Consider the following 55,540-nt stretch of genomic DNA (forward strand, 5'->3'; position numbering starts at 1 on the left):
TCCAGGTGCAGAACCAGGTCCAGCAGTCGCTCAGCCGGCTTCCACAGCAGGTGCAGCAGCAGGGCCTGGTGGTGCGCAAGTCCAACCCAGACTTCCTGCTGATCGTCGGCGTCTATGACGTCACCGACAAGCTGACCAACCAAGACGTCTCGGACTATCTCGTCTCGAACCTCCAGGACCCGCTCGGCCGTATCCAGGGCGTCGGCGACACCAACGTGTTCGGCTCGCAATATGCGATGCGGGTGTGGCTCGATCCGGAGAAGCTCAACAGCTACCAGCTGATGCCCGGCGACGTCGTCACCGCCATCACCAACCAGAACACCGAGGTCGCGGCCGGCGAGATCGGCGGCCAGCCGATGCCGTCGACGCAGATGCTCAACGCGATCGTCACCGCCCAGTCGCGGCTCCAGACGCCCGCCGAGTTCGCCAACATCATCCTCAAGACGCAGAGCAGCGGCGCCACGGTGCGGCTCGCCGACGTGGCGCGGATCGAGCTGGGCGCGGAGAGCTACAACGCGTTCAGCCGCGTCAACCGCCACCCCGGCGCGGGCATCGCGGTGCTGCTCGCCCCCGGCGCCGATGCGCTCAAGACCGCCGAGCTGGTCAAGGCGCAGGTCGCCGCCGCCGCCAAGGGCTTCCCGCCTGGGCTCGAGTACGCCTTCGCCAACGACACCACCGACTTCATCAAGCTGTCGATCGAGGAGGTGGTGAAGACGCTGATCGAGGCGATCATCCTCGTCGTCATCGTCATGTTCGTCTTCCTGCAGAGCTGGCGCGCCACGCTGGTGCCGGCGATCGCGGTCCCGGTCGTGCTGCTGGGGACGTTCGCGGTCTTCTACGTCGCGGGCTTCTCGATCAACACGCTGACGCTGTTCGGCCTCGTCCTCGCGATCGGCCTGCTGGTCGACGACGCGATCGTCGTGGTCGAGAACGTCGAGCGGTTGATGGACGAGAATCCCGGCATGACGCCGCGCGAGGCGACGATCGAGTCGATGAAGGAGATCACCGTCGCGCTGGTCGCAATCGCGCTGGTCCTGTCCGCGGTGTTCATGCCGATGGCCTTCTTCGGCGGCTCGACCGGCGTGATCTATCGCCAGTTCTCGCTGACGATCGTGTCGGCGATGGTGCTCTCGGTGCTGGTCGCGGTGATCCTCTCGCCCGCGCTCACCGCGACCCTGCTCAAGCAGAGCCACGACGAGAACGGCGACCCGATCGAGCAGAGCTGGCTCGGCCGCAAGTTCCCCAAGGTGGCGCACTTCCTCGAGCGCGCGCGCGACAAGTTCAACGACACGTTCGACCGAGGCGTCGCCCGCTACGTCGCCGGCGTGCGCCGGGTGATCGATCGCAAGTGGATCTTCCTGCTGGTCTATGCCGCCACCGTGGCGCTGCTGGCGATCCTGTTCCTGCGCCTGCCGACGGGCTTCCTGCCGACCGAGGACCAGGGCAGCGCACTGGTGCAGTTCCAGCTTCCCGCCGGCGCGACACGCGCGCGCACCGAGGAGGTGCAGCACCGCGTCGAGGACTATCTCGCCGGCAGCGAGGGCAAGAACGTCACCACCATGTTCACCGTCAGTGGCGGCGGCGGCGGCGGCGTCAGCGGGCAGAACACGGGCCAGGGCTTCGTCAACCTGACGAACTGGGACGACCGCAAGGGCAAGGAGAATACCGCCGACGCGATCGTGGCGCGCGCCTCGGCGGCGTTCCGGGGCCTGCGCGACGCGCGCGTCTTCGCGCTGGTGCCGCCCGCGATCCGCGGCCTCGGCCAGTCGAACGGCTTCACCATGGAGCTGCAGAACACCAGCGGGATGACCGCGGAGAAGTTCAACGACGCCAAGGACCGACTGCTCGCACTCGCCAACGCCGACCCCGCGCTCACCTCGGTGCGCCTGACCGAGCTGCCCGACGTCGGCACCCTCAAGATCGACATCGACCAGCAGAAGCTCGCCGCCTTCGGGCTGAGCCAGGCCGACGTCAACACGACGCTGTCGACCGCCTGGGGCGGCCGCTACGTCAACGACTTCGTCGACCGCGGCCGGGTCAAGCGCGTCTACGTCCAGGGCGACGCGCCGTACCGCGCCGCCCCGACCGACCTCAACCAATGGTTCGTGCGCGGCAGTGGCGGGCAGATGGTGCCCTTCTCCGCCTTCGCGCGGATCGGCTGGAGCCAGGCGCCGGTGATCCTGTCGCGCTTCAACGGCGTGCCCTCGTTCGAATTCCAGGGCTCGGCCGCGGCCGGCAAGAGCTCGGGCGACGCGATGACGCGGATCCAGGAGCTCGCCGGGCAGATCCCGGGCACGAGCGTCTCCTGGGCCGGGCTGTCCTACCAGGAGCGGCTGTCCTCCGGGCAGGCGCCGCTGCTCTACGGCCTGTCGATCCTCGTCGTCTTCCTCTGCCTCGCGGCGCTGTACGAGAGCTGGTCGATCCCCTTCGCGGTGCTGCTGATCATCCCGCTCGGTCTGGTCGGCGCGATCCTGTTCACCACGCTGCGCGGGCTGATCAACGACGTGTACCTCCAGATTGGCCTGCTGACGACGATGGGGCTGGCGGCGAAGAACGCGATCCTGATGATCGAGTTCGCAGAGCAGGAGGAGAAGAAGGGCAAGCGCGTGATCGACGCCGCGCTCTCCGCCGCGCGCATCCGGCTCCGTCCGATCATCATGACCAGCCTCGCCTTCATCTTCGGCGTGCTGCCGCTGGCGATCTCCACCGGCGCGGGGGCGAACAGCCGGATCGCGATCGGCACCTCGGTGATCGGCGGCATGCTGACTGCGACGGTGCTGGCGATCTTCTACATCCCGCTGTTCTTCGTTCTGGTGCGACGCGGTTTCCGCGACGGCCTCAAGGGCCTTCGCCGCGGCGCCGACCCGAGCCCGGACGAGGGCGAGGACGGGGGCGGCGGTGGTGACGGCCACGGCGGCGGCGGGGCACCCGGCGGCGAGCGCCCGCCGCAGCTGCCGCGCCCGATCGACCACCCCGCGCTGCCCGCGCCGGAGCCTGCCCGATGACCCGCCTCCCCGCGCTCGCCGCGCTCGCCGCCGGCACCGCGCTGGCGGGCTGCTCGCTCGCGCCGACCTACGTCCGCCCTGCCGCGCCGGTGCCGACCTCCTGGCCCGCGGGCGACGCCTATCTCCGCCAGTCCGAAGCGCGGCTGCCGAGCGTCACCTATCGCGACATCTTCCGCGACCCTCGCTTGCAGGCGATCATCGACCAGGCGCTCGCCAACAACCGCGACCTGCGTGTCGCGGTCGCGAACATCGAGGCGACCCGCGCGCAATACCGGATTCAGCGCGCCGACCTCTTTCCCCAGGTCAACGCCACCGGCGCCTACAGCTATCGCGACAGCGGCAGCAGCGGCGTGGTCACCGGTACCGACAGCGGCGGCACCGGGACGGGCGGCACCGGCACCGGCACCGGCGCGGGCGGTACCGGCACTGGGACGGGCGGCACGGGAACGGGCACCGGCGGAACGGGAACGGGCACCGGCGTGACCACCGTCTCCTCGGCGCGGAGTACGTTCCAGGCGCAGCTCGGCGTCACCGCCTTCGAGATCGACCTGTTCGGCCGGGTCCGCTCGCTCACCAGCGCGGCGCTGTCGCGCTATTTCGCGCAGGAGGCGGCGGCGCGTGCCACGCGGCTGACTTTGGTGGGCGACATCGCCAACGCCTGGCTCGCCTACGCCGCCGACCGCAGCCTGCTCGCCGTCGCGCAGCAGACCGCCGAGGCGGCGCGCGCGAGCGTGAAGCTGACCGACGCGCGCCTGCGCGGCGGGGTGGCGCCGCGCACCGACCTGCGCCAGGCGCAGCAGATCCTCGCCACCGCCGAGGCCGATCTCGCGCAGCAGACAACGCTGCTCGCACAGGACGTCAATGCGCTCCAGCTGCTCGTCGGCGCGCCGGTCGACCCGGCACTGCTGCCGGGCTCGATCGAGCAGGCGGCGGCGACGATCGGTGAGCTGCCCGCCGGGATCGACTCCGGCGTGCTGCTGCGCCGCCCCGACGTGGTGCAGGCGGAATATGCGCTGCGCGCCTACAACGCCGAGATCGGCGCGGCGCGCGCCGAGCTGTTCCCGCGCATCTCGCTCACCGGGCTGGTCGGCTTCGCCAGCACCGCGCTGCGCACGCTCTTCAACAGCGGCTCGTTCAACTATTCGGTCGCGCCCAACGCCAGCTATCCCATCTTCCGCGCCGGGGCGGGCCGCGCCGGGGTCGCCTTTAGCGTGGCGCAGCGCGACGCCGCGCTGGCGAGCTATGAGCAGACGATCCAGACCGCCTTCCAGGAAGTGTCGGACGCGCTGGCGCGGCGCGGCACGATCACCGAGCAGCTCGCCGCCAACCGCCGCTTCTTCGAGGCGGCGCAGGACACGCTCAACCTTACCAACGCGCGCTACCGCGGCGGCATCGATACCTTCCTCTCGTCGCTCGACGCGCAGCGGCAGCTCTATTCCGCGCAGCAGATCCTGGTGCAGACCCAGCTGACCCGCGCGACCAACCTGGTGACGCTGTACCGCACCCTCGGCGGCGACTCGCTGCTCGACGCCACACCGCAGGGCCCGCTCACCGCGACGGGCGGCGAGCCGGATGCGGCCGGCGTCCGCGCGCCGGCCGCGGCGCGGTAGGGATTAGAACCGCATGCCACGCTGGGCCGCGCTCCCCTACTCCTCCCGCTTCGGCTCTTCGCTCTTCTCGGCCGGCCGGATGGCCTCACGGCCGAACTGCATGATCAGTTGCCCGATCTCGCGCGCCTGTTCCATCGAGCGCTGGCCCTGTTCGCGAAGGTACTCGCCCTGGATCCGCATGACCTCGGTGAGGTCGCGCGCGCCCGTGGCGGAGCGCAGCGCGGCGAAGGCCTCGCGCGCGTTCGCCTCCGCCTGGTCGATGATCGTCGTCCCCAGCGCCGAGCCGTTCTGCGCGACCCGCTCGCCCGAGGCGCGCATCGCCTCGCCCGCACGGCGCGCCGGATCGACGACATGCTCGTTGAAGGCGTCGCGCATCCGCTCGGCACCGCGCCATGCCGCGTCGGGCGAGCCTCCGCCGAGCGAACCGGTGCCGCCCTCGCCTGCTTTGCCCGCGCCGTCCTCGCTCGAGTCACTCATGCTCGCTCTCCTGTGCCGGCGGCCTCGTACGAGCGTGATCGCACCGTCTCGGGTCGCCTCAATGGCTCAACGCTGGACTCGTGGGCTGGATGCGCGGGCAGCGGGAGCGTAGAGGGAGGCTTCCAATGGAGCCTAGAATGTCCACTGTCTCGCTGCTGATTCCCCTGCTCGTTGCTGCGGCGCCGATCGCGCAGGCGCCAGGGGCGGAGCCGAACACCGATCAGCGCTGCACCGTGACTCGGCCGCCGCTCCCCGCCGGCATGACCGGTTGGGCACGCCGCGCGCCGCTCGCCGCCGGGACGAGTACGCGCAGCGCGCCGGTGATCGTGGTCGGCCACGGCGCCGACCTGCGGCTCGCCCCGGTCGAGCAGGTCACCCCGGCGGTGGCGCCGCAGCGCGAGCCCGACATGGGCGAGACCGCCGGCCTCGCCTTGTTCCAGGTCGCGCGCCCCGGCACCTATCGTGTCGCGCTGGGTGACGCCGCATGGATCGACGTGGTGCGTGCCGGCCGCGCGCTGGCGGCGAGCGCCCACGGGCACGGCCCGGCCTGTTCGGGCATCCGCAAGATGGTCGATTTCCAGCTCGAGCCGGGCCGCTATGTCCTCCAGCTGAGCGGGACCAAGGCGTCATCGCTGCCCGTGATGATCGCGCGCGCGCGGCGGGTGGCGGCATGATCGCCGCGCTGTCGCTGCTGCTCGCCGCGCAGGCCGCGCCGACGACGTCAGCCGGCGCTCCGCCGCAGTCGCCTGCCGCCCCCCCCACGACGCAGGCGCCTGCTCCGATTCCTGCTCCCGATGCCGCCGCGCTCACCCGCGTGCGCCTCAGCACCGAGGCCGGCGATATCCTCGTCGGCGTCGACACCCAGGCCGCGCCGATCACCGCCGGCAATTTCCTGCGCTACGTCGACCAGCACAAGCTCGACGGCATCGGCTTCTACCGCGCGGTCAAGGTGGCGGACGGCTACGGCCTCGCGCAGTTCGGCACGCGCAACGATCCCAAGCGCACGCTGCCGCCGATCAAGCACGAGCCGACCACGCTCACCAAGCTGAGCCACCGCGACGGCACGCTGTCTATGGCGATGGCCACGCCCGGCACCGCCGCGGGCGACTTCTTCATCACCGTCGGCGACCTGAGCTCGATGGACGCCACCGCCGATAATCCCGGCTTCGCCGCCTTCGGCCGCGTGCTGGAGGGGATGGACGTGGTGCGCCGCATCCTCGTCGCGCCGACCTCGCCGACGCTGGGCGAGGGCGTGATGAAGGGGCAGATGCTCGCGCCCGTGATCAAGATCACCGCGGCGCGACGCGTCGACTAGCGCCGCTCGAGGGACTACATCGGGGCGAGAAGGAGTGTTTCCGATGTCCCCACCGCTCGACTCGCCCACCGACTGGCCCGCGCTCGGCACCGAGCAGCTCGCCGACGTCATCGCGCTGCGCCGTGCCATCCATGCCGAGCCCGAGATGGGGCTGCACTGCCCGCTGACGACCGCCAAGGCCAAGGCGGCGCTCGCCGGCCTGCCGCTCGAGATCCACGACAGCACGCGGACCACCGGCTTCGTCGCGATCCTGCGCGGCGGCCGGAGCGACGGTGGCGCCGGCTCGAACGCGCGCACGGTGCTGCTGCGCGGCGACATGGACGCGCTGCCGATCAGCGAGGAGACCGGCCTGCCCTTCGCCTCGACGCTGCCGGGCACGATGCACGCCTGCGGCCATGACGCGCATACCGCGATGCTGGTCGGCGCCGCCAAGGCGCTGTCGGCGCGACGCGACCAGCTCGCCGGCACGGTCGTCTTCATGTTCCAGCCCGGCGAGGAGGGGCATCACGGCGCGCGCGAGATGATCGCCGATGGGCTGCTCGACCGCGCCCGGCCCGACGCCGCCTTCGCGCTCCACGTCCTGCCCAACGCGCCCGCCGGCGTGTTCATCGGGCGCGAGGGAGCGCTGCTCGCCTCCACCGACACGGTGCGCGCCACGGTCCGCGGCCGCGGCGGCCATGCCGCCATGCCGCACGACGCGATCGACCCGATCCCGGTCGCCTGCGCGATCGTCACCGCGCTCCAGCAGCATGTCGCGCGGCGCGTGCCCGTCGCCGATCCCGCGGTGCTGACAATCACGCAGATCCACGCCGGCGCGTCGCACAACATCATCCCCGACGAGGTCCAGCTCGCCGGCACGCTGCGGACGCTGTCGCCGGGCACGCGCGAGGCGATGCGCGCCGCCTTCCACCAGGTGGCGCGCGGCGTGGCGGAGGCGCACGGCTGCACCGTCGAGTCGAGCATCGACGAGGGCTATCCCGTGACGATGAACGACCCGCGCGCCACACGGCTGATGCGCACGCTGGCGCAGGAGATCGGTGGCGCGGCCGGCTGGGCGACGATGCCCGCGCCGATCATGGGCGGCGAGGACTTCAGCTACGTGCTGCGCGAGCTACCCGGCGCCATCGCTTTCGTCGGCGCGGCGGCGCCGGGCTCCACGCCCGAAACCAACCCGCCGCTCCACAACCCGCGGATGACGATCGACGAGCAGGTCTTCGCCACCGGCGTGGCGATGCACTGCGCGCTGGCGGAGCGCTTCCTGGAGCGCGGCTTCGACTAGACGGGGTCGACTCTCACGGACTGCTTGTCGTCCTTCTCAGCGAGGGGAGATGGCGGCCCGGAGGGCTGGCGGAGGAGTGTCACACGTCGCCACTCGAGCTGCCATCGCCGCTGGCGATACCCTCCGTCGCGCTACGCGCGCCACCTTGCCGCGCAAGGGAGGATCGATTGAGTCGATCCAGCCGCCATGCCTTACCTCGCTCTTGGCGTGTCTACATGCCTACAAGGTGGGTAGAGGCACAGTAAGCAAGAGTGAGCGCGTACCCCCTCCCGCTCGACCACCCGGCGACAGGCGGAGCGGCCGGTCAGAGCCAGTCTGGCCTGGGCCGCAGCGGCTGGAGCACGATGTCGGCCAACGCCGAGCTACCGACCTGAAACGCGCGCTGGTAGTCGGGATCGTCGACCATCGCCTTGAAGGCGGCGCGGCGCGGATACTCCACCAGCAGCGCCGCGTCCCATCCGGTGACGTCACCGGTGGTGAGCACGGGCAGTCCCTCGCCACCGACGAGGATCCGCGCGCCAAAGCGCGCCAGGATCGGACGCGCCAGCTCCAGATACGCGGCATAGCGCTCGCGACCACCGTCGGCGGCGAAGCGCAGGAGGTTCAGCATGACGACGGGCGAGTCGTCCTCGTCGGCCAGGAAATGCGCGAACGTGTCGGGGGAGAAGGCTACCATCTGGACTGTCGCTCCGATCGCGCCACCCGATACGGGCGGCCGGTGCGACGGTCCTAAGCAGGCGATGCGTCAGAAATTGTCAGCAGTGAGCGCCAGTCACGGTCCTGTTCGCGCCACCGCGTGAACAAGGCGTGGCGGCGGCCAGGATAGCGCTCTTCCAGTACCGCGCGCACCTCGACCCGGTCGACACGAAAATGGCGGAAGGCGGAGCGCCGCTCGCACCAGGCCGCCAGCACGCGCACCTCGTCAAAATAGACGATGGCGATCGGCCAGATCACACGCTCGGTCGGCTTGCCCTCGGCGTCGCGGTAGGCGATCGCCACCTTGCGCTGACGGCGGATCGCGTGCCGCAGCACCGCCACCTGCTCGGCATCGGCTCGTCGCGACAGCGAGGCCGCGGCGAGCAGCGCGGGCGAGGCGCCGTCCGGCATCGCGCCGCTGCCGCGCGCCGCGTCGATCTTGGCGAGCGCGCTCTCACCGGAGCGGACCAGATCGGGGTCGCCGCGCTGGCGCACCCAGCCGAGGCCGAGCGCCAGCACGTCCAGCTCCTCCTGCGTGAAGGCGAGCTGGGGCAGGAAGAAGCCGGCGCCGAGGCGGTACCCCACGCCCGCCTGCCCCTCCACCGGCGCGCCGAGCGCACGTAGCGTCTCGATGTCGCGGTAGATGCTGCGCGGCGACACGCCCAGTTCGGCCGAGAGCTCCAGCGCGGTCACCAGCAGCCGTCGCGCGCGCAGCACGCCGATCAGCTCGAACAATCGGCTCGTCCGCGACATCGCCTCCCTCCCGCAAGGGCAGCGCCGCAGCGGCGCTCAGTCGCCTTCGATCGGCGCGGTGAGCAGCGCGCGCGTGCCGGGATCATTGGCCTGGAACTCGACCGTGCCGCCGATGCGCTGCACCACCGCGGTCATCATCCGGCTGCCGAAGCCGCCATCGCCGCCAGCGACCTTGCCGACTCCGCGATCCGCCACGATCAACCGCAGCAGGTGGCCGTGCTGCTCCAGCACCACGTCGATGGCGCCGCCGTTCTGCGCCGGGTAGGCGTATTTGGTCGCGTTGATCACGAGCTCGGCCGCGATCAGCCCGACGCTGACGGCGCGGTCGGTCGGGATCAGCACCGGCGCGAGGTCGAGTGTGAGATGACGTCCCCATTCCTCGCCGAGCGAGGAGCGCAGGTCTTGCATCAGCTCGCCGATGTAGCGGCTGAGATCGATGACCTCGATCTGGTCGTCGCGGTAGAGGCGACGGTGCACCAGCGCCACCGCCGAGAGCCGCGAGCGCGCCTCGAGAAGCTGATCCGCCACTGCGCCCGCACCCGCGTCGCGCGCCTGGATCGCGAGGAAGGACGAGACCAACTGCAGGCTGTTCTGAACCCGGTGATCGACCTCGCGCATCAGCAGGTCCTTCTGCGCGAGCAGCGAGTCCTTCTCCGCGCCGGTGCGCTCCAGCTCGCGGTTGAGCCGGCGCAGCTCGGCCGCGGCACGCGCCTCGCCGAGCAGCCGGCGCAGCCGCGCCGCGCCGTCGACCTGCTCCAGCGTCCAGCGCCGCGCGCGCCCGCGCACCTGCTCGCGCCACAATTCGAACGAGGCGCGCGGACGGAGCGTCGCCTGTGGGTCGTGCGGTACCGCCTTGTGCGGGTTGCCGGCCCACTCAATCTCCTCGATCCGCTCGGCCCGCAGCCACAGCAAGGCGTCACCGTCGCCGAGCGCGAAACCGAGCACGCCGGCGATCGGCGCGACCCGCGCGCCCTCGGCCCAGTCCTTGCCCAGCTCGCGGGTCGCGAGCGGCGCGGTGTCGTCACGTGTGCCGAGCCACCGCGCCAACGCCACCAGCGCGGCCTCGTCGGGCGCGATCCCGACCGTCGTCGCGCGACCGCCGCGCACCAGCGCCAGCCCATCGGCGCCGAAGGCGTGGCGGACGTCCTCGGCGCGTGCCTGCACCACGTCGACCGGCGAGTCGCTGGTGAGCAGCAGGCCGCGCAGCGAGTCCTCCTCGCCGCGCAGCGCCAGCCGCTCGCGATAGGCCTCGGCCTCCTCCTTGGCGCGGAGCTGGCGCGCCAGCCCGCCGGCGAGCGCGGCAGCGGCGGCGCGGGTGGCGCGCGGCAGCAGTCGCGGCGTCGCATGGTGGCATGCCACCAAGCCCCACAGCAGCCCGTCCTTGACGATCGAGATCGACGCCGAGGCGGACACGCCCATGTTGCGGAGATACTCGACGTGGATCGGCGAGACGCTGCGGATCGCGACGTCGCTCAGGTCGGTCAGCTCCAAGCCGGCCGGACGCAGCGGCGCGGGGACATAGTCGATGTCGGGGATCACGCGGGTGCGGTTGCGCACGTACAGCGCGCGCGCCTGGCGCGGAATGTCGCTCGCCGGGAAATGATGGTGGAGGAAGGTGTCGAGTCCCGGCGCGCGATCCTCGGCGACGACGCAGCCCGATTCGTCGTCGAGGAAGCGATAGATCATCACCCGGTCGAAGCCGGTCAGCGCGCGGAACGCCACCGCGGCACGCTCGCACAGCGCCACGAAGGTGGTGGTGCGCTCGAACCCCGCCGCCATGGCGTCAAGCCAGCCAAGCGTCTCGGCCACGCTGCCACCGGCAGTCTCGCCCATCGGCTCCAGCTCGGCGAGCAGCCACTGACCGGTGCGATGAAGCGCGACGTCGTAGCCGTGCACCGGCGCGGCCAGGATCGTCCCGCCCGGGCCGATCGGCACCGCCTCGGCCAGCGCGTTGACGTCCTGCGCCAGCAGATGATCGAGCTGCGCGCCGAGCCAGTCGTCGCCGAACAGCGCCTCGATCGCTCCCGCGCCGGCGACCACCTCGAGCGAGAGCGCGTCCGCGACGAGCAGCAGGCCGTGCGGCATCACCGCGCCGGGAACATGGATCGGCTCGCGGTCGCAGGCCGTCAGGTTGAGCGACTCCGCGGTCGGGTCGCGTTGAACGATGGGACCTGCCATCGCGCGCTTATGGCAGTATTCGCGTGCCAGGCAACTAATCGGCGGCTATTTTATAGCGTTTCTGCGCGATCCCGAGACAGTCGACACGAAGGACTTGCCCCCGCGGCGAGACGATGGAATCGGGTAGCAACCCGTTAGGATACCGGACCTAGAGCTGCCCGCATGTCGACCCCTCCCCGCGAACCGCGCAGCAGCGTGATCCTCTATGCTCTGGTCGACACGGGCACCCAGGCGGTCGAGTGCCGCGTCCGCAACCTCTCGGTCACGGGCGCCTGCGTCGACAACAGTGCCGGGCTGACGCAGGGTGACGAGGTCCGCGTGACGATGGGGACGCTCGAGCAGCTCGCCGCGCGTGTGATGTGGGCCAAGGCGACGCTGGCCGGACTTCACTTCGAGGCGCAGGTCGACATCGCCGCGGCGCGCCGCCCGCGCACGCGCAACACCAGCGTTCAGCCCAGCGCCGGCTGGATGCAGCACATCCGCGACGCCTATCGCGAGCGCGGATGACGCGGCTGACCGTCAACAACGAGGCGATCGAATACCGCCTCCCGGCCGAGACGCCGCTGCTCTGGGCGCTGCGCGACGCGTCCAACCTGACCGGCACCAAATACGGCTGCGGCACGGGCAGCTGCGGCGCCTGCACCGTCGACGTCGACGGGCGCGCGGTGCGCTCGTGCCAGATGACGCTCGCCGCGGCGGAGGGGACCTTCGTCACGACGATCGAGGGCTTGTCGCGCGATCGTACCCACCCCATCCAGCTCGCACTGCTCGCGGAGAATGTGTCGCAGTGCGGCTTCTGCATCCCGGGCATCGTCATGGCCGCGGCGGTACTGCTGCGGCGCGACCCGATGCCGTCGGAGGAGGCGATCGCGGCGGCGATCACCAACGTCTGCCGCTGCGGCATCTACCCGCGCCTCACCGCCGCGATCCAGCGTGCCGGTCGCGCGATCCGCGGGGAGGAACGACTGCCCACCGGCGCGCGGCCCGGGATCGAACCCGCCGGCGCCGCGCGACAAGTGCCCGCGCTCGACCCGCGCCAGCGCTGAGGGCGGCTCAGCCCGCGGGCAGCGCCAGCGTGAAGCGCGCGCCCCCGCCGGGGGCGCTGTCAACGGTGAGCGCGCCGCCCATCGCCTCGGCGAGCCGCCGCGCGATATACAGACCGAGCCCGCTGCCGCCCGGCTCGCCGGGATCGACGCGCTCGAACTTGCCGAAGATGCGCGCCTGGTCGGCCGCCGCGATCCCCTTGCCGGCGTCCGCCACGGTCAGCAGCGCGCGCGCGCCCTCGCGCCGAAGCGAGAGCACGATCGCACTGCCGCGCGGCGCATAGCGGACCGCGTTGGCAATCAGATTGACCGCAACCTGCAACATCCGCCGGAACTCGCCGAGTGCGACCAGCTCGCGTCCACACCCCGAGCGGTCGATCGTCACGCCCGCCTCCGCCGCGCGCGTGGCCAGCAGCGCGGCGGCGCGGCGCGCCACGTCGGCGAGGTCGACCGGCCCGCGCTCGGTGGCGAAATCGTCGCGCTCGATCGCCTCCAGGTCGACGAGATCGTCAATCAGCCCGAGCAGGTGACGCCCTGCACCGGCGATGTCGGCGGCATAATCCGCGTAGTGGCTGTCGAGCGGTCCGTCGCCGGCGGCGCTGATCCCGTCGGCGTTGGCGATGATCCGCGCCAGCGCCCCGCGCAACAGCGAGTCGAGCCGGTGGTCGAGCGGGCGGAGCTGCGGGGCAGCGGATGGGGGTGCGGCGGCATAGGCGCCACCGACGAAGCCGCCGAAGCCGCTCCCGGTGTCGAGCCGGACGTGCCCCGCGAGCGTCACGCGCGCGCCGCTGCCGTACAGCCGCGCGGGCTGGTCGGCGAAGTCGCGTCGCTCGGTGAGCGCGTCGAGCAGCGGCATCGCGCCGTCGCGATCGGGTTCGAGCACGAACAGCCGGCTGAGCGGGCGACCCAGCGCGGCTGCCGGATCGAGCCCGAGCCGCGCCGCGGTGTCGGGCGACAGCCGCGTGACGCGCAGCTCCGAGTCGACCTCCCAGGTCCAGTCGGCGTCCTCGGGCGCGATCACCTCCGTTAGCGTGGCGGCGCCGGCGCGGGCGTGCCCGGCGGCACGCTCGCGGAGCAGTGACACGGTCAGCGCCACCCCGGTCTCGTCGGGCGCGGCCTTGACCCAGCAGTCGAGGTCGCGGTCGCCGTCGGCGATCGTCACCGCCCGCGATACCAGGATGCGCAACCGCCGCGCCAGCCGCACCAGCACGGCGACCTGGGGGATGGCGAGCAGCGCGCCGTGGCGCCCGCCCGCGCGCGCGTTGAGCGCGGCGAAGGCATCATCGGCGCGGGCGAGCCGGTCGTGGCGGTCGACCGCCGCGTGCAGCGTCGCCAGCGCGGTCACGCGCGCGGGCTGCGGGCGAGCGCGCGCACGGCGGCGCGGAAATCGCGGTGCAACGTCAGCGGCGCCACCGCGCGCGCGGCGGTCTCGGGCGCCAGCGTGGCGACCCGGTCGAGCGACTCGGGCAAGGTCTCCACGTCGCGCGCACGATCGGCCTCGCACAGGACGAAGCCGACCTGTGCGATCAGGTGGCGCTCGATCCCGAGCGCGCGCAGCGCCAGCCACAGCCGGTCGCTGTCGGCGTCGAGCGTGAGCCCGCGCGCCTCGGAGAACTCGATCCCGAGCGCGTGCGCCAGCAGCGCGACGAACAGACTGGTGCGCGCCTCGCCGAGCGAGTCGATCATCAGCTGCGGCAGCGTCCCCGCGACGGGGTCGATCGCGGCGACGAGCTGCGCCGCGGCGGCCTCGACCCGCTCGCCGTCGTCATGCGCCGCGATGCTGCGCTGGCTCGCCTCGGACAAGGCGCGGTCGACCTCGGGCGGGACGCCGTGGCCGAGCCGCTCACGCAGCGCCGCCGCCACCCACCAGGCGAGCCGCTCGTGCAGCGCGTCTGGCAGTTCGGCGCGGCGATCGGCGTGCGCCATGCGCCGCCGACTGTCCGCCACCAGATAGGCCACCGCACGGGCACGCACCACGCCGTCGGCGCTCTCCGCGAGCGCGGCGAGCAGCATCGCGGTGCTGCCGGGAGCGCGCTGTGCCGCCAGCGCCTCGTCGATCAGGTCGACCCGCGCCTGCGCGATCATCTCGCCCATCACCCCCGGGTCGCGCATCAGCCCCGACTCGATCAGCCGCGGCAGCGTCATCGCGCGATTGCCGGCGAGCAGCGCGGCGGCGTCGGGAAAGCCGCGCGCCTCGAGCAGCCGCGCGGCGTGACCGGCGATGTCGCGCTCGATCGCGGCGACGCTCGCCTCGGCGAGACGGTTGATCGCCATCCGGGTGCGCTCGTCGAGCCGGTCGCGCTCGTCGGCGAAGACATCGGCGATCGCGGCGCTCAGCCGTGCCCCCGCGCGACCGTCGGCCGACGCCGCCTGCGCCGCGAGTCGCGCGGCCAGGTCCGAATCGATCGCCTGAGAGGGTTGGGCGGGCATCTCCCCACCCCTTAGCGAGCGATCCTTAACCACGCTCTAAGTCACTCGCCGCAGCCACTCGACCGCGACCACCAGCGTCAGCGCGGCGTAGACCGCGACCAGGCCGAGGCCGAGGGTCGGCCAGCCCAGCAGTGTCGCCGCGGCCAGGATCGCGAGATAGCCCGGCGCGGTACCCCACCAGACCCGGCGCGGCGCGGCGCCGGCGGCGCGTTCGCCTACGCCGGCCGCGACCAGCGCCCCGATGGCGAGCAGCCGCGCGCTCGCGGTCGCCGCCTCGCGATCGACGACATGCGCCAGCAGCAGCGCCGCGACCGCGGGCACCGCCAGGATCAGCGCGCGGCTGGCGCGCAGCAGCGCGGGCTCGTCGCGGAACAGCGCCAGCGCGGCCGCGATCTCGGCCAGCAGCACCGCCGCGAGAGCCACCAGGATGCCCAGCCCTGGCGCGCCGAGCGCGATCGCGGCGCCGCCGACCAGTCCCGCCGCCCCCGCCGCGGCAGTGCAGGTGCCGGTACCGATCGCGCGGCGCGCGATCACCGGGATCACCGCGCGCGCGAGCGGGCGCAGCACCAGCCGCTCGAACCAGCTCGGCCGCACCGCCATCGACGCCGACAGCACCGCGCGGCCGCGCTCCTCCAGTGCGCTGGCCCGCCGCTCGATGCCGTGGCCCAGCTCCATGTCGTCGAGCCGCAGCGAGATGTGGCGAGCGCCCGCCTGGTCGGCGGCGCGCAGCAGCGTCGACTGGAGATCATAGTCATCGGGCAGCCGCGCCGCCTCCGCGATGCGCCGTGCGTCGAGCCGCGCCACGCCCGCCCAGGCCGCGCCGGCGCCGACGCGCTCGAACAGCGGCGAGGCCTGCGCGCCGGGCACCACCAGCAGCGCGTCGCCACCCTCGCCCGCCAGCGCGTGGACGACGCCCTCGGTGGTGACCAGCCCGTCCGCCATCATCACCACGCGCGCGAGCGGGTGCAGCTTGGCCAGCGCCTCCGCGGCGGTGCGGACCACGTCGACCGCGACGCCGCGCCGCCCGATCCGCGCCAGCGCGCCCATCAGCTCGGACGTCTCGCGCGACACCACGACGACGATCTGCGCGGCGTCGCACGCCACCAGCAGCCGCGCCTGATATTCGATCAGCGAGGCCGCGGCGAAGGGCAGCGTGGCCGCGAGCGTCCCCGGTCGGTCCTCTGCCTCATGGATCGCAAACAGGAGCCCGGCCAGCATGGCATGGCTGTTACGGGGTGCCGTGCACCGCGGCAATATCCGTGACGCGGCGCAGCGACGCGGCGGACCGAGCGACTGTGCCCCTCCGAGACGGCTTCCCGATGCCGGCAAACGTGTTAGATGGAGCAGATGACCGGGGGGCCGACTTCACTATCCGATGCACGTGCGACCGAGCCTGGCGCGCGCTGGCCCGATCATTGGCCCGAGAGCTGGCCCGATCCCGCCTCCCTTCCGTCTGCGGAGCCCGCCCCGACCGTGACCGACCCGTTCTTCTCCGACGACGCCCCCGACCGCCCCGCGCTGGGCGGCCCGCGGCCGCTGCTCGGCTGGGTCGCGATCGTTATCGCGGTGCTGTGGGTCGCGGCACTGCTGTGGCTCGCGCGTGACTCGCTCGGCGCGATGACGCCGCTGGCGCTGGCGCAGTTCGGCGCCGCGCTGGCGACCGTGCCGGCGCTCGCCGGCGTGATCTGGCTCGCGACGCTGCGCACCTCCACCGCCGAGGCGCAGCGCTTCGGCGCGACCGCGCGCGCGATGCGCGGCGAGGCGGTGGCGCTGGAGAACACGGTGGCGGTGCTCGGCACCACGATCGAGGAGCAGCGCACGCAGATGGCGGAGCAGGTGCGCCTGCTCACCGCACTGGGCGACGCCGCGACCGCGCGGCTCGCCGATATCGCGGGTACGCTCTCGGGCGAGGTCCAGCGCGTCGACGCGCAAACCGGCGCGCTCTCCGCCACCGCCGGTGCCGCGCACGAGCGGCTCGACGCGCTGCTCGCGGCGCTGCCGCGCGCCGCGGAGGAGACGCGCTCGCTGACCGAGACGATCGATCAGGCCGGGCTGGTCGCCTATGAGCACAGCGCCGGGCTCGACGCGCAGGTCGCGGCGCTGGTGGCGCGTGGGCGCGACGCCGAGGCGATCGCGGGCGGCGCGGCGGAGAAGCTCGCCGCCTACATGCAGCGGATGGAATCGACCAGCCACACCGCCGGGGCGCGGCTCGAGGCGGTCACCTCTGCGGCGGCGGGTGCGGTCGACGCGCTGCTCGACCGCACCGCGCGCGCGATCGACGAGTCGCGCAAGGCGATCGCGGCGCAGGGCGACGCGATGCTGGCGATGGTCAGCACCAACCAGACTGCGCTCGACCATGCCGCGCGCGAGAGCGCCGAGGCACTGGCCGAGCGGATCGGGCTGATCGAGGTGGTGATCGAGCGGATCGCGGCGAGGCTCGATGCGCAGCAGGGCGCAGGGCGCCAGCTGTTCGACTCGCTCGACGACGCGATCCTGCGCGTCGACCAGCGTTTCGTCGCGCTCCATCGCGATGGCAGTGAGCGCACCCAGCAGCTCGCCGCGTCGGTGAGCGCGCTCCACGCCTCGGCCGAGGCGCTGGCGCGCGCGATGGACGCGGGCCACGCCTCGGCGCAGCACACGATCTCGACCACCGAGCACCTGCTCGTCGCGCTCGATGCCGCCGCGCGGGAGATGGACGAGACCATGCCCGAGGCGATCTCGCGGTTGGAGAGCCGCGTCGCCTCGACCAAGCAGGTGATCACCGCGGCGAAGCCCGAGCTGCTCGCGCTCGTCACCGCTGCCGAAAGCACGCATGACGCCATCGAGGCGGTGGCGCAGGTCGTCGCCGAGCAGCGCCAGACGGTGGAGTCGCTCACCAGCCGACTCCACGATGGGCTGGCGCGCGGGCGCAGCCAGGCCGACGAGATCGGCGAGGCGATGGGCGACGCCTCGCGCCAGATCGACGACATGACCGAACAGGCCGCGCCGCGGCTGGTCGAGGCGCTGCTGCGCGTGCGCGAGACTGCCTCGGCCGCGGCCGACCACGCGCGCGAGGCGATCGCGCGCGTCATCCCAGAGGCCGCCGACGCGCTGGAGAGCGCGGGCGCCGCCGCGCTCAGCCGCGCGGTGGAGAGCGGCGTGCAGGGCCAGGTTCGCCAGGTCGCGCAGGTCGCCGAGGCGGCGGTCGCGGCGACCAATCGCGCGGGCGAGCGGCTCCAGCAGCAGCTCGACGGCATCGAGGCGACGATCGCGCTGATCGACCAGCGGCTGGAGGAAGCGCGCGCAGCGGGTGAGGAGAACGAGCGCGACAGCTTCGCGCGGCGCGCCTCGCTGCTGATCGAGTCGCTCAACTCGGCCTCGATCGACCTGACCCGCACCTTCGCGCCCGAGATCTCGGACAGCGCGTGGGCGGCCTATCTGAAGGGTGACCGCGGGGTGTTCACGCGCCGCGCGGTGCGGCTGCTCGACGGCGGCGAGCAGCGCGACGTCGCGCGGCTCTACGACGACGACGGCAATTTCCGCGAGCAGGTCAACCGCTACATCCACGATTTCGAGGCGATGCTGCGCACGATCCTGGCGCAGCGCGACGGCTCGCCGCTGGGGGTGACGTTGCTCTCGTCGGACATGGGCAAGCTGTACGTGGCGCTGGCGCAGGCGATCGAGCGGCTGCGCTAGGGCGAGCCACCGGCCTGTCACACCATTTCATCCGTCATCCGAAGTCCGGGCCGCTGGCTTGAAAGATGGCGACGGCACGATCGAGCATCGTGACGTCGGCAGGGGGTATGACGGCACCTCTGGCCTCATTTCGACTTCGGTCTAAGCGGCGCACCCTCACCCGCTCACCTAACCCTCGGTTAACCAGCGTCTGGCCTGTGGTGCCGCATGCGCGCGCCGTCCCGCTCCCCCGCCCCGCTCTCGCGCTGGCTCCTTCGCTCCCTCGCCGCGCTGCTCGCGTTCGTCACCGCTCCAGCGCTCGCCTGCACGATGCCCGCCAACGCGGCGGTGACGGTCGGTAGCTACTCGCCCGCCGCGATCAAGGCAGGCGCGGTGCCCTATGCGCAGACCGCGTCGGGGTTCGAGTGCACCACGCTCACGGTGCTGACGCTGCTCAGCGCCAATTACCTCAGCGCAACGATCGCCTCGGGCGCGACGCTCAAGCTCACCTCGACCAGCAACGCCGCCGACACGCTGGCCTATCAGCTCTTCGCCAACGCCAGCAGCAGCTATGAGATCAAGCCGGGCACCACGACCTATTACATGAAGAGCGGGCTGGTCACGCTGCTCACCGTAGGCAGCCAGGGCGCCAACGTACCGCTGTTCTTCAAGCTCGCGAGCGGCACGGCGCCCGCGCCCGGCACCTACAAGGGATCGATCACGATCCGCTGGGACTGGAACTTCTGCAACGGCGTCGCGGTGGGCAGCCTGTGCGCGCTCGGCGCTACCGACAGCGGTAGCCAGACGGTAACGCTCGCGGTCACGCTCTACGTCGCGCGGAAGCCGCCGACGGTGGCGCTGGCGCTCGGCGCGGTCACCTGGGACCCGGTCAACGGCACGCTCAACCCCAAGGCGATACCGGGGAGCAAGCGCCGCATGGTGATGACGCTGAGCAACCCCGACCTGGTCGCGACCGAGCTGGACGCGACCACCCTCGTTGTTCCCACCGCGGCGCGCATGGCGATCGCGCTCGACGGCGACGGTACCGGCAGCGGCGCGGTGGTGCAGGTGACCGAGGGGTCCCCGCCGTCCGGCGCGACGATCGCCTACGCCTCACCCGCGAGCACCACCGACCAGATCGACTTCTCGAGCGACGGCGGCGCGACCTGGACCTACGTGCCGGTCCCCGGCGACGCGACCAGCCAGGCGGCGGTGACGAGCGTGCGGATCAAGCCCAAGTCGAGCATGGCGGCGGGCTCGTCGATCAGCGTGTCGGTGCCGTACTCGGTGCGGTGAGCGCTCGCGCGCCAGTCCGATAGCGCGGTTGGCTCTCCCCTCCCCGTCAGGGGAGGGGTCGGGGGTGGGGCGCCGCCGCGATCGCGACGCGTGTGGAAGCGCCCCGCCCTACACCGCGTTCGCCGGATCCGCGAAGTCGAGCATCCCCGCGGTCACCCAGCCGAACTCGTAATTCGCCACGAACAGCCCGAACAGCAGGGTCGCGACGATCGTGGTGCGCACCAGCACGCGCTTTAGCGAGAAGCTGTGTGGCGAGCTCTCGGCGGTGCCGGGGACGTGCTCGGCGCCCATCTCGGCCGAGGTGCGCACCCCCCAGGGCAGCACCAGGAACACCGAGAAGGCCCAGAACAGGATGTAGATCGCCAGCAGCGACGTCCAGCGCATCCGCCCCTCCTCAGACCTGGACGATCACCACGTCGATCACCGGCTTCTTGCCGGTCCAGCGCGTGGCGACCTTGCGCACCGCGAGCCGCACGTCCTCGCGCAGCCGCTCGCGGTCGCGCACGCGGCCCTTCATCGCGTCCGCCGCGGCCTCGGCCGCCTCGGCGAGGAAGGGCTCGCGCTCCTCCTCCACCGGCACGCCCTGGATGCGTACCTCGGGAGTGCCGCCGGCGCGGCCGTTGCGGTCCACCGCGATGCCCACCGAGATCTGGCCGTTGACCGCGATGCGGCGCCGGTCGTTGATCGTCCCGCCGTCCGACGGCAGGATCACGTCGCCGTCGAGCACCAGCCGCCCGACCGGCACGTCGCCGATCTTCCTGGGCGCGCCGGGCGCGAGCCGGACGAGATCGCCGTTGCTCTGCACCAGCACGTCGCGGATGCCCTGCGTCTGGCCGTAGCGCGCATGCTCCATCAGGTGGCGCATCTCGCCGTGCACCGGTAGCAGCGCGCCGGGGCGGATCCAGCCATACATCTGGGCGAGCTCGGGCCGGCCCGGGTGGCCCGAGACGTGGACGTGCGCCTGCTTCTCGGTGACCATCTCGACGCCCTTGGCGGCGAGCTGGTTCTGGATGCGGCCCACCGCCACCTCGTTGCCGGGGATCTGCTTGGCGGAGAAGATCACCATGTCCCCCATGTCGAGCCGCACTGGGTGCGAGCCGTCGGCGATGCGCGCCAGCGCGGCACGCGGCTCGCCCTGGCCGCCGGTGGCGATGATCAGCACCTTGTTGCGCGGCATCCGCATCGCGGCGTCGACGTCGATCGTCTCCGGGAAGTCCTTGAGATAGCCGGTGGCCTTGGCGACGCGGATGATCCGGTCGAGCGAGCGGCCGGTGACGCACAGGCGTCGCCCGCTCTCCTTGGCGACCTCGGCCAGCGTGTGCAGCCGCGCCGCGTTCGAGGCGAAGGTCGTGACCACCACGCGGCCGCGCGCGCGCGCGACGCTCTCGCTGAGCCCCTGCCGCACGCTCGCCTCGCTGCCCGAGGCCTCGCTGTTGAAGACGTTGGTCGAGTCGCACACCAGCACGTCGACGCCCTGCTCGCCGATCGCGGCGAGCTCGTCGGGGGTGGAGGGCTTGCCGATCACCGGGGTGGGATCGAGCTTCCAGTCGCCGGTGTGGAAGACGCGACCCGCGGGCGTGTCGATCAGCAGCGCGTTGGCCTCCGGGATGGAGTGCGACAGCGGCACCACCTCCACCGAGAAGGGGCCGACCTTGAAAGGCTTGCGCGCGTGGACCAGGCGCACCTTGACGCGTTCCTCGATCCGCTCCTCCTCCAGCTTGCCGCGCACCAGCCCGGCGGTGAACGGCGTCGCGTAGATCGGCACGCCGAGATCCTCGGCGAGATAGGGCAGCGAGCCGATGTGGTCCTCGTGCCCGTGCGTCAGCACGATGCCGACGAGCGAGTCGAGCCGCTCCTCGATGAAGCGCAGATCGGGCAGGATCACGTCGATCCCGGGATAGTGCGAGTCAGCGAAGGTGACGCCGCAGTCGACCATCAGCCATTTGCCGGCATGGCCGTAGAGCGTGACGTTCATGCCGATCTCGCCCGAGCCGCCGAGCGCGCAGAAGAGCAGTTCCTTGTTGTTGGGAGTCATCGAAGTCCTTTGTCGTCCCGCGTGGGGCGCCGGATGCGCCGATGAAGCGGGAGGAAGAGAGATGGGCCGGACTGCGCGCCGGCCGGGCGTTCACTTGGATATATGGGCGCGTTCGTACATGATCGCCAGCCCTTGGATGGTGAGATCGGGCTCGATCGCGTCGAACACGTCGGTGTGACGCTCGAACAAGGTGGCGAGGCCGCCGGTGGCGATCACCTTGACCGGACGCGCGATCTCGCGCCGCATCCGGGCGACCAGCCCCTCGATCATCGCGATATAGCCCCAGTAGATGCCGATGTTCATCTGATCGACGGTGTTGCGCCCGATCACGCTGTCGCTCGCGGGCGCCTCGATCGCGATGCGCGGCAGCTTGGCCGCGGCCATCACCAAAGCGTCGAGCGAGAGGTTGATGCCCGGCGCGATGATCCCGCCCTTGTAGGCGCCGGTATAGTCCGAATGGTCGAAGGTGGTGGCGGTACCAAAGTCGATCACGATCAGGTCGCCGGCGTGGAGCGCGTGCGCCGCGATCGTGTTGACCGCTCGGTCGGCGCCGAGGCTCTTCGGCTCGTCGACGTCGATCGCGATGCCCCAGTCGAGCGGCGCGCGCCCCGCGATCAGCGCGTCGCTGCGAAAATACTTGGCCGCGAGCACCTCGAGATTGTGCAGCGCGCGCGGCACCACGGTGGAGACGATCACCGCGGCGACATCGTCGCGGCTGTAACCCTCGAGCGCGAGCAGCTGGCTCAGCCACACCGCATATTCGTCGGCGGTGCGGCGCGGGTCGGTGGCGATGCGCCAGCGGGCGCGGATCGCGCGGGTCGCGGTATCGACCAGCGCGAAGACCACGTTGGTGTTGCCGGCGTCGACCGCGAGCAGCATCGCACCCTCTCTCACAGCAGGAATATATCGCCCGCGTGCATGACACGCGCGCTCCCGTCCGCCAAGCGTAGGACGAGCGCGCCGCCAGGGTCGAGCGTCTCATAGCGTCCGTGCCACTCGCTGCCGTCGGGCAGGCGCGCGCGCAGCTCGGTGCCGGGCGGGTGCGCGCGCTCGCGCCATCGCTCGGTGACGGGTTCTAGGCCCTCCGCACGCCAGCGGGCGTGCCAGTGCGCCAGCGCTGCGGCGAGCTCGCCTTGGAGCGCGGCGGCATCGATCGTCGCCCGGGCGGCGCGGAGGCTGGTGGTGGCGCGGTCGGCGAGGTCCGGGTGATGGGCCACGTTGACCCCGAAGCCGATCACCACCCACTCCTCGACGCGCTCGAGCAGGATGCCCGAGAGCTTCGCGCCGTCCAGCAGCAGATCATTGGGCCATTTGAGGCGCAGCGCCTCCGCGTCGGGCAGCACCGCGCGCACCGTCTCCTCCAGCGCCACGGCGGCGACCAGCGCGAGCGTCGGCGCGGGCGGGTCACCCGCGGCGAGGCGGACGAGCGTGCTGGCGTAGAGATTGCCGACCGGCGAGTCCCACGCCCTGCCCTCGCGCCCACGCCCGGCGGTCTGGCGGTCGGCGCGGAGCCAGAGGCCGTGCTCGCCATAGCCGTCGCGCGCGAAGGAGCGCAGGTCGGCGTTGGTCGAGCCGGTCTCGGGTACGTGGAGCGTGCGCGTCAGAACAGGCTCGCGGCCGCCGCCAGCGTCCAGGCCGATAGCGCCGGGATGGCGAGATAGCCGAGCGGCGAGACGATCACCGCCGCCGCGGCGATCAGCCCGCCCTCGAGCCGGTCACCCTCGCCGAACACGCCGACCGGCTCGTCGAAGTACATCGTCTTGACCAGCCGTAGGTAATAATAAGCGCCGATCACGCTGAACACGACGCCGACCACCGCCAGCGGGAACAGCCCCGCCTGCACCGCGGCGTAGAACACCGCGAACTTGGCGTAGAAGCCGAACAGCGGCGGGATGCCGGCGAGCGAGAACATGAAGATCGCCAGCGCCGCGGCGAGGCCGGGCCGCGTGCGCGACAGGCCGGCGAGGCTGGCGATCGTCTCGATCGGCTGCCCGTCGGCGTCGCGCATCTGCAGCACGACAAGGAAGCTGCCGAGCGTCATCGCGATATAGATCGCCATATAGGTCAGCACCGCGGCAACGCCCTCCTGCGTGCCGGCGGCGAGACCGATCAGCGCGAACCCGACGTTGTTGATCGACGAATAAGCGAGCAGCCGCTTGACGTTCTGCTGGCCGATCGCGGCGACCGCGCCGAGCAGGATCGAGGCGAGCGCGGCGAAGATCACGATCTGGCGCCACTGTCCCTCGGCGGGGCCCATCGCCTCGACCGCGACGCGCACGCCCAGCCCGATCGCCGCCACCTTGGGCGCCGAGGCGAAGAAGGCGGTCACCGGCGTCGGCGCGCCCTCGTACACGTCGGGCGTCCACATGTGGAACGGCACCGCCGAGATCTTGAAGGCGATTCCCGCGAACACGAACACCAGCCCGAAGAGCAGGCCGGTCGACTTGGCGTCGCCGGTCAGCGGCGCGGCGGCATAGGCGCCCGCGATCTCGTCGAACAAGGTCGAGCCGGTGAAGCCATAGACCAAGCTGATGCCGTAGAGCAGGATGCCGCTCGCCAGCGCGCCGAGGACGAAATACTTGAGCCCCGCCTCGGCCGAGCGCTGGTCCTGCCGCATGAAGCTCGCCAGCACATAAGCGGCGAGGCTCTGCAGCTCGAGGCCGACGTAGAGCGTCAGCAGGTCGGCGGCGGAGACCATCATGCCCATGCCCGCCGCGGAGAGCAGGATCAGCACCGGATATTCCGGGCGGAGGTTGTCGCCCGCGGTGCGGCGGAAGAAGTCGGGCGCCATCACGATCGCTACCGCAGCGGCGATGTAGATCAGCACCTTGGAGAAAGCGGCGAAGCTGTCGGCGCGGTACAGGCCATAGAAGGCCTGGCCGCCCGACGAGGCCGGGCCGATCAGCGCGACACAGGCGCCGGCAAGCACCGCCACCGCGGTCCAGGACACCGCCTTGGTCGAGCCCGGTCCGCCCCAGGCGGCCACCAGCATCAGCGCGATCGCGCCCAGCCCGAGCACCACCTCGGGCAGCGTCATCGCGAGATTAGCGGCATAGTCCATTAGTGCGCGCTCCCTTGCGCGTGAGTTTCGGCATGAGCGGCGGGCACGATTCCCGTCCCCTTGGTCGGCAGCGAGTCACCCGCCGGGCGCGCGCGATCGATCCGCGCGAGCAGGATCTGCGTGTCCTTGCGCATCGGCGCAAGGAAGCTCTCCGGATAGACGCCCATCCACAGCACCGCCGCGGCGATCGGCGCGAGCAGCCACAGCTCGCGCGGGCTGAGGTCCGACATGGCGCGAACCTCCTCCGACTTGATCTCGCCGAACACGACGCGGCGGTACAGGTACAGCATGTACGCCGCGCCGAGGATGATCCCGGTGGTGCACAGCAGAGCGACCGTGGTCGACACCTGATAGGTACCCATCAGGCTGAGGATCTCGCCAACGAAGTTGCTCGTGCCCGGCAGGCCGATCGAGGCCATGGTGAACAGCAGGAAGAGCAGCGCGTAGCGCGGCATGTTGATCGCCAGCCCGCCGTAGCGGCTGATCTCGCGGGTGTGGAGCCGGTCGTAGATCACGCCGACGCACAGGAACAGCGCGCCCGACACCAGGCCGTGGCCCAGCATCACCATCATCGCGCCCTCGATCCCCTGCGCGTTGAACGCGAACAGCCCGATCGTCACGATCGCCATGTGCGCGACCGAGGAATAAGCGATCAGCTTCTTCATGTCCGACTGCACCAGCGCGACCAGGCTTGTGTAGATCACCGCCACCGCGCTCAGCCCGAACACCAGCCACACCAGCTGCGCCGACGCCTCGGGGAACATCGGCAGGCTGAAGCGCAGGAAGCCGTAGCCGCCGAGCTTGAGCAGCACGCCCGCCAGGATCACCGAACCAGCGGTCGGCGCCTGGACGTGCGCGTCGGGCAGCCAGGTATGGACCGGCCACATCGGCATCTTCACCGCGAACGAGGCGAAGAAGGCCAGCCACAGCCAGGTCTGCACCTGCGGCGGGAAGTCGTAGTTCATCAGCGCCGGGATGCTGGTCGTCGCCGCGGTAATGCTCATGTAGAGCATCGCGATGAACATCAGCAGCGAGCCGAGCAACGTGTACAGGAAGAACTTGTACGAGGCGTAGATCCGGTTCGCGCCGCCCCAGATGCCGATGATCAGGAACATCGGGATCAGGCCGGCCTCGAAGAAGATGTAGAAGAGGAACAGGTCCTGTGCCGCGAAGGTGCCGATCATCAGCACCTCGGTGAACAGGAACGCGCTCATGTACTCCGGCACGCGCTTCTCGATCGCCTGCCAGCTGGCGCCGATGCAGATCGGCATCAGGAACACCGACAGCACGATCAGCAGCAGCGCATAGCCGTCAATGCCGAGCGCCCAGCCGAAGCGGCCGAACAGCGGCGCATATTCGACGAACTGCCATTGCGCGCCGCCGATATCGTACGACAGCCACAGCACCACACCGAGCGCCAGATTCACCAGCGTCGCCGTCAGCGCGGTCCAGCGCGCCGTCGAGGCGGAGAGGAAGAGGCACGCGACCGCCGCGGCGGCCGGGATCGCGAGCATCAGCGAGAGGATCGGGAACGACACGTGATGGAGCCCCTCAGCCCGCGATCGCCCAGGTGATCGCGGCGGTGAGCCCGATCAGCATGACGAACGCGTAGGTATAGACATAGCCGGTCTGGAGCCGCCCGGCGGCGCGACTGCCGAGTTGCACCACCCATGCCGAGCCGTTCGGCCCGAAGCGGTCGATCGTCCCCTCGTCGCCGCGGTGCCACAGCAGGCGACCGATCGCGAAGGCTGGGCGGACGAACAGGAAATGGTACAGCTCGTCGAAATACCATTTCCGCAGCAGGAACTGGTAGAGCGGCTGGAAGGTGTCGGCGAACTTCGCCGGCAGCTCGGGCGATCGGATGTACGTCAGGTACGCGATCACGAACCCGCTGATCATCACGATCGTCGCGGCCAGCTGCACCAGCAGCGGTACCTGGTGCATCGCGTGCATGAGATGCTCGTTGAAGTAGAGTGCGCCCTTCCAGAAGCCGCCGGCCGTCTCCGGATCGATGAACCAGTGATGGAAGACGAAGCCCGCCGCGACCGCGCCGATCGACAGCACGATCAGCGGGATCAGCATCGGCAGCGGGCTCTCGTGCGGGTGATAGCCGCCGGTGCCCTTCGGGATTTCGTTGAACCCGCGTGACTCCACCGCCGGCGCGTGGCCCGAATCCTCGCCCGCGGGATCGGGGTGGTGCGCGTCGTCATGGCCGTGCGCGTGCGCGCTGCCGTGCTCGGCCGCGTGCGCCTCATGCCCGTGCGCGTCCTGCGCATGGTCGTGGTGCGCGTCATGCGCATGGTCGTGGCCGTGCGCGTCGTGGAGCGCGTGCTGGATATGCTCGGACGCGGCCCAGCGCGGCTCACCCCAGAAGGTGAGGAACATCAGGCGCCACGAGTAGAAGCTCGTCAGCAGCGCGGCGAACACGCCCACCATCGACGCCACCGGCGAACCGGCCGCCCAGGCCACCTCGATGATCGCGTCCTTGGAGTGATAGCCCGCGAAGCCCCCGATCCCGTAGAGGCCGACCCCGGTGATCGCCAGCGTGCCCAGCAGCATGCCCCAGAAGGTGATCGGGATCGCCTTCCGCAACCCGCCGTAATAGCGCATGTCCTGCTCGTGGTGCATCGCGTGGATCACCGAGCCCGCGCCGAGGAACAGCAGCGCCTTGAAGAAGGCGTGCGTGAACAAGTGGAACATCGCCGCGCCATAGGCGCCGACGCCCGCGGCGAAGAACATGTAGCCCAGCTGCGAGCAGGTCGAATAGGCGATCACGCGCTTGATGTCGGTCTGCGTCGTGCCGACGGTCGCGGCGAACAGGCAGGTCGCGGCGCCGATGAAGGTCACGAAGCCCATCGCGGTCGGCGAGGTCTGGAACATGGGCGACAGGCGGCACACCATGAACACGCCCGCGGTCACCATCGTCGCGGCGTGGATCAGCGCCGACACCGGGGTCGGGCCCTCCATCGCGTCGGGCAGCCAGGTGTGCAGGCCGAGCTGCGCCGACTTGCCCATCGCGCCGACGAACAGCAGCAGGCACAGCACCGTCATCGTGTCGGCGCGGAACCACAGGAAGCCGATCGCCGAACCCGCCATCGACGGCGCCGCGGCGAGGATTGCGGGGATCGAGACGGTGTTGAAGACCAGATAGGTGCCGAAGATGCCGAGCATGAAGCCGAGGTCGCCGACGCGGTTGACGACGAACGCCTTGATCGCCGCGGCATTGGCGCTCGGCTTGCGAAACCAGAAGCCGATGAGCAGGTAGCTCGCGAGGCCCACGCCCTCCCAGCCGAAGAACATCTGGATGAGGTTGTCCGCGGTCACCAGCATCAGCATCGCGAAGGTGAACAGCGACAGATAGGCGAAGAAGCGCGGCTGGTCCGGGTCCTCCGCCATATAGCCCCAGCTATACAGGTGCACGAGTGCCGAGACGCTGGTGATCACCACCAGCATCACCGCGGTCAGCGCGTCGACGCGCAGCGCCCAGGACACGTCGAACGTGCCCGAATGGATGAAGTGCAGCACCGGCGTCACCGTCGCTTCGTTCGCGCCGGTGAGGAAGCCGATGAAGATCGGCCACGACAAGGCGCTCGCGATGAACAGCCCGCCCGTGGTGATCGCCTTGGGCAGCGTCGCGCCGAACGACTTGTTGGCGAAGCCGGCGACGATCGCCGCGACCAGCGGCACGAAGACGATGAAGAGGATCGACGTCACGGGCGGATTATCCCTTCATCCGGCTGGGATCGTCGACCGAGATCGAGCCGCGGCCGCGGAAGAAGATCACGAGGATGGCGAGACCGATCGCGGCCTCGCCGGCCGCGACGGTCAGCACGAACATCGCGAACACCTGGCCGACCAGGTCGTTGAGCGCCGCCGAGAAAGCGACGAGGTTGATGTTCACCGCCAGCAGGATCAGCTCGATCGCCATGAGGATGACGATGATGTTCTTGCGGTTCAGGAAGATGCCCAGCACCCCCATGGTGAACAGCAGCGCCGCCACCACCAGATAGTGGATCAGGCCGACCCCGCCCGACATGGCTCCGCTCACAGCTGTACCCCCTGGCCGATCTCCGGCCGCATGTTGCGCGTCGCGTCCTGCGGACGCCGCGCGTTCTGGCGCGCGATATTCTGGTAGCGCGAGCCCGAGCGCTCGCGATGGGTCAGCACGATCGCGCCGATCATCGCCACCAGCAGGACCAGCCCTGCGCCCTCGAAGATGAAGAGGTAGCGCGTGTACAGCAGCTCGCCGATCTGGACGATGTTCGACTTGGCCGCGACGGTCGGCGCCGCGCGCCGCGCGAGATCGATCCCGCCCGCGCTCCACGCGCCGACGCCGATCAGGATCTCCGCCACCAGCGCCACCGCCAGCACCAGGCCGATGCCGAAATAGCGCACGAAGCCCGCGCGCAGCTCGGCGAAGTCGATGTCGAGCATCATCACGACGAACAGGAACAGCACCGCGACCGCCCCGACATAGACGATCACCAGCAGCATCGCGATGAACTCGGCGCCGACCAGCACCATCAGCCCCGCGGCGTTGAAGAAGGCCAGGATCAGCCACAGCACCGAGTGGACCGGGTTGCGCGACGAGATCGTCATCGCGCCCGAGACCAGCACGACGAGCGCGAAGAGATAGAAGGCGATGGCCTGGATCATCTCACGCTGCCCCCAATTCGGTGCCGCGGCGGCGCGCGGTCGAGAAAACCGCGGCCGTGGCCGCGGTGGTGTCCGTCAGAATCATGTCGACCCCTGAAATCACGCGAGCGCCTACCGGTACGGCGCGTCGGCGGCAAGGTTGGCCGCGATCGCGCGCTCCCAGCGGTCGCCGTTGTCGAGCAGCTTGGCCTTGTCGTAGATCAGCTCCTCGCGCGTCTCGGTGGCGAACTCGAAGTTCGGCCCCTCGACCACCGCGTCGACCGGGCACGCCTCGGCGCACAGGCCGCAGTAGATGCACTTGGTCATGTCGATGTCGTAGCGCGTGGTGCGGCGGCTGCCGTCGTCGCGCGGCTCGGCCTCGATCGTGATCGCCTGCGCCGGGCACACCGCCTCGCACAGCTTGCACGCGATGCAGCGCTCCTCGCCGCTGGGATAGCGGCGCAGCGCGTGCTCGCCGCGGAAGCGCGGGGACAGCGGGTTCTTCTCGAAGGGATAGTTGATCGTCGCCTTCGGCTTGAAGAAATACTTCAGCGTCAGCGCGTGTGCCTTCACGAACTCGTAGAGCGTGAACGCCTTGATCGTCTGCGCGATACCCATCTCAAACTCCCACGCGCATGAACATCAGCACGCCCGACACCAGGAACACCCAGAACAGCGACAGCGGCAGGAACACCTTCCACCCCAGCCGCATCAGCTGGTCGTAGCGGTAGCGCGGCACCGTCGCCTTGATCCACGAGAACACGAAGAAGAAGAACAGGATCTTGGCGAATAGCCAGATGATCCCCGGCACCGCGTAGAGTGGCGCCCAGTCGAGCGGCGGCAGGTAGCCGCCCCAGAACAGCGTCGCGTTCAGCGTGCACATCAGCAGCACGTTGGCGTACTCGCCGAGCCAGTAGAGCGCGAACGCCATCGAGCTATATTCGGTCTGGTAGCCCGCGACGAGCTCGCTTTCCGCCTCGGTGAGATCGAACGGCGCGCGTTGCGTCTCCGCCAGCGACGAGATCAGGAACACGACGCTCATCGGGAACAGCAGCGGGTTGAACCCGAAGCCGTTGATGAAGCCGTACAGGCCCTTCTGCGCCTCGACGATCGCGGTCAGGTTGAACGAGCCCGCCCACATCACCACCGAGATCAGCACGAAGCCGATCGCGACCTCGTAGCTCACCATCTGCGCCGCGGCGCGGATCGCCGAGAAGAACGGATATTTCGAGTTGGACGACCAGCCCGCGAGGATGATGCCGTACACGCCCAGCGACGAGGCCGCGAGCACGTAGAGCAGCCCGACGTTGATGTCGGCGAGCACCACGCTCGGCTGGAACGGCACCACCGCCCAGACGATCAGCGCGACCGTGAAGGTGATGATCGGCGCGAGCAGGAACAGCCCCCGGTTCGCCGCCGAGGGGACGATCGTCTCCTGCAAGAACACCTTGAGCCCGTCCGCGAACGACTGGAGCAGCCCGAACGGGCCGACCACGTTGGGACCGCGGCGCAGCGCCATCGCCGCCCAGATCTTGCGATCGGCGTAGATGATCATCGCCACCGACAGCATCAGCGGCAGCGCGATCGCGAGGATGCCCACGATCGTCGCCAGGAACCACGCCCAGCCATAGGGCAGGCCCAGCGAATTGTTGAAGAAGCTGGTCACTCCGCCGCCTCCGCGAAACTCTCACCATGGACCAGTTCGGCCGAGCAGCGCTGCATCGTCGGCGACGCGCGGCAGATCGCATTGGTGAGGTAGAAGTCCTTGATCGGATAGCCGTCGAGCACGCCCTCGGCGGTGCCGCCGAGCACCGGCGGGTTCCACGCGAAGGTCTTGAGACCCAGCGTCGCCAGCTCGGGGCAGTCGAGCGCCATCGCCGCGCGCAGCTCGTCGATCGTGTCGAACGGCAGCGTCTGGCCCAGCCGCTCGCTCAACGCGCGGAAGATCGTCCAGTCCTCGCGCGCGTCGCCGGGCGGGAACACCGCGCGCTCGCCGCGCTGCACGCGCCCCTCGAGATTGACGTAGGTGCCCGACTTTTCGGCATAGCTCGCCGCCGGCAGGATCACGTCGGCGTGGTGCGCGCCGCGATCGCCGTGGTGACCGACATAGACCTTGAAGCCGGTGAAGCGCGCGTGATCGCACTCGTCGGCGCCGAGGAAGAAGCTCAACTTGGCGTCGTACAGCGCGGAGATGCCGGCCCTCTGCGCGTAGCCGAGCATCAGCCCGCCCATCCGGCTGGCGGCCATGTGGACGACGTTGAAGCCGTTCCAGCCCTCTTTGACGAGGCCCAGCGTCTCGACCAGCCCGAGCGCCGCGCCGTGCGCGCCCTTGAGCGCCGCACCGCCGACGATCACCATCGGCTTGGCCGCCTTGCCGAACGCCTCGGTGACGCGCTCCGGCAGGCGGCCGAGCACCGCCAGGTCGGCGCCGAGCCACTCGACCTTGTAGGTCAGCTCGGTCTCGGGGCCGATCGCGAAGACCTTGGCGCCCTTCTTGATCGCCTTGCGGATGCGCGTGTTCACCAGCGGCGCTTCCCAGCGCAGGTTGGTGCCCACCAGCAGGATCGCGTCCGCCTCCTCGGTGCCCGCGATCGTGGTGTTGAAGTTCACCGCGGCGAGGCTCGACGTGTCATAGTCCATGCCGGTCTGCCGCCCCTCGAGCAGCGACGAGCCGAGCTCCTTGAGCAGCGCCTTGGCCGCGAACATCGTCTCGCAGTCGACCAGGTCACCCGCGACCGCCGCGACCGAGCCGCCGTGGTCGACCGAAGCGATCGCGGCGAACGCCTCGTCCCAGGTCACCGGATGGAGCTTGCCGTCGCGCCGCACATAGGGGCGATCGAGCCGCTTGCGCACCAGGCCGTCGACGGCGTGGCGCGTCTTGTCGGTCGCCCACTCCTCGTTGACCTCGTCGTTGACGCGCGGGACGCAGCGCAGCACCTGCCGCCCGCGGCTGTCGAGCCGGATGTTGGTGCCGACCGCGTCCATCACGTCGATCGTCAGCGTCTTGCGCAGCTCCCACGGGCGCGCCTCGAAGGCGTAGGGCTTGCTGGTCAGCGCGCCGACCGGGCAGAGGTCGACGACGTTGCCCGACAGCTCGCTCGACACCGCCTCCTCGAGATAGGAGGTGATCTGCATGTTCTCGCCGCGGTAGATCGCGCCGATCTCCTCGACCCCGGCGACCTCCTCGGCGAAGCGGACGCAGCGCGTGCACTGGATGCAGCGGGTCATGATCGTCTTGACGATCGGGCCCATATACTTCTCGGTCACCGCGCGCTTGTTCTCGGCATAGCGCGAGTGGCCGCGGCCGTAGGCGACCGACTGGTCCTGCAGGTCGCACTCGCCGCCCTGATCGCAGATCGGGCAGTCGAGCGGGTGGTTGATCAGCAGGAATTCCATGATGCCCTCGCGGGCATGCTTCACCATCGGCGTGGTGGTGAAGATCTCCTGGTTCTCCGCGGCGGGCAGCGCGCACGAGGCCTGCGGCTTGGGCGGCCCCGGCTTCACCTCGACGAGGCACATCCGGCAGTTGCCCGCGATCGACAGCCGCTCGTGATAGCAGAAGCGCGGGATCTCCTTGCCGGCGAGCTCGCACGCCTGCAGCACGGTGGCGCCCTGCGGCACCTCGATCTCGACTCCGTCGACTTTGACCTTTGGCATTACTCAGTCTCTTCCGTCAGATCGAGACGACGCTCGATGCGATCGAGCCGATGGTTGATCCCGGTGATCTCGGCGTTGGTGCTGAACTGCGACGTCACGATCCCGCGCACGAAATCCTCGAGCGCCGAGAAGCGCATACCTTGCGCCGAGATGTCGCGCTTGAGCGAGGCGATGTCGCCCTGCATGCGGCGCAGGATCTCGAGGATCAGGTTGCCCTGCTCCAGCGTCACTCCGCGGCCTCCTGCATCGGCGCCAGGTCGCCCCCGTTTCCGTTGCGGTCGTTGATGCGGCGTTCCAGCTCGGGGCGGAAGTGGCGGATCAGCCCCTGGATCGGCCAGGCCGCGGCGTCGCCGAGCGCGCAGATCGAGTGGCCCTCGACTTGCTTGGTGACCTGCTGGAGCATGTCGATCTCGGAGATGTCGGCGTCGCCGGTGCGCAGCCGCTCCATCACGCGCCACATCCAGCCGGTGCCCTCGCGGCACGGCGTGCACTGGCCGCAGCTCTCGTGCTTGTAGAAGTAGGACAGCCGGCTGATCGCGCGGACCACGTCGGTCGACTTGTCCATCACGATCACCGCCGCGGTGCCGAGCCCGGAGCCGACCGCCTTGAGGCCGTCGAAGTCCATCGGCGCGTCCATGATGTCCTTGGCGGGCACCAAAGGCACCGACGAGCCGCCCGGGATCACCGCGAGGAGGTTGTCCCAGCCGCCACGGATGCCGCCGCAATGCTTCTCGATCAGTTCGCGGAACGGGATGCTCATCGCTTCCTCAACCACGCACGGCGTGTTCACGTGGCCCGAGATCTGGAAGAGCTTGGTGCCGCGGTTGTTCTCCGCGCCGAAGCTGGAGAACCACTCAGCGCCGCGGCGCAGGATCGTCGGCGCTACCGCGATCGACTCGACGTTGTTCACCGTCGTCGGGCAACCGTACAGGCCCGCGCCCGCCGGGAACGGCGGCTTGAGCCGCGGCTGGCCCTTCTTGCCCTCGAGGCTCTCGAGCATCGCGGTTTCTTCGCCGCAGATATAGGCGCCCGCGCCGCGGTGGACGAAGACGTCGAAGTCGTAGCCCGACCCGCAGGCGTTCTTGCCGACCAGCCCCTTGTCATAGGCCTCGGCGACCGCTGCGAAGAGCGTCTCGGCCTCGCGGATATATTCCCCGCGGATGTAGATGTACGCCGCCCGCGCGCGCATCGCGAAGCCCGCGACCAGCGCGCCCTCGATCAGCTTGTGCGGATCGTGGCGGATGATCTCGCGGTCCTTGCACGAGCCCGGCTCGGACTCGTCGGCATTAATCACCAGGAAGTTGGGCCGGTCGGGTTTCGGCTCCTTTGGCATGAAGCCCCATTTCGTGCCGGTCGGGAACCCGGCCCCGCCGCGCCCGCGCAGTCCCGACGCCTTGACGACGTCGATGATCTTGTCCTGCCCCAGCTCGAGCAGCGCCTTGGTGTTATCCCAGTCGCCGCGCGCCATCGCGGCGTCGAGCCGCCACGACTGATAGCCGTAGACGTTGGTGAAGATGCGGTCCTTGTCGGCGAGCATCAGCGTGCATCCGTCAGATCGAGGCGGCGTTCGACTCGGCCGAGGCGCTCCTCGGCGCGGTCAAGCCGCGAGTTAAGTCCTGCGACCGACATCATGATGCCTGCCAGATGCTCGCCGATCGACGACAGTCGCATCTTGGTCTCGACATCCTCGACGTCCTTCTTGTCGAAGCGTGCGTTCAGTCGGCGGAACTGCTCGCCGATGCAGTTCAGGATGTCCGCCTCGGCAGCCATCACGCCCACTCCCCACGATAATCGTGGTTCTCGGTCACCATCGCGGTCAGCGAGGTAGGACCGCCCTTGGGCTCCACCGTGTGGCGGCCGGGCTCCTGCGTGCCGGGCTTGGGCGCCTGACCGTGGGCGAGCGCCTCGATGATCGCGACGGTGCGGTCGTAGTCGAGGTCCTCGTAATTGTCGTCGTTGATCTGGACCATCGGCGCCGAGGCGCAATTGCCCATACATTCCACCTCGGTCAGCGTGAACAAGCCGTCGGGCGTGGTCTTGCCCTTGATCAACCCCTTGTTCTTGCATGCCGCGAGCACGTCGTCCGAGCCGCGCAGCATGCACGGCGTGGTGCCGCACACCTGGACGTGGAAGCGGCCGACCGGCGCGAGGTTGAACATCGTGTAGAAGGTCGCGACCTCGTACACGCGCATATACGGCACGCCGATCTCGCGCGCGACGAACTCGATGACGGGCACGGGCAGCCAGCCCTGCGTCTGCGTCTCGGCGCCGACCTGGCGCTGCGCGAGGTCGAGCAGCGGGATCGACGCCGACTGCTCGCGGCCCTTGGGATAGCGCGCGAGGATCGCGTCGCGCTTGGCGCGGCTGTCGTCGTTCCACTGGAACGCGCCCCAGCGCGCGCGGGTCTCGGCCTCGTCGGGAATGGTAGGTGCGTCGGCCATTACTCTCCACCCCGCAGGTCCATGCGACGCTCGACGCGGGTCAGCCCCTCGTCGAAGCGATCCATGCGCGCGTTCAACCCCGAAATCGACAACACCATATTGCCCAGATGCTCCTCGACGACCGTCACGCGCGGCTTCAGCTCGCGCACGTCGCCCTCGATATTCGACAATCGGTCATCGATGTGGCGCAGCCGCTCGAGGATCAGATTCTCGACGTTTTCCGTCACCGATCGCACTCGCCGAACACGATATCCATCGCGCCCAGGATCGCGGTGGTGTCCGCGAGCATGTGGCCGCGGCTCATGAAGTCCATCGCCTGGAGGTGCGAGAAAGCGGTCGGGCGGATCTTGCAGCGATAGGGCTTGTTCGAGCCGTCGCTCACCAGATACACGCCGAACTCGCCCTTGGGGCTCTCGGTCGCGACATAGACCTCGCCCGCGGGGACGTGATAGCCCTCGGTGTAGAGCTTGAAGTGGTGGATCAGCGCCTCCATCGAGCGCTTCATCTCGGCGCGCTTGGGCGGCACCACCTTTCGGTCGGTCGAGGCGATCGGCCCCTCCGGCATCTCGGCGAGGCACTGTTTCATGATCCGCGCCGACTGGCGGACCTCCTCGACGCGCACCATAAAGCGGTCGTAGCAGTCGCCGCGCGTGCCCACCGGCACGTCGAAGTCCATGCGGTCGTAGACGTCATAGGGCTGCGACTTGCGCAGGTCCCAAGGGATGCCTGCGGCGCGGATCATCGGCCCCGAGAAGCCCCAGCGGATCGCGTCCTCGCGGCTCACCGTCGCGATGTCGACGTTGCGCTGCTTGAAGATGCGATTGTCCGCAACCAGGCTGATCGCGTCCTCGAACAGCCGCGGCAGCCGCGTGTCGAGCCAGTCGGCGATGTCGGTCAGCAGCTTGAGCGGCACGTCCTGATGGACACCGCCCGGCCGGAAGTAATTGTGGTGCATCCGCGCGCCGGTGGCGCGCTCGAGGAAGCCGTAGCAATCCTCGCGGATCTCGAACAGCCACAGGTTCGGCGTCATCGCGCCGACGTCCATGACGTGCGAGCCGAGGTTCAGCATGTGGTTCGAGATGCGCGTCAGCTCGGCGAAGAACACGCGGAGGTATTGCGCACGGAGTGGCACCTCGAGATCGAGCAGTTTCTCGATCGCGAGCACGAAGGTGTGCTCCATGCACGCGGGCGAACAGTAATCGAGCCGGTCAAAATAAGGGATCGCCTGCGCGTACGTCTTGTACTCGATCAGCTTCTCGGTGCCGCGGTGAAGCAGCCCGACGTGCGGGTCGATCCGCTCGATGATCTCGCCGTCCAACTCCATCACGAGACGGAGCACGCCGTGCGCCGCCGGATGCTGCGGGCCGAAGTTGATCGTGTAGTTCTGGATCGCGACGTCACCCTCGCTCGGGTGCGAGGCGTCGGTGGCGTGAAGGATCTTCTCCAGCGCGGGATCGACCTCGCGGTCGACCGCCTGATCCTTCTCGACGAGCATGTCGGTCATTGGTTCTGCCCTCCGCCCTTCGTCGGCACGACGTCAGGTTCGGCCGGCTTGGGCGCGCCGGCGGATTCGCTCCGACCCGCGCCCGTCTCGGCGGTGCTGGTCGCGTCCTTCTTGGCGTACGGCTCGCTCGAGCCGCCGCCAGCCTGCTTCGGCGTCTCGGTCGCGCCGGCCTTCTGGATCTCGGTCGCGGTCGCCGGCGTCTGCGCGCCCTTGGCCTCGGGCAGCTTCGCCTTCTCGTCGCCCGGGAGCACGTACTCGGCACCCTCCCACGGGCTCATGAAGTCGAAGGTCCGGAAGTCCTGCGCGAGCTTCACCGGCTCGTACACGACGCGCTTCTGCTCCTCGGAATAGCGCATCTCGACGAAGCCGCTGAGCGGGAAGTCCTTGCGGAACGGGTGGCCGCGGAAACCGTAGTCGGTGAGGATACGGCGGAGGTCGCGATTGCCCGCGAACAGCACGCCGAACATGTCGTACACCTCGCGCTCGAGCCAGCCGGCGACCGGCCACAGCTCGGTCACCGACGGCACCGGCGTGTCCTCGGTCGCGCCGACATGGACGTGGAGCCGGTGGTTGCGCGTCAGCGACAGCAGGCAATAGACCACCTCGAACCGCTCCGCGCGATCCGGATAGTCGACCCCCGCGATCTCCATCAGCTGCTGATACTCGAGCCCGGGCGTGTCGCGCAGCGCGGTCAGCGCGGGCACCAGCGCCTCGCGCGTGACGTGCAGCTGCACCTCGCCCGCGATCTCGATCGCGTCGAGCAGGCCGGCACCGATCGCACCGCGCGCGGACTCGATCGTCGCACCGTTGAGGTCCGCCGCATAAGCGGGAGCGGGCGCCCTCACCGTTCGATGCTCCCGGCGCGACGGATCTTCCGCTGCAGCTGCATCACGCCGTACAGCAGCGCCTCCGCGGTCGGGGGGCAGCCCGGCACGTAGATGTCGACCGGCACGACCCGGTCGCAGCCGCGCACGACGCTGTAGCTATAGTGATAATAGCCGCCGCCGTTGGCGCACGAGCCCATCGAGATGACGTACTTGGGCTCCGACATCTGGTCGTAGACCTTGCGCAGCGCCGGCGCCATCTTGTTGCAGAGCGTGCCCGCGACGATCATCACGTCCGACTGGCGCGGCGACGCGCGCGGCGCCGCGCCGAAGCGCTCCATGTCGTAGCGCGGCATGTTGACGTGGATCATCTCCACCGCGCAGCACGCCAGCCCGAAGGTCATCCACCAGAGCGAGCCGGTGCGCGCCCATTGAAACAGCTCCTCGGTCGAGGTGACCAGGAAGCCCTTGTCGTTGAGCTCACCGTTGAGGCCGTCGAAGAAGCCCTGGTCGGGCGCGACGAGGCCGCCGGCGGGCTCGGGATTGTTGACGAGCCCGATCGGCCCGGAATGCGCCTCTACTCCCACTCCAGCGCTCCCTTCTTCCATGCGTATACCAGGCCGAGAGCGAGTTCGGCGATGAAGATCATCATCGAGATCCATGCGGTCCATCCGAGCGAGAAAACGCTTACCGCCCAGGGATATAGGAACGCCGCCTCGAGATCGAAGATGATGAACAGGATGGCAACGAGATAAAAACGAACATCGAACTGCGAGCGGCTGTCCTCGAACGCGGGGAAACCGCACTCATATTCGGACAGCTTCTCGGGCGTCGGCTTGGCGGTGCCGGTCAGCTTGGCGACCGCCATCGGCAGGAACACGAACGCGCTCGACAGCAGGAGCGCCACTCCCAGGAACAGGAGGATCGGCAGATATTGCGACAGATCGACCACTATGTCTCTCTCGCCTCTCTCGCAGGTGCGAATGGAATGCGGACGCTCTAGACCCCTGCCCCAAGAGGGGCAAGGCCACGGGCGCTGAGAATGAATCGCAGGTGAACTGGCGGCGCGCCGGTGCACGGCGCGCGCGTCCGGCGGCTCAGCGCAGCGCCTGCGCCACCATCTTGTGGAGCTTGGAGTGCAGCCCGTCGTTGGCGGCGAGGAACTCGTTGCGCTCGATCGGCTTGTCGCCGCCGCGGAAGTCGGTGACGAAGCCGCCCGCCTCCTTCACCAGCAGCATGCCGGCGGCGACGTCCCACAGCTTGAGGTCGCTCTCCCAATAGGCGTCGAACCGCCCCGCGGCGACCCAGGCGAGGTCGAGCGCGGCGGCACCGAGCCGGCGGATGCCCGCGACCTGCGGCGCCACCGCGCCGAAGATCCGCGTCCATTGCACGAAGTCGCCGTGACCCATGAAGGGGATGCCGGTCGCGATCAGCGCCTCGGACGGTTCGCGCCGCGACGACACGCGCAGCCGCTGGTCCTGCAGCCAGGCGCCGCGGCCCTTCTCGGCCCAGAAGCTCTCGTCGGTGAGCGGCTGGTAGACCAGCGCCGTGGTGATCTCGCGCTTGCCGTTGGCGAGCGGCTCCTCGACCGCGATCGAGATACAGAAATGCGGCACGCCGTGAAGGAAGTTGCTGGTGCCGTCGAGCGGATCGATGATGAAGCGCGGCTTGCTCGGATCGCCCTCGATCGTGCCGCCCTCCTCCATCACGAAGCCCCAGTCGGGCCGCGCCTTGGAGAGTTCGTCGTACAGCGTCCGCTCGGCGCGCTGGTCGGCCTGGCTCACGAAGTCGGCGGGGCCCTTGCGGCTCACCTGGAGGTGCTGGACCTCGTTGAAGTCGCGCCGCAGCCGCGGCGCCGCCTTGCGCGCGGCGCGCTCGATGACCGTGAACAGGCCGGAATGGGAAGGCATGCGATCATTCTCCGCCCCCTGCCCCGGAGAGGATGCCGGGCCGGAGGAACATGGGGCGGTACTAGCTGGGGCCGCCCCCCACCCCGCCCGCCCTCATCGAGAGCGGAACGTCGCACCTCAGTCGGCGCGGCGGACGTAGGTCTGTTCGTAGACGTCGACAACGATGCGCGTGCCGCTGCTGATGTGCGGCGGCACCATCACGCGCACGCCATTGTCGAGGATCGCGGGCTTGTAGCTCGACGAGGCGGTCTGCCCCTTCACCACCGCGTCGGCCTCGACGATCGTCGCCTCGATCGTGTCGGGCAGCTGCACGCTGATCGGCTCCTCGTCATAGAGCTCCATCACCACGTCCATCCCGTCCTGCAGGAAGGCGGCGGCGTCGCCGAGCAGGTCGCGCGGCAGCGTCACCTGATCGTAGGTGTCCTTGTCCATGAACACCAGCCCCTCGCCCTCGGCGAAGAGGAACTGGAAATCCTTGGTGTCGAGGCGGACGCGCTCCACGGTCTCGGCCGAGCGGAAGCGGACGTTGTTCTTGCGGCCGTCGCGCAGGTTCTTGAGCTCGACCTGCATGTACGCCCCGCCCTTGCCGGGCTGGGTGTGCTGGATCTTGACCGCGCGCCAGATGCCGCCTTCGTACTCGATGATATTGCCGGGACGAATGTCCACGCCGCTGATCTTCATGGGGCTGTGCCTATGTCAACAGAATCGGGGCACCGCCGCTGGTCAGCGGGGCGCCGGAAGGCGCGGCTCTAGCGGTTGGCGGGGCTTACGGCAAGGTAAGGATGGGGGTCGAGCGGCTCGCCCTGCCACCAGCGCGCGCCCGCGGGCATCCGGCTGAGGCCGAAATGCAGGTGGTAATTGCCCGGCCCAGCGTCGCCGGTGTCGCCGACGAAGGCGATCACCTGGCCGGCGCGCACCGCCTGTCCCTCGGCCAGCCCGGGGGCGTAGCCGGAGAGATGCGCGTAATAGAATTCCCACCTGCCGTCCGCGGAGCGCTGGTAGACTGTGGTGCCGCCGAGCCCACTCTGGAACAGCTTCTCGACGCGCCCGTCCGCCGCGGCGAGCACCGGCGTGCCGGCGGGCGCCATGATGTCGAGCCCCTGATGCCCGCGCGTGCCGCCGCCGCGCGCGTCGCCCCAGGAGGAGTGCAGCGCCGCGCGCGCCATCCCCGCGACGGGGACGAGCAACTTGCCCGGCACCGCCGCCACCGGCGTCGGCGCCGCGGTGGGCGTGGCGGAGACCGCCGGCGCTCCGCCGCCGCCACTCGCCCGCCCGGGCCGATGCGGCTCGAGCAGCGACACGAAGCCCGCCACGGCGACGACGATCAGCGCCAGGATGCCCCAGCCGAGCCTCGTCACGCGCGCCTCACGCCTGGAACACCGCCTTGGCGCCGTTGCCGATCATCAGCGTCAGCCGCGCCACGTCCCAATTCGCCATGCGGATGCACCCGTGGCTCTCGCTACGCCCGATCGTCGCCGGCTCGGGCGTGCCATGGATGCCGTAATGCGGCTTGGAGAGATCGATCCACACCACGCCGACCGGCCCGTTCGGACCCGGCGGCAGCATCGCCTTCTGATCGTTCTTCTTGGCGTCCCAGAACAGCGCCGGATTGTAGTGGAACTTGGGGTTATAGTCCTTGCCCTGGATCTTCCACGTGCCGAGCGGCAGCGGATCGTGCTGGCTCCCCGTCGTCACCGGAAACTGCGCGATCAGCTTGCCCGCCTTGTCGAGCACGCGCAGCGATCCTTCCGACTTGTCGACGACGATGCTGTCGCCCTGCGGCGAGGCGGCGTCGACGTTGAGCATGGTCAGCGTCTGGCGCCACTCGGGCTTGATGTCGCCGGGGTAGTTGCGCGAGGTCGGCAGCGCGTTGGGGAAGGTCACCGTCGCGCCCTGCGCGATCCGCGTCGCGGGCGAGTTGAGCGCCATCAGCACCGCGGGGGTGGTATGGAACATCTCGGCCAGCTTCTCCATCGGCGAGCGGTAGCCGAGCGTCGGCAGCTCGGCCTGCTTATTATAGTCGTGCGGGATCGCGCCGAGGAACGGACCGCGCACCATATCGGGGGTCAGCTTGATCGTGACGGTCGGGCGCGCGGCACGATAGGGATAGAGCGCGCGCATCGTCGCGGCGTCGGGCTTGCCCGTCTTGGGCAGACCGCGGCTCTCCTGGAACCCGCGCAGCGCGAGCTCGAGCGACTGCCCGCCGCGCCCGTCGAGGATGCCCGGGGCGAAGCCGAGATGGTCGAGGATCACCTGGACGTGGAGGATGTTGCGGTCGAGCGGCGACGCGGCAGTGGGCGCCTGCGCGGCGGCCGCGACCGGAAGGAGGGCCGCGGCCGCAGCGATCAGAAGGAACTTGGAACGCATCGGCACCACCTCTCACGGAACGTGTGAGAGGCGTAACGACTCAGCGGCTTCCCGGCTCCAGTACCGCGGCGAAGGCGCGCACCGCCGCCGCCTCGTCGCCGCTCCACACCGCGCCCGACACCGCGAGGAAGTCGGCGCCCGCGGCGACCAGCGGCGCGGCGTTGGCGGGCGTGATCCCGCCGATCGCCACCGCCGGCAGCTCGAACACCGCCGACCACCACGACAGGATCACCGGCTCGGGGCGGTGCTTCACCTCCTTGGTGGTGGTGGGATAGAAGCCGCCGAACGCGACATAATCAGCCCCCGCCTCGCCCGCCTCCATCGCGAGGTGGCGGCTGTCGTGGCAGGTCACGCCGATCTGGACCGAGGGGCCGAGGATCGCGCGCGCCTCGCGCGGGTCGCCATCCTCCTGCCCGAGATGGACACCGTCGGCGCCGAGCCGCTTGGCGAGGCTGACGCTGTCGTTGACGATGAAGGCGACGTCGCGCTCGGCACAGAGGCGCTGGAGCGGCTCGGCCAGCCGCGCCGCCTGATGCTGGTCCACGTCCTTGACGCGGAACTGGAAGGCCGCGACCGGGCCGGCGTCGAGCGCGCGCGCGAGCCGGTCGGGGAAGCCACCGGTCACGTCGAGCGGGGAGATCAGGTAGAGCTGGCACGGCGGCCGGCGATCGTCGCGCTGGAAGTTGACGGCGAAATCAGGGTCGAGCGGGCCGAGCGGGTCGTCTGTCATGTGCGTCGGTTAGCGGGTCGGCGTGGCGGGGGGAAGGTCAGAGATCCACCAAGCACCGTGTTCGCGCATCGAGAGGCGATACGAGCGTAGATAAAAGTTATCTTCTTCACGGAGCCTGAAGCAAGATCCGACTCGCCAGAAGCACAGATCAATTTTTCCTTGCGAGAACAAGCTCCAACGCAATATTCATAAAGAGGAAGATGAGGATCGTTGCAACAACAGCCGGAACGTTTGCCCTGCCGCGATTGATAATAAGTGTTCCAGCCACGCCGACAACCGAAAACACAGCCACTCGGACGGCGACGCGGCTCACCCGCCGTCCAATGGTCACATTGGTTCGTTCAGTCGACATAGACGTGCAGATGCTGGCCGACATAGTCGGCTAAGCCGCCACCTAGAGCGCCAAGGCCGGCGCCGGCCCAGCCACCGCCCGCCCCGGCGATCGCTCCGCCGACCGTCCATGCTCCGACCTCACCCCAATTCGTGGGCTCGTGGCTCCAATATCCGTGTATTCCACCTGCAACCATACTGATTTCAGACGGCGTTGAAGCGATAACCGGGCCATTCAGACACTTGTTCATGCCAAACTTACCCTTTGAGCAGACTCGCCACGAGGCATAGCGAGCTTTTCTAGCAAGCAAGGCTAGGTCAAGAGAGGCAGATCGTCACTCACATCTAAGCGAGCATTAGTAAACCAGCCATTTAAACGAGCGATTGACATAGCTTAGGCGGAATAGGATTGCGGGCCCCTCTCGCACATTCCCCCAACACGGGTCGTCAGTACGTTCGTGCGACTGATCCTGAATGATGCGACGGAACAACATTCAGCTCATCTGCTCGAATCTGTGATCGCTCGCGTGTCGCCAGCAGCAGCAGTCGATGGACCGGGGCTAGTGGCGAGAAGCGAATCTCAACATTCCTTTACCTCACCCCTCACCCCTCGCCGCGGTAGATCGACACCAGCCTCTCGAGCATCGCCAGCGCCTCGCCGCGCTCGCGCTGGAAGGTGTTGCGCCCGATGATCGAGCCGTTGCCGCCACCGGCGAGGATGTCGCGCGCGTCCTGATAAACCGCGTCGATCCCCTTCGCCGCGCCGCCCGAGAACACCACGATGCGCCGCCCCGCGAAGCTCGACTGGACGACGTGGCGGACGCGATCGGCCTGGTTCGACCAGTCGGTCCCCTCATAGACCTTCTGCGCCTCGGGCTGCTCGATATGCGCGGTCGGCAGCTTGACCTTGATGATGTGCGCGCCGAGCAGCGCCGCCATGTGCGCGGCATAGGCGCTGACGTCGAGCGCCAGCTCGCCGTCCTTGCTCAGCTTGCCGCCGCGCGGGTAGCTCCAGATCACGGTCGCGAGGCCCGCCGCGGCGGCCTCTTCGCGCAGCCCGCGGATCTGCTCCATCGATTCGAAGATGTCGTCTGAGCCGGGATAGATGGTGAAGCCGATCGCGGCGCAGCCGAGCCGCAGCGCGTCCTCGACGCTGCCGGTCTGCGCCTGCGCGTTGCGGGTGGCCCAGCTGTTCGAGCTGTTGAGCTTGAGGATGGTCGGGATGCGCCCGGCGAACGTGTCCGCGCCGGCCTCGAGCGAGCCCAACGGCGCGGCATAGGCCGACAGGCCGGCGTCGATCGCGAGCTGATAGTGATAGTGCGGGTCGTACGCCGGCGGATTGACGGCGAAGCTGCGCGCCGGGCCGTGCTCGAAGCCCTGATCGACCGGCAGGATGATCAATTTGCCCGTGCCGCCCAGCTTGCCGTGCATCAGGATGCGCGCGAGATTGGCCTTGATCGCCGGGCTGGTGGCCTCGTACTTGTCGAGGATGGACTTCACGATCGGGGTCATATTCCGTCCCTATCCAGTTGTACTTAAAGCGCTAACCAGCGGCGCAATGCCTGATCGACCTGCTCCATGCGGGTCGCCGAGGCATGGCCGATCACCTTGACGATGCGATGACGCCGCACCGAGGTGATGCGGTCCACCTGCACCTCGCACTCGACCGTCAGGCCGGTATGCTCCTGCGGCGAGATCGCCACGCGGAACAGCGACTCCCCGCCCACCACCGCGGTGAGCGGACACAGCGTGACGGTGGCGTGGGTCTCGTTGAACAGGTCGGCCTGGACCACGACGCAAACGCGCGGGCCGCCGGTCGCCGCCTCGGGTGCGGCGAGCTCGACGATGGCGCCGTGCGTGATCGCGGGCACGGTGTCGGCCGCGCCGGTCGCCTGCTCAGCCGGCGTCACCGCCATGCCGAGTCCTCCGCCTCGATCGTCTCCCAGAAGGCATAATCCTGCTGCGTGTCGCGGCGGGACGCGCGCTGCGACTGGCGCCGCGCCTCGCGCCGGAACGCCTCGTCGTGCAGCTCGACATAGCGCCGCACCGCCTCGCGCGCGATGTCGCTCTTGCTACGGCCCTGCGTACGCGCGACCGCGGCGAGCCGCTCCTCCAGTTCCGTGTCGAGCCTGACGCCGAGCAACCGCACCTCCGTTTAACGCGTTAAACGATAAGGCGTGGATGAGCGCTTGGCAAGTCTCGTCTGTCCTACGCGGCGAGACCATGCGAGGATCGCGCCGCTTTTTCTCACCGTCGATATAGCGGACGCGTGCGTCTGATCGCGGCGATGTTGAGCCATGCTGCGCCGGTGACTTAACTTTCTCAACATTCGCGCGGCATGGGGAGCGGAATGCGTGAAAGCGCAACGGGTTGCGACTGGCAGGTCCACGGCGACACACGGGCGCCAGATCCTCCACGCTCGTGGGGAGGAACTAGGATTGCCTCACCCTCTCCCCCAGGTACCGCACCAGCGCCGCCACATCCGGCAGGTCCGCCACCAGCAGCGCCTCCCGCTCCACTTCACGGAACAGCCCGAGCCGCGCCGCCGCGTCGAGCGCCACGTCCTCCACCTCTCCCCGGTCGAGCTTGAGGAAGCGACGCAGCGTGTCCTCCGGCCGCGGCTCCACGCCCACGCCATAAAGCGGCGCCAACGCATCCCGCACCGCCGGCGCGACGCGCGGGTCGAGCTCAGGGAAACAGGCGTCGAAGTCCGCCGCTGTCCAGACCGCGCGCGCCGCCACCGCGCCGCGCACCCGGCGCACCATCAGCCAATTGGCCCAGAGCGCGCCGATCACGTACAGCGCGGTGAGCGCGCCGACCTTCTCCCAGCCGGTCACGCCCGCGTCAGGCGCGCGCGATCGCGCCCGCCTCGTTGTAGCGCAGCGCGGTCAGCACGGTGCGCACGATCGCGTCGGCATCGAGCCCCGCCTCGGCATATTGCACGTCGGGCTTGTCCTGGTCCTGGAACAGGTCGGGCAGCCGCATCGTGCGGATGCGCAGGCCGGCGTCGGTCAGCCCCTCGTCGGAGGCCAGCGTCAGCACGTGCGCGCCGAGCCCGCCGATCGCGCCCTCCTCGATCGTCACCGCCACCTCGTGCGACGTGAGCAGGCGGCGGATCAGCGCCTCGTCGAGCGGCTTGGCGAAGCGCAGGTCCGCCACCGTGGTCGATAGCCCCTTGGCGTCGAGCGCGTCGGCCGCCTTGAGCGCCTCGCCCAGCCGCGTGCCGAGCGACAGGATCGTCACCTTCTTGCCCTCGCGCACGATCCGGCCCTTGCCGATCTCGAGCGCCTTCGGCTCGGCGGGTATTGCCACGCCGGTACCGTTGCCGCGCGGGTAGCGCACCGCGATCGGCCCAGAGTCATGCTCGACGCAGGTCTGCACCATATGCGCCAGCTCGGCCTCGTCCGCCGCCGCCATCACCACCATGTTGGGCAAGGTGGCGAGATACGTGACGTCGAAGCTGCCCGCGTGGGTGGCGCCGTCGGCGCCGACCAGCCCGGCGCGGTCGATCGCGAAGCGCACCGGCAGGTTCTGGATCGCGACGTCGTGCACCACCTGGTCGTAGGCGCGCTGCAGGAAGGTCGAGTAGATCGCGCAGAACGGCCGCATTCCCTGCGCCGCGAGCCCGGCGGCGAAGGTCACCGCGTGCTGCTCGGCGATGCCGACGTCGAAGAAGCGCTCCGGATGCGCGTTGGCGAACAGGTCGAGCCCGGTACCCGAGGGCATCGCCGCGGTGATCGCGCAGATTCGCTGGTCCTTGTCCGCCGCGGCGCTGAGCACCTGGCCGAAGACGTTCTGATAGGCCGGCGGCCCCGGCGGCGCCTTGGCCTGGGTGCCGGTGATCACGTCGAACTTCTGCACGCCGTGGTATTTGTCCGCCGCCTTCTCGGCGGGCGCGTAGCCCTTGCCCTTCTTGGTGACGACGTGGACGAGGATCGGCCCCTCCGCCGCGTCGCGCACGTTCTCCAGCACGGGGATGAGATGGTCGAGATTGTGGCCGTCGATCGGCCCGACATAGTAGAAGCCCAGCTCCTCGAACAGCGTGCCGCCCATCGTCATGCCGCGGGCATATTCGTCGGTCTTGCGCAGCGAGGTGTGGAACGGCCGCGGCAGCCGGCGCGCGAGCCGCTTGGCCAGCTCGCGCACGCTGAGGAACTCGCGGCTCGACACCATGCGCGACAGATAGGCCGACAGCCCGCCGACGGGCGGCGCGATCGACATGTCATTGTCGTTGAGGATCACGATCAGACGGTTGCCCGCCGCCTCGGCGTTGTTCATCGCCTCATAGGCCATACCCGCGGACATCGCGCCGTCGCCGATCACCGCGATCGCCTTGCCGGGCGCGCCGCTCAGCTTGTTGGCGGTGGCGAAGCCAAGCGCGGCCGAGATCGAGGTGGAACTGTGCGCCGCGCCGAACGGATCATATTCGCTCTCGCTGCGCCTGGTAAAGCCCGAAAGCCCGCCGCCCTGCCGCAGCGTGCGGATACGATCGCGCCGCCCGGTCAGGATCTTGTGCGGATAGCATTGGTGACCGACGTCCCAGATCAACCGGTCGCGCGGGGTGTCGAAGACATAGTGGATCGCCACGGTCAGCTCGACCACGCCCAGGCCGGAGCCGAGGTGGCCGCCAGTGTGGCCCACGGCGGAGATCGTCTCCTGGCGCAGCTCGTCGGCGAGCTGGCGGAGCTGGTCGGGCTTCAGGGTGCGGAGCGCGTCGGGCGTCTCGACCGTGTCGAGCAGCGGGGTATCGGGGGCATCAGCCATCTACGCGGAATAGCTGAGCGACATCAGCCTGTCGATTACCGGAATCGGCGGTTCAGTGCGTGGCGGCGGCACAGTCGCGGCAGCGCCCGCGCAACTCGATCACCGGCCGCTCGGCGGCGAAGCCCGAGGCCGCGGCGGCGTCGCGCAGCCCGCGCGTGAGCGAGTCGTCGTCGAGGTGGGTGGTGGTGCCGCAACCGTCGCATACCAGGAAGATACAGTCGTGGCGGCAGCCCGGATGCGCGTTGGCGACGTAGGCGTTGGCGCTCTCGACTCGCTGCGCCAGGTTGGCGGTGACGAACAGGTCGAGGATGCGGTACACGCTATTGGCCGCGATCCGCCGCCCCTGGCTGCGCGACACTTCCTCCGCTATATCATAGGCAGAGGCGGGCTTGGCGAAGCCGCTCAGCGCCGCGTAGACGCTCTCGCGCATCGCGGTCCACTGCTCACCCGATCGCTCGAGCGTGCTGCGCGCGGCGGCCAGCAGGTCCGCGCCCTCGGGTTCGTGGTGACGATGCGACATGGTCGATCCAAATTAAGCGCGCTATGGCCGCGCAGCAAGCGCCGGCTCAGCCGTGGGCGCGGCGATTGACCGTATGCCCCGCCGCCAGCAGCACGACCCCGGCGATGGTCAGCAACGACTCGACCACGTGCGAGTCCCCGTGCGGCACGACGATCGCCGCCGCCATCAGCGCCAGCCCGCCGCCGCCGAGCACGATCGGCAGTAGTCGCCGGTGCGCCAGCACGCCGCGCCCGAAGGCGAGCAGTCCGAGCGCGAGCGCGAGTACCAGCCCGACCTCGTGGATCAGCGGACTGCCGAGCAGCCCGCCCGCGGTCGACAGCAGCGCCACCGCGGCGGTGGTGGCGAGGCAATGGACGACGCACGCCGCCGACAGCCAGATCGCCCAGCGATCGACCCGACCGGGGTGTTCGCTGCTAGGGACGGGCGAGGACGACATGCGGCGTCAATTAGGTGATGCGTCACGATGTTACAATGTTTCATCCGCGAATTTTCTTACCTGCTTCGCGGCGCGTGACTTGCCCCTGCGGCGTGCGGTAGGAGCTTCGCGATGCGTCACGTACTCGATGTCGAGCGCTCGATCCTGGGCCAGCCCTGGCACTGGCGCGCGCTGGCGGCCGACCAGCGCGAGCGGTTCGTGCCTGACGACCTCCTCACCCAGTTGCTGCTCGCGCGCGGTTGCCCGCGCGACGGGCTCGAGGCGCACAAGGCGCCGTCGATCCGCGGCTTCATGCCCGACCCCTCGATCTTCCGCGACATGGATGCCGCCGCCGAGCGGCTCGCCGACGCGGTGGTGGCGGGCGAGCAGGTTGCGGTGTTCGGCGACTATGACGTCGACGGCGCGACCTCATCGGCGCTGCTGGCGCGGCTGCTTGGCGCGCTCGGGCGCGACCCCCGCGTCTACATCCCCGACCGGCTGACCGAAGGCTATGGGCCCAGCGTGGCGGCGATGGAGCGGCTCGCTGCCGAGGGCGCGACGCTGATCGTGACGGTCGACTGCGGCGCACAGGCGTTCGAGGCGCTCGCCGCGGCGCGCGCCGACGTCATCGTGGTCGATCACCACCAATGCGCCACCGAGCTGCCGCGCGCGCACGCCGTGGTGAACCCTAACCGGCGCGACGAGACCGACGGCGCCGCGCACGGCCATCTCGCCGCGGTGGGGGTCGCCTTCCTGCTCGGCGCGGCGCTGCTGCGCGTGCTGCGCGTGCGCGGTCATTTCGCCGCGCGCACCGAGCCCAAGCTGCTCGAGCTGCTCGACCTCGTCGCGCTCGGCACCGTCGCCGACGTGGCGCAGCTGCGCGGGCTCAACCGCGCCTTCGTCGCGCAAGGCCTCAAGGTGATGGCGCAGCGCCGCAACATCGGCCTAGCGGCGCTGGCCGACGCGGCACGGCTGACGCGCGCGCCGACCGCGACCGATCTCGGCTTCGCGCTGGGACCGCGGATCAACGCCGGCGGCCGCGTGGGCCGCGCCGACCTCGGCGTACGGCTGCTGACCACGAGCGACCCGGTCGAGGCGCGCGCGCTCGCCGCCGAACTCGACCGCCTCAACGAGGAACGCCGCGCGATCGAGGCGATGGTGCAGGAGGCCGCCGAGGCGCTGCTCCACCAGGACCGTGCGGTCGGCGTCGTCGCCGGCAGCGGCTGGCACCCCGGCGTGATCGGGATCGTCGCGGGCCGGCTCAAGGAGAAGACCGGCCGCCCCGCGATCGTCATCGCGCTCGACGAGAGCGGCGTCGGCAAGGGCTCGGGCCGCTCGATCACCGGCGTCGACCTCGGCGCCGCGGTGCTGGCCGCGCGCGAGCAGGGGCTGCTGCTGGCCGGAGGTGGCCACGCGATGGCGGCGGGGCTGACGATCGCCGTCGATCAGGTCCCCGCCTTCGCCGACTGGATCGAGGCCCGGCTGGCCGACACCGTCGCCACGGCACAGGCCGGCCGTGCGCTGCTGGTCGACTCGGTCTTGGCGCCGGGCGGGGTCACCGCGGCGCTGGTCGAGACGCTCGAGGCCGGCGGCCCGTACGGCAGCGGCTGGCCGGCGCCGCGCGTCGCGGTCGGGCCGGTGCGCACGATCAAGGTCGACGTGGTCGGCAGCGGCCATGTCCGCGCGATCGTCGCGGGCGACGACGGGCGCAGCCTCAAGGCGATGGCGTTCCGCGCCGCCGACACCGCACTAGGACAGGCACTGCTCGCCGCGGGCCCGTCACGCCGGCTGTGGCTGGCCGGGCGCGCGCGGATCGACGAGTGGAGCGGCCGCGGTGCCGCCGAGCTCCACCTCGACGATGCTGCCTGGGCAGTGTGAGGCGCACGGCGGCGAACCGGCTTGACCGCCCCGCGCTTTGCCCGTAACCGACCAGCCGCCCTAGTGGCCCCTTCGTCTAGTGGTTAGGACGCGGCCCTTTCACGGCTGAAACACGGGTTCGAGCCCCGTAGGGGTCACCAACCGCAGAAAACCGCGGTTACAGGGTCAGCGAAGTGTCGGCGGCACCTCCGGCCAATGGGCCGGATCACCTGCCCTACCTACGACTGCTACAGCGGGCTAGGCTGGTCGCTGCCTCATAGAGGCTTGGCCTAGACATCAGCTCGAGGACCTCCTCACTTCAGAGTATAGAGGTAAGCGGTGATGTCACGCGCGTCACTCCTCGTTACGCCCTGCTCGGGCATGCCGTTACGCGGCGTGACGGCCTGCGGATGGCGCAGCCAGAGCGCCATCGCCTCCGCATCGTTCGGCAGGCGCCCCGCGATGGACGCCCGCACCGCCACTTTCGCCAGCGACGGGCCGACCGAACCGCTCGCGCCCGCGACGCCGGGAATGGCGTGACAGCTGCCGCAGCCATAGCGCGCGATTGCGGCGCGGCCCGCCGTGACCGTCCCGCCGCTCACCTGCTCCGCCATCACGCGGGTACGCGCGCGCGTCTCGGCGTACATCACCGCGCCGGCCGCCATCGCCGCCAGGACACTGGCCGCGAGCAGCAGCGCGAGCCACTTCAGGCTAGCCGGCATGGCGTGCTTTCGGTGCAGCGTCAGTGAGCAGCCGCCGCATCAGCACCAGCGCGGCACCGGCATGGACCAGCCCGCCCGGCACCCACATCAGCAACCCGGCGAGCTGCTGATCTTCCGCCGGGGTCAGACCGAACGGCGCCATGCCGAGGCTGGCGTAGCCGACGTACCAGGGGGTGGTGGCGTAGGCCATCAGCGCGCCGAGCGCGCCCGACACGATCGCGGTGACGACGAGGCACAGCGCCGCCATGCCACCCGGTGTGCGCCGGTGCAGCATCGCGGTCCAGAACAGCAGCGCGGTGACGAGGAAGGAAAGATGCTGCGCCACATGCCAGCCCTCGCTCGCCAGCGCGCGATCGAACAGGACGGGAGCGTGCCACAGTCACAGGGCAACGGCCTGGAGCCGCTCTGTGGCGGGGTCGGCGACAGAGGTTCTGGAGATAGAGCAGGCTGCCGAAGTCGGGCGTGTCGAAGCGCAGGTACAGCAGTCCGCCGTTGACCCCGCGCTGCGCCGCCTCGACCCTACCCTTGGCGTCCAGCGGATCGTCGTCGCCGTCGAGCACGTTGAGATCGCGCGGGTGGAACGGCACCAGCAGCGGCACGCGCCCGGTGAGCCACGCCTGGAGCTGGAGCCGGTGCAGGTCGGCATGGGTCAGCCGTAGCGCGACGACATGGCGGCCGATCACGCTCTCCGCCTCCAACCGCAGCGCCGCACCCGGCTCGGGCGTGACGAGCCACGCGTCGAAGCCGCCGTCCGCTGCGTAAGCGGCACGGAGCGCGACGCCGCCGCGGACCTTGCCGCGTCGTACCCGCAGCCAGATCGAGTTCTTGCCCTCGAGCAGCTCGACCGCCCCGGTTAACGGAAGACGCTTCGATCACGCTGCGGGAGCGGGCGCGGCGAGCCGATCGAGATACTGCTGATGCGTCGGTAGCGCGGCCACCTGCCGCGTCACGTCGCGGCCGAGTTCGGCGAGCGTCGCGGCGAGCCGCCCCGGTGGCATCAGGCGCGCGACCCGATTGTGCGCTTCGGGCCAGAGCCGCTGGCCGAGCAGCACCTGGACCCAGGAGGTGACGGTGAACAGCTCGTCGCTGGCCTGGAAGGCCTGGGCGCCCTCTCGGAACAGCGCCAGCCGCGCCGCCAGGCTGTCCGGCAGCGACATGTCGCGCAGCCGCTGCCAGAACGGCTCGTCGCGCTGGTTGACGTGATAATGGAGGATGATGAAGTCGCGCACGCCCTCGATCTCGCGACGCGCCATGTCGTTGAAGCGCGCCGCCAAGGACTCGGTCACCCCGTCATAGGGGAAGAGCTGGAGCAACCGCGTCAGCGCGATCATGATCAGATGGATGCTGGTCGACTCGAGCGGCTCGACGAAGCCGCCGGCGAGACTCAGCGCGACGCAGTTGCGCTCCCATGCGCGCTCACGCCGCCCGGTACGGAAACGGATCAGCCGCGGCTCGATCAGCACCTCGCCCTCGATCGTGCCGAGCAGCCGCGCGCGCGCCGCGTCGTCGGAGAGGTAGGCGCTGCTGTAGACGATGCCGTTGCCGATGCGGTGCTGCAGCGGGATGCGCCACTGCCAGCCGGCGTCGTGCGCGATCGCGCGGGTAAACGGCACCGCCGGTCCGACCGCGGCGGTCTGCACCGCGATGGCGCGGTCAGTCGGCAGCCAGTCGGTCCAGTCCTCGTAGCCGACCCCGAGCGTCTCGCCGATGAGCAGCGCGCGGAAGCCGGTGCAGTCGAGGAAGAAGTCACCCTCTACCCGACGCCCGTCGGCCATCACCAGCGCGGCGATGTCACCGCTGGCGTCGCGCTCGGCGCGCTCGATCCGCCCCTCGAGGCGGACGAGCCCGTCGCTCTCGCAACGCTCGCGCAGATAGCGGGCATAACGCGCGGCATCGAAGTGGAAGGCGTAGTTGAGCGAGGCCGCGGGCGGCCCGGCGAAGCGCCCGGCACGCGCCGCCTCATGCTCGACGCAATAGGCGCCGATCTCATCGGCGACGCCCTGCGCGCGCGCCTCGAGCCAGAAATGGTGGAAGTCCGCCATCCAGGTCGACCGGCCCAGCGTGCCGAACGAGTGGAGGTAGCGCTCGTCGGGCCGCGACCAGCCCTCGAACGAGATGCCGAGCTTGTAGCTGGCGCCGGTGGCGCGGACGAAATCCTGCTCGTCGATGCCGATCAGCTGGTGGAAGGCGCGCACCGTCGGGATCGTCGATTCGCCGACGCCGACCGTGCCGATCTCCTCCGATTCGATCAACGTGACCTCGATCAGCGCGCCGAGCTGGCGCGTCAGGATCGCGGCGGCGAGCCAGCCCGCGGTGCCGCCCCCGGCAATGACGACACGGCGCACCGGCCTCACCGGTTGAGCTTCCGCAGCAGCTCGGCGCGGAGCCGCCGCGCGCTGAGCTCGTCGAGCCGCGCCAGCGCACCGCGCGCGTGCGCGGGCAGATGCGCCGCGGGTCGCTCGGCATCGCCGAACACGTAATAGTCGAACATCGCGCGCCAGGCCGCCTTCTCGCCGGCGGGGCGATCGCGCAGGCTGAGCAAAGCATGGAGCAGCGTGTTCATGGGCGTGTCCATGAAGCCCGGCGCCTCGTTCCACCAGTAGTTGACGAGTACGTTGAACGAGTCGAGCGCCTCGACCTGGTGCCACCACAGCGCGGGATAGACCACGGCGTCGCCCGGCTCGAGCTCGGCCACCTGCGCCGCCGCGACCGCCTCGGCGAAGCGCGGGTAGCGATCGAGGTCGGGGTCGCGGAAGTCGACCATCGAGACCACCTGCCCGCCCGGCGTGGGCGCGAGCGGGCCGGGGTAGAGGTTGGCGACCTGGTCGGGCGGAAAGAGCGTGAAGCGGCGGCGCCCGGCGCCGACCACCGCGACGTTGTTCGACATGTCGTGGTGCGCCACCGCGGTGGTGCGGTTGCCGATCCAGATGCTCCGCAGCGCGCGGTCGAACCCCGCCTCGGGCAGCGGGTTGGCCTCGGCGAGACCGGGGAAGAACAGGTCCAGGTCGGTCGAGCCGACGTAGAAGGACTCGGCGTCCTCGCGGTCACGCGCGACGAGCAGGCGCGCGAGATAGTCGTCGAGGCGGATGCGCTCGCCCTCGAAGTCGAGCCGGGTCAGCTCGGCGTCGTAGAAGTAGCGGCCGCCCAGCTCGGCACGCGCGGTATAGCCCACCACCGGATGGCCGTTGTAGAAGTCGAGCAGATAGTCGGCCAGCGCGCGCGGCCCCTTCCGCCCCGCCGCGACCAGCGGCCAGTCCGCGACGAGCCCGCGCACCACCACCGGCTCGCCCGCCGCGACCAGCGCGGCGAGGTCGTGCGCCGCGGGATCGTCCGCCGCGATCTCGCGCGCGCGCCGATCGGTGATCGGCGTCGCGGTCACGCCGCCGCCCGCCGCTTGTTCTTGAGCTCGATGAGCCGCGACACGTTCGCCAGCGACGCCGCCGCCATGGTCGCGAGCCGCAGCAATCCGGCGCGGTGGAGCCGCACCACGTCGGCGTCGGGCAGTGCGGCGAGCGCGCCCTCATCGACCGCGAGCACGCCCGGCACGTTGTAGCCGCCCTCCTCGCCGAGATCGATCTCGAGCACGACATCGCGCAGCAGCCCCGCCGTGGCGAGCTGAGCGTTGATCGCGCGCGCCTGCTGCGCGCCCTCGTAGATGGTGCGCAGCGCCGCCGAGACATGCTGGAGGTACGGCGCATCGCCGCCGTGCGGCAGGAAGAGCGGCAGGCCGGCGTCGTCGCCGACGCGCGGGTCATCGAGGTCGACGTGGACCATCGGCTCGCCCGTCTCGTCGCCACCCGCGTCGTGCGCCAGCGCGATCGAGAAGGGGCCGCGACGCTGAATGGCCGGGACGTAGCGGCTGGTCCAGCCCTGCTCACCGAGGAAGAGGTTCTCGTCCGAATCGAGGCCGAGCAACACGATCGCGTCGATCGAGTCACCGTCGCGACGGAACAGAATCGGGAAGTCGCGCTGTGCCTGCTCGAACTCGGCAGGATAGATCGGGAGCTGGTTGGCGCGGTCACCGAACTCGGC

At 70.0% G+C, this 55,540-nt stretch carries 57 protein-coding genes and 1 tRNA gene (2 of these 58 running past the window's edge); 12 read left to right on the forward strand and 46 right to left on the reverse strand.

Annotation, left to right across the window (positions count from 1 at the left end; translation table 11 throughout):
- Positions 1-3,005 carry the 3' portion of an efflux RND transporter permease subunit gene (locus FHY03_RS14465; protein WP_183919598.1) on the forward strand. 313 nt of this gene lie to the left of the window's left edge, so 3,005 of the gene's 3,318 nt are visible here — the last part of the coding sequence; its start codon lies beyond the left edge, outside the window; its stop codon occupies positions 3,003-3,005.
- The gene (locus tag FHY03_RS14470; RefSeq protein WP_183931489.1) at positions 3,002-4,615 is read left to right on the forward strand and encodes an efflux transporter outer membrane subunit; all 1,614 of its coding nucleotides are present in this window, start codon (positions 3,002-3,004) and stop codon (positions 4,613-4,615) included. The genes FHY03_RS14465 and FHY03_RS14470 overlap by 4 nt, the downstream gene beginning before the upstream one ends.
- A gap of 36 nt (positions 4,616-4,651) precedes the next feature.
- On the opposite strand, the gene FHY03_RS14475 is transcribed toward FHY03_RS14470, so the two are convergent.
- Positions 4,652-5,092 (reverse strand): phasin family protein, encoded by a 441-nt coding sequence (locus FHY03_RS14475; protein WP_183931490.1) that lies wholly within the window; start codon positions 5,090-5,092, stop codon positions 4,652-4,654.
- Between the two features lie 137 nt (positions 5,093-5,229).
- On the opposite strand from FHY03_RS14475, the gene FHY03_RS14480 reads away from it, so the two are divergent.
- The 3 genes from FHY03_RS14480 to FHY03_RS14490 are packed head-to-tail and all read left to right on the forward strand — an operon-like array spanning position 5,230 to position 7,686.
- A complete protein-coding gene (locus FHY03_RS14480; protein WP_260159072.1) occupies positions 5,230-5,766 on the forward strand; it encodes a hypothetical protein in 537 nt (178 codons plus the stop codon).
- Complete coding sequence (locus FHY03_RS14485; RefSeq protein WP_183931492.1) at positions 5,763-6,407, forward strand: peptidylprolyl isomerase; 645 nt, start codon at positions 5,763-5,765, stop codon at positions 6,405-6,407. The genes FHY03_RS14480 and FHY03_RS14485 overlap by 4 nt, the downstream gene beginning before the upstream one ends.
- Before the next feature lie 43 nt (positions 6,408-6,450).
- Positions 6,451-7,686, forward strand: a complete 1,236-nt coding sequence (locus tag FHY03_RS14490; protein ID WP_183931493.1) for a M20 family metallopeptidase — start codon at positions 6,451-6,453, stop codon at positions 7,684-7,686.
- A gap of 304 nt (positions 7,687-7,990) precedes the next feature.
- Here FHY03_RS14490 and FHY03_RS14495 read toward each other — a convergent pair whose 3' ends face one another.
- The 3 genes from FHY03_RS14495 to FHY03_RS14505 are packed head-to-tail and all read right to left on the reverse strand — an operon-like array spanning position 7,991 to position 11,313.
- On the reverse strand, positions 7,991-8,362 hold the full coding sequence (locus FHY03_RS14495; protein WP_183919588.1) for a DUF1330 domain-containing protein: 372 nt from the start codon (positions 8,360-8,362) through the stop codon (positions 7,991-7,993).
- 53 nt (positions 8,363-8,415) lie between these two features.
- On the reverse strand, positions 8,416-9,135 hold the full coding sequence (locus tag FHY03_RS14500; protein ID WP_183931494.1) for a YafY family protein: 720 nt from the start codon (positions 9,133-9,135) through the stop codon (positions 8,416-8,418).
- A 36-nt stretch (positions 9,136-9,171) separates the two neighbouring features.
- Complete coding sequence (locus FHY03_RS14505; RefSeq protein ID WP_183931495.1) at positions 9,172-11,313, reverse strand: histidine kinase dimerization/phosphoacceptor domain -containing protein; 2,142 nt, start codon at positions 11,311-11,313, stop codon at positions 9,172-9,174.
- 162 nt (positions 11,314-11,475) lie between these two features.
- Here FHY03_RS14505 and FHY03_RS14510 point away from each other — a divergent pair, with 162 nt between their 5' ends.
- Together FHY03_RS14510 and FHY03_RS14515 are read left to right on the forward strand one after the other, a co-directional pair.
- Complete coding sequence (locus FHY03_RS14510; RefSeq protein WP_183919582.1) at positions 11,476-11,820, forward strand: PilZ domain-containing protein; 345 nt, start codon at positions 11,476-11,478, stop codon at positions 11,818-11,820.
- Entirely contained in the window at positions 11,817-12,359 is a 543-nt protein-coding gene (locus FHY03_RS14515; protein ID WP_183919581.1) for a (2Fe-2S)-binding protein, read from the forward strand. The genes FHY03_RS14510 and FHY03_RS14515 overlap by 4 nt, the downstream gene beginning before the upstream one ends.
- Before the next feature lie 7 nt (positions 12,360-12,366).
- On the opposite strand, the gene FHY03_RS14520 is transcribed toward FHY03_RS14515, so the two are convergent.
- The 3 genes from FHY03_RS14520 to FHY03_RS14530 are packed head-to-tail and all read right to left on the reverse strand — an operon-like array spanning position 12,367 to position 16,004.
- Entirely contained in the window at positions 12,367-13,701 is a 1,335-nt protein-coding gene (locus FHY03_RS14520; protein ID WP_183919580.1) for an ATP-binding protein, read from the reverse strand.
- Positions 13,698-14,786: a DUF2336 domain-containing protein gene (locus FHY03_RS14525; protein WP_183931496.1), complete on the reverse strand. Its 1,089-nt coding sequence runs from the start codon at positions 14,784-14,786 to the stop codon at positions 13,698-13,700. The genes FHY03_RS14520 and FHY03_RS14525 overlap by 4 nt, the downstream gene beginning before the upstream one ends.
- A 36-nt stretch (positions 14,787-14,822) precedes the next feature.
- Positions 14,823-16,004 (reverse strand): hypothetical protein, encoded by a 1,182-nt coding sequence (locus tag FHY03_RS14530; protein ID WP_183931497.1) that lies wholly within the window; start codon positions 16,002-16,004, stop codon positions 14,823-14,825.
- Between the two features lie 255 nt (positions 16,005-16,259).
- Between FHY03_RS14530 and FHY03_RS14535 the strand changes: the two genes are divergently transcribed.
- Entirely contained in the window at positions 16,260-18,461 is a 2,202-nt protein-coding gene (locus FHY03_RS14535) for a hypothetical protein (protein ID WP_311721777.1), read from the forward strand.
- A 207-nt stretch (positions 18,462-18,668) separates the two neighbouring features.
- Positions 18,669-19,736: a spore coat protein U domain-containing protein gene (locus tag FHY03_RS14540; protein WP_183919576.1), complete on the forward strand. Its 1,068-nt coding sequence runs from the start codon at positions 18,669-18,671 to the stop codon at positions 19,734-19,736.
- Positions 19,737-19,844: 108 nt separating this feature from the next.
- Here FHY03_RS14540 and FHY03_RS14545 read toward each other — a convergent pair whose 3' ends face one another.
- The 34 genes from FHY03_RS14545 to FHY03_RS14710 form a co-directional block, all read right to left on the reverse strand.
- Complete coding sequence (locus FHY03_RS14545) at positions 19,845-20,120, reverse strand: DUF1467 family protein (protein ID WP_183919574.1); 276 nt, start codon at positions 20,118-20,120, stop codon at positions 19,845-19,847.
- A 10-nt stretch (positions 20,121-20,130) separates the two neighbouring features.
- Positions 20,131-21,771, reverse strand: a complete 1,641-nt coding sequence (locus tag FHY03_RS14550; protein WP_183931498.1) for a ribonuclease J — start codon at positions 21,769-21,771, stop codon at positions 20,131-20,133.
- A gap of 90 nt (positions 21,772-21,861) precedes the next feature.
- The gene (locus FHY03_RS14555) at positions 21,862-22,650 is read right to left on the reverse strand and encodes a type III pantothenate kinase (RefSeq protein ID WP_183921353.1); all 789 of its coding nucleotides are present in this window, start codon (positions 22,648-22,650) and stop codon (positions 21,862-21,864) included.
- An 11-nt stretch (positions 22,651-22,661) separates the two neighbouring features.
- A complete protein-coding gene (locus tag FHY03_RS14560; protein WP_183931596.1) occupies positions 22,662-23,375 on the reverse strand; it encodes a biotin--[acetyl-CoA-carboxylase] ligase in 714 nt (237 codons plus the stop codon).
- Positions 23,372-24,832 (reverse strand): NADH-quinone oxidoreductase subunit NuoN, encoded by a 1,461-nt coding sequence (gene nuoN, locus FHY03_RS14565; protein ID WP_183931499.1) that lies wholly within the window; start codon positions 24,830-24,832, stop codon positions 23,372-23,374. Before nuoN ends, FHY03_RS14560 begins: the two co-directional genes overlap by 4 nt.
- Positions 24,832-26,370, reverse strand: coding sequence for an NADH-quinone oxidoreductase subunit M (locus FHY03_RS14570; protein WP_311721782.1), 1,539 nt, complete (start codon positions 26,368-26,370; stop codon positions 24,832-24,834). The genes nuoN and FHY03_RS14570 overlap by 1 nt, the downstream gene beginning before the upstream one ends.
- Positions 26,371-26,383: 13 nt before the next feature.
- A complete protein-coding gene (gene nuoL, locus FHY03_RS14575; RefSeq protein WP_183931500.1) occupies positions 26,384-28,546 on the reverse strand; it encodes an NADH-quinone oxidoreductase subunit L in 2,163 nt (720 codons plus the stop codon).
- Positions 28,547-28,553: 7 nt separating this feature from the next.
- Positions 28,554-28,868, reverse strand: a complete 315-nt coding sequence (gene nuoK, locus FHY03_RS14580; RefSeq protein ID WP_132910444.1) for an NADH-quinone oxidoreductase subunit NuoK — start codon at positions 28,866-28,868, stop codon at positions 28,554-28,556.
- Between the two features lie 8 nt (positions 28,869-28,876).
- Positions 28,877-29,488, reverse strand: a complete 612-nt coding sequence (locus FHY03_RS14585) for an NADH-quinone oxidoreductase subunit J (RefSeq protein ID WP_183931501.1) — start codon at positions 29,486-29,488, stop codon at positions 28,877-28,879.
- 111 nt (positions 29,489-29,599) lie between these two features.
- Positions 29,600-30,085: an NADH-quinone oxidoreductase subunit NuoI gene (nuoI, locus tag FHY03_RS14590; RefSeq protein ID WP_183931502.1), complete on the reverse strand. Its 486-nt coding sequence runs from the start codon at positions 30,083-30,085 to the stop codon at positions 29,600-29,602.
- Position 30,086: 1 nt separating this feature from the next.
- Entirely contained in the window at positions 30,087-31,133 is a 1,047-nt protein-coding gene (gene nuoH, locus FHY03_RS14595; RefSeq protein WP_183919563.1) for an NADH-quinone oxidoreductase subunit NuoH, read from the reverse strand.
- Entirely contained in the window at positions 31,130-33,124 is a 1,995-nt protein-coding gene (nuoG, locus tag FHY03_RS14600; protein ID WP_183931503.1) for an NADH-quinone oxidoreductase subunit NuoG, read from the reverse strand. The genes nuoH and nuoG overlap by 4 nt, the downstream gene beginning before the upstream one ends.
- Positions 33,124-33,354, reverse strand: coding sequence for a hypothetical protein (locus FHY03_RS14605; RefSeq protein ID WP_183931504.1), 231 nt, complete (start codon positions 33,352-33,354; stop codon positions 33,124-33,126). Before FHY03_RS14605 ends, nuoG begins: the two co-directional genes overlap by 1 nt.
- A complete protein-coding gene (gene nuoF / locus FHY03_RS14610; RefSeq protein ID WP_183931505.1) occupies positions 33,351-34,661 on the reverse strand; it encodes an NADH-quinone oxidoreductase subunit NuoF in 1,311 nt (436 codons plus the stop codon). Before nuoF ends, FHY03_RS14605 begins: the two co-directional genes overlap by 4 nt.
- A complete protein-coding gene (locus tag FHY03_RS14615; protein ID WP_183931506.1) occupies positions 34,661-34,894 on the reverse strand; it encodes a hypothetical protein in 234 nt (77 codons plus the stop codon). Before FHY03_RS14615 ends, nuoF begins: the two co-directional genes overlap by 1 nt.
- Positions 34,894-35,565 (reverse strand): NAD(P)H-dependent oxidoreductase subunit E, encoded by a 672-nt coding sequence (locus tag FHY03_RS14620; RefSeq protein WP_183931507.1) that lies wholly within the window; start codon positions 35,563-35,565, stop codon positions 34,894-34,896. The genes FHY03_RS14615 and FHY03_RS14620 overlap by 1 nt, the downstream gene beginning before the upstream one ends.
- Entirely contained in the window at positions 35,565-35,801 is a 237-nt protein-coding gene (locus FHY03_RS14625) for a hypothetical protein (RefSeq protein ID WP_183931508.1), read from the reverse strand. The genes FHY03_RS14620 and FHY03_RS14625 overlap by 1 nt, the downstream gene beginning before the upstream one ends.
- Positions 35,789-37,069, reverse strand: coding sequence for an NADH-quinone oxidoreductase subunit D (locus tag FHY03_RS14630; protein ID WP_260159109.1), 1,281 nt, complete (start codon positions 37,067-37,069; stop codon positions 35,789-35,791). The genes FHY03_RS14625 and FHY03_RS14630 overlap by 13 nt, the downstream gene beginning before the upstream one ends.
- Entirely contained in the window at positions 37,066-37,914 is an 849-nt protein-coding gene (locus tag FHY03_RS14635) for an NADH-quinone oxidoreductase subunit C (protein WP_183931509.1), read from the reverse strand. The genes FHY03_RS14630 and FHY03_RS14635 overlap by 4 nt, the downstream gene beginning before the upstream one ends.
- Complete coding sequence (locus FHY03_RS14640; RefSeq protein WP_221190218.1) at positions 37,911-38,501, reverse strand: NADH-quinone oxidoreductase subunit B family protein; 591 nt, start codon at positions 38,499-38,501, stop codon at positions 37,911-37,913. Before FHY03_RS14640 ends, FHY03_RS14635 begins: the two co-directional genes overlap by 4 nt.
- On the reverse strand, positions 38,471-38,845 hold the full coding sequence (gene ndhC, locus FHY03_RS14645) for an NADH-quinone oxidoreductase subunit A (protein WP_183919549.1): 375 nt from the start codon (positions 38,843-38,845) through the stop codon (positions 38,471-38,473). Before ndhC ends, FHY03_RS14640 begins: the two co-directional genes overlap by 31 nt.
- Before the next feature lie 145 nt (positions 38,846-38,990).
- A complete protein-coding gene (locus tag FHY03_RS14650) occupies positions 38,991-39,803 on the reverse strand; it encodes an inositol monophosphatase family protein (RefSeq protein ID WP_183919548.1) in 813 nt (270 codons plus the stop codon).
- Between the two features lie 117 nt (positions 39,804-39,920).
- Positions 39,921-40,484, reverse strand: a complete 564-nt coding sequence (gene efp / locus FHY03_RS14655) for an elongation factor P (RefSeq protein ID WP_183919546.1) — start codon at positions 40,482-40,484, stop codon at positions 39,921-39,923.
- A gap of 68 nt (positions 40,485-40,552) precedes the next feature.
- The gene (locus FHY03_RS14660; protein ID WP_183931510.1) at positions 40,553-41,161 is read right to left on the reverse strand and encodes a M23 family metallopeptidase; all 609 of its coding nucleotides are present in this window, start codon (positions 41,159-41,161) and stop codon (positions 40,553-40,555) included.
- A gap of 7 nt (positions 41,162-41,168) precedes the next feature.
- Positions 41,169-42,170 (reverse strand): L,D-transpeptidase, encoded by a 1,002-nt coding sequence (locus tag FHY03_RS14665; protein WP_183931511.1) that lies wholly within the window; start codon positions 42,168-42,170, stop codon positions 41,169-41,171.
- A 40-nt stretch (positions 42,171-42,210) separates the two neighbouring features.
- Complete coding sequence (thiE, locus tag FHY03_RS14670; protein ID WP_183931512.1) at positions 42,211-42,900, reverse strand: thiamine phosphate synthase; 690 nt, start codon at positions 42,898-42,900, stop codon at positions 42,211-42,213.
- A gap of 148 nt (positions 42,901-43,048) precedes the next feature.
- Positions 43,049-43,252: a hypothetical protein gene (locus FHY03_RS14675; protein WP_183931513.1), complete on the reverse strand. Its 204-nt coding sequence runs from the start codon at positions 43,250-43,252 to the stop codon at positions 43,049-43,051.
- 581 nt (positions 43,253-43,833) lie between these two features.
- Positions 43,834-44,742: a class I fructose-bisphosphate aldolase gene (locus FHY03_RS14680; protein WP_183919535.1), complete on the reverse strand. Its 909-nt coding sequence runs from the start codon at positions 44,740-44,742 to the stop codon at positions 43,834-43,836.
- Positions 44,743-44,765: 23 nt separating this feature from the next.
- Positions 44,766-45,146 (reverse strand): type II toxin-antitoxin system PemK/MazF family toxin, encoded by a 381-nt coding sequence (locus tag FHY03_RS14685; protein WP_183919533.1) that lies wholly within the window; start codon positions 45,144-45,146, stop codon positions 44,766-44,768.
- Entirely contained in the window at positions 45,137-45,379 is a 243-nt protein-coding gene (locus tag FHY03_RS14690; RefSeq protein ID WP_219749456.1) for a ribbon-helix-helix protein, CopG family, read from the reverse strand. Before FHY03_RS14690 ends, FHY03_RS14685 begins: the two co-directional genes overlap by 10 nt.
- A gap of 283 nt (positions 45,380-45,662) precedes the next feature.
- Positions 45,663-46,067, reverse strand: a complete 405-nt coding sequence (locus FHY03_RS14695; RefSeq protein ID WP_183931514.1) for a hypothetical protein — start codon at positions 46,065-46,067, stop codon at positions 45,663-45,665.
- 7 nt (positions 46,068-46,074) lie between these two features.
- Positions 46,075-47,994, reverse strand: coding sequence for a 1-deoxy-D-xylulose-5-phosphate synthase (gene dxs / locus FHY03_RS14700; protein ID WP_183931515.1), 1,920 nt, complete (start codon positions 47,992-47,994; stop codon positions 46,075-46,077).
- A 52-nt stretch (positions 47,995-48,046) separates the two neighbouring features.
- Positions 48,047-48,514: a Fur family transcriptional regulator gene (locus FHY03_RS14705; protein ID WP_183919525.1), complete on the reverse strand. Its 468-nt coding sequence runs from the start codon at positions 48,512-48,514 to the stop codon at positions 48,047-48,049.
- A gap of 46 nt (positions 48,515-48,560) precedes the next feature.
- Positions 48,561-48,950 (reverse strand): MerC domain-containing protein, encoded by a 390-nt coding sequence (locus FHY03_RS14710; protein ID WP_183931516.1) that lies wholly within the window; start codon positions 48,948-48,950, stop codon positions 48,561-48,563.
- A 111-nt stretch (positions 48,951-49,061) separates the two neighbouring features.
- On the opposite strand from FHY03_RS14710, the gene recJ reads away from it, so the two are divergent.
- Together recJ and FHY03_RS14720 are read left to right on the forward strand one after the other, a co-directional pair.
- Positions 49,062-50,807 carry a single-stranded-DNA-specific exonuclease RecJ gene (recJ, locus tag FHY03_RS14715; RefSeq protein ID WP_183919521.1) on the forward strand — a complete coding sequence of 582 codons (1,746 nt, stop codon included), beginning with the start codon at positions 49,062-49,064 and terminating at the stop codon, positions 50,805-50,807.
- Between the two features lie 65 nt (positions 50,808-50,872).
- Positions 50,873-50,947 (forward strand) — tRNA-Glu (locus FHY03_RS14720).
- A 153-nt stretch (positions 50,948-51,100) separates the two neighbouring features.
- Here FHY03_RS14720 and FHY03_RS14725 read toward each other — a convergent pair.
- Together FHY03_RS14725 and FHY03_RS14730 are read right to left on the reverse strand one after the other, a co-directional pair.
- On the reverse strand, positions 51,101-51,508 hold the full coding sequence (locus FHY03_RS14725; RefSeq protein WP_183931517.1) for a cytochrome c family protein: 408 nt from the start codon (positions 51,506-51,508) through the stop codon (positions 51,101-51,103).
- Entirely contained in the window at positions 51,498-51,887 is a 390-nt protein-coding gene (locus FHY03_RS14730; RefSeq protein WP_183931597.1) for a cytochrome c oxidase assembly protein, read from the reverse strand. Before FHY03_RS14730 ends, FHY03_RS14725 begins: the two co-directional genes overlap by 11 nt.
- A 28-nt stretch (positions 51,888-51,915) precedes the next feature.
- On the opposite strand from FHY03_RS14730, the gene FHY03_RS14735 reads away from it, so the two are divergent.
- Positions 51,916-52,167 carry a hypothetical protein gene (locus tag FHY03_RS14735; RefSeq protein ID WP_183931518.1) on the forward strand — a complete coding sequence of 84 codons (252 nt, stop codon included), beginning with the start codon at positions 51,916-51,918 and terminating at the stop codon, positions 52,165-52,167.
- A gap of 213 nt (positions 52,168-52,380) precedes the next feature.
- Here FHY03_RS14735 and FHY03_RS14740 read toward each other — a convergent pair whose 3' ends face one another.
- The 3 genes in view from FHY03_RS14740 to FHY03_RS14750 are tightly spaced (each overlapping or abutting the next) and all read right to left on the reverse strand, a layout consistent with a single transcriptional unit that may run on beyond the window.
- On the reverse strand, positions 52,381-53,862 hold the full coding sequence (locus FHY03_RS14740; protein WP_183931519.1) for a tryptophan halogenase family protein: 1,482 nt from the start codon (positions 53,860-53,862) through the stop codon (positions 52,381-52,383).
- Positions 53,859-54,887, reverse strand: coding sequence for a cupin-like domain-containing protein (locus FHY03_RS14745; protein ID WP_311721807.1), 1,029 nt, complete (start codon positions 54,885-54,887; stop codon positions 53,859-53,861). The genes FHY03_RS14740 and FHY03_RS14745 overlap by 4 nt, the downstream gene beginning before the upstream one ends.
- A protein-coding gene (locus tag FHY03_RS14750; RefSeq protein ID WP_183919513.1) for a SapC family protein crosses the window boundary here: on the reverse strand, positions 54,884-55,540 show its 3' portion. 63 nt of this gene lie beyond the right edge of the window; 657 of the gene's 720 nt are visible here — the last part of the coding sequence; the start codon falls outside the window, past its right edge — the gene reads right to left on this strand; it ends in the stop codon at positions 54,884-54,886. The genes FHY03_RS14745 and FHY03_RS14750 overlap by 4 nt, the downstream gene beginning before the upstream one ends.

It is taken from the genome of Sphingomonas sp. BK345 (genome assembly GCF_014193845.1).
Taxonomy (GTDB): domain Bacteria; phylum Pseudomonadota; class Alphaproteobacteria; order Sphingomonadales; family Sphingomonadaceae; genus Sphingomonas.

Excerpts from the sequence above, each read along its gene's own strand:
- FHY03_RS14470 (WP_183931489.1), top strand. The coding sequence starts at position 3,002 with ATGACCCGCCTCCCCGCGCTCGCCGCGCTCGCCGCCGGCACCGCGCTG.
- FHY03_RS14475 (WP_183931490.1), bottom strand. The coding sequence starts at position 5,092 with ATGAGTGACTCGAGCGAGGACGGCGCGGGCAAAGCAGGCGAGGGCGGC.
- FHY03_RS14480 (WP_260159072.1), top strand. The coding sequence starts at position 5,230 with ATGTCCACTGTCTCGCTGCTGATTCCCCTGCTCGTTGCTGCGGCGCCG.
- FHY03_RS14485 (WP_183931492.1), top strand. The coding sequence starts at position 5,763 with ATGATCGCCGCGCTGTCGCTGCTGCTCGCCGCGCAGGCCGCGCCGACG.
- FHY03_RS14490 (WP_183931493.1), top strand. The coding sequence starts at position 6,451 with ATGTCCCCACCGCTCGACTCGCCCACCGACTGGCCCGCGCTCGGCACC.
- FHY03_RS14495 (WP_183919588.1), bottom strand. The coding sequence starts at position 8,362 with ATGGTAGCCTTCTCCCCCGACACGTTCGCGCATTTCCTGGCCGACGAG.
- FHY03_RS14500 (WP_183931494.1), bottom strand. The coding sequence starts at position 9,135 with ATGTCGCGGACGAGCCGATTGTTCGAGCTGATCGGCGTGCTGCGCGCG.
- FHY03_RS14505 (WP_183931495.1), bottom strand. The coding sequence starts at position 11,313 with ATGGCAGGTCCCATCGTTCAACGCGACCCGACCGCGGAGTCGCTCAAC.
- FHY03_RS14510 (WP_183919582.1), top strand. The coding sequence starts at position 11,476 with ATGTCGACCCCTCCCCGCGAACCGCGCAGCAGCGTGATCCTCTATGCT.
- FHY03_RS14515 (WP_183919581.1), top strand. The coding sequence starts at position 11,817 with ATGACGCGGCTGACCGTCAACAACGAGGCGATCGAATACCGCCTCCCG.
- FHY03_RS14525 (WP_183931496.1), bottom strand. The coding sequence starts at position 14,786 with ATGCCCGCCCAACCCTCTCAGGCGATCGATTCGGACCTGGCCGCGCGA.
- FHY03_RS14530 (WP_183931497.1), bottom strand. The coding sequence starts at position 16,004 with ATGCTGGCCGGGCTCCTGTTTGCGATCCATGAGGCAGAGGACCGACCG.
- FHY03_RS14540 (WP_183919576.1), top strand. The coding sequence starts at position 18,669 with ATGCGCGCGCCGTCCCGCTCCCCCGCCCCGCTCTCGCGCTGGCTCCTT.
- FHY03_RS14545 (WP_183919574.1), bottom strand. The coding sequence starts at position 20,120 with ATGCGCTGGACGTCGCTGCTGGCGATCTACATCCTGTTCTGGGCCTTC.
- FHY03_RS14550 (WP_183931498.1), bottom strand. The coding sequence starts at position 21,771 with ATGACTCCCAACAACAAGGAACTGCTCTTCTGCGCGCTCGGCGGCTCG.
- FHY03_RS14555 (WP_183921353.1), bottom strand. The coding sequence starts at position 22,650 with ATGCTGCTCGCGGTCGACGCCGGCAACACCAACGTGGTCTTCGCGCTG.
- nuoN (WP_183931499.1), bottom strand. The coding sequence starts at position 24,832 with ATGGACTATGCCGCTAATCTCGCGATGACGCTGCCCGAGGTGGTGCTC.
- nuoK (WP_132910444.1), bottom strand. The coding sequence starts at position 28,868 with ATGTCGGGCGGGGTCGGCCTGATCCACTATCTGGTGGTGGCGGCGCTG.
- FHY03_RS14585 (WP_183931501.1), bottom strand. The coding sequence starts at position 29,488 with ATGATCCAGGCCATCGCCTTCTATCTCTTCGCGCTCGTCGTGCTGGTC.
- nuoI (WP_183931502.1), bottom strand. The coding sequence starts at position 30,085 with ATGGGTATCGCGCAGACGATCAAGGCGTTCACGCTCTACGAGTTCGTG.
- nuoG (WP_183931503.1), bottom strand. The coding sequence starts at position 33,124 with ATGCCAAAGGTCAAAGTCGACGGAGTCGAGATCGAGGTGCCGCAGGGC.
- nuoF (WP_183931505.1), bottom strand. The coding sequence starts at position 34,661 with ATGCTCGCCGACAAGGACCGCATCTTCACCAACGTCTACGGCTATCAG.
- FHY03_RS14615 (WP_183931506.1), bottom strand. The coding sequence starts at position 34,894 with ATGGCTGCCGAGGCGGACATCCTGAACTGCATCGGCGAGCAGTTCCGC.
- FHY03_RS14620 (WP_183931507.1), bottom strand. The coding sequence starts at position 35,565 with ATGGCCGACGCACCTACCATTCCCGACGAGGCCGAGACCCGCGCGCGC.
- FHY03_RS14630 (WP_260159109.1), bottom strand. The coding sequence starts at position 37,069 with ATGACCGACATGCTCGTCGAGAAGGATCAGGCGGTCGACCGCGAGGTC.
- FHY03_RS14640 (WP_221190218.1), bottom strand. The coding sequence starts at position 38,501 with ATGGAAGAAGGGAGCGCTGGAGTGGGAGTAGAGGCGCATTCCGGGCCG.
- FHY03_RS14650 (WP_183919548.1), bottom strand. The coding sequence starts at position 39,803 with ATGCCTTCCCATTCCGGCCTGTTCACGGTCATCGAGCGCGCCGCGCGC.
- efp (WP_183919546.1), bottom strand. The coding sequence starts at position 40,484 with ATGAAGATCAGCGGCGTGGACATTCGTCCCGGCAATATCATCGAGTAC.
- FHY03_RS14665 (WP_183931511.1), bottom strand. The coding sequence starts at position 42,170 with ATGCGTTCCAAGTTCCTTCTGATCGCTGCGGCCGCGGCCCTCCTTCCG.
- thiE (WP_183931512.1), bottom strand. The coding sequence starts at position 42,900 with ATGACAGACGACCCGCTCGGCCCGCTCGACCCTGATTTCGCCGTCAAC.
- FHY03_RS14675 (WP_183931513.1), bottom strand. The coding sequence starts at position 43,252 with ATGTCGACTGAACGAACCAATGTGACCATTGGACGGCGGGTGAGCCGC.
- FHY03_RS14680 (WP_183919535.1), bottom strand. The coding sequence starts at position 44,742 with ATGACCCCGATCGTGAAGTCCATCCTCGACAAGTACGAGGCCACCAGC.
- FHY03_RS14685 (WP_183919533.1), bottom strand. The coding sequence starts at position 45,146 with ATGGCGGTGACGCCGGCTGAGCAGGCGACCGGCGCGGCCGACACCGTG.
- dxs (WP_183931515.1), bottom strand. The coding sequence starts at position 47,994 with ATGGCTGATGCCCCCGATACCCCGCTGCTCGACACGGTCGAGACGCCC.
- FHY03_RS14705 (WP_183919525.1), bottom strand. The coding sequence starts at position 48,514 with ATGTCGCATCGTCACCACGAACCCGAGGGCGCGGACCTGCTGGCCGCC.
- FHY03_RS14710 (WP_183931516.1), bottom strand. The coding sequence starts at position 48,950 with ATGTCGTCCTCGCCCGTCCCTAGCAGCGAACACCCCGGTCGGGTCGAT.
- recJ (WP_183919521.1), top strand. The coding sequence starts at position 49,062 with ATGCGTCACGTACTCGATGTCGAGCGCTCGATCCTGGGCCAGCCCTGG.
- FHY03_RS14725 (WP_183931517.1), bottom strand. The coding sequence starts at position 51,508 with ATGCCGGCTAGCCTGAAGTGGCTCGCGCTGCTGCTCGCGGCCAGTGTC.